Annotated in this window: 45 protein-coding genes, 1 tRNA gene and 1 riboswitch; of the genes, 14 read left to right on the plus strand and 32 right to left on the minus strand. The window is 64.6% G+C overall.

Annotated features, from left to right (window positions below):
- The 4 genes from B9N72_RS12555 to B9N72_RS12570 all read right to left on the minus strand — a co-directional run bounded on the left by B9N72_RS12555 (nt 1) and on the right by B9N72_RS12570 (nt 3135).
- Nucleotides 1-76, minus strand: a tRNA-Gly gene (locus tag B9N72_RS12555).
- A 78-nt stretch (nt 77-154) separates the two neighbouring features.
- Complete coding sequence (gene pgsA / locus B9N72_RS12560; RefSeq protein ID WP_085276731.1) at nt 155-736, minus strand: CDP-diacylglycerol--glycerol-3-phosphate 3-phosphatidyltransferase; 582 nt, start codon at nt 734-736, stop codon at nt 155-157.
- 19 nt (nt 737-755) lie between these two features.
- A complete protein-coding gene (gene uvrC / locus B9N72_RS12565; RefSeq protein WP_085276732.1) occupies nt 756-2561 on the minus strand; it encodes an excinuclease ABC subunit UvrC in 1806 nt (601 codons plus the stop codon).
- A gap of 160 nt (nt 2562-2721) precedes the next feature.
- Nucleotides 2722-3135 (minus strand): DUF4124 domain-containing protein, encoded by a 414-nt coding sequence (locus B9N72_RS12570; RefSeq protein ID WP_085276733.1) that lies wholly within the window; start codon nt 3133-3135, stop codon nt 2722-2724.
- Nucleotides 3136-3279: 144 nt separating this feature from the next.
- Here B9N72_RS12570 and guaB point away from each other — a divergent pair, with 144 nt between their 5' ends.
- The 3 genes from guaB to B9N72_RS12585 all read left to right on the plus strand — a co-directional run bounded on the left by guaB (nt 3280) and on the right by B9N72_RS12585 (nt 7241).
- Entirely contained in the window at nt 3280-4743 is a 1464-nt protein-coding gene (guaB, locus tag B9N72_RS12575) for an IMP dehydrogenase (protein WP_085276734.1), read from the plus strand.
- 134 nt (nt 4744-4877) lie between these two features.
- On the plus strand, nt 4878-5753 hold the full coding sequence (locus B9N72_RS12580) for an alpha/beta fold hydrolase (RefSeq protein ID WP_085276735.1): 876 nt from the start codon (nt 4878-4880) through the stop codon (nt 5751-5753).
- 276 nt (nt 5754-6029) lie between these two features.
- Nucleotides 6030-7241, plus strand: coding sequence for a branched-chain amino acid ABC transporter substrate-binding protein (locus B9N72_RS12585; RefSeq protein ID WP_085276736.1), 1212 nt, complete (start codon nt 6030-6032; stop codon nt 7239-7241).
- Nucleotides 7242-7446: 205 nt separating this feature from the next.
- On the opposite strand, the gene B9N72_RS12590 is transcribed toward B9N72_RS12585, so the two are convergent.
- The 3 genes from B9N72_RS12590 to B9N72_RS12600 form a co-directional block, all read right to left on the minus strand.
- Nucleotides 7447-8400 (minus strand): ABC transporter ATP-binding protein, encoded by a 954-nt coding sequence (locus B9N72_RS12590; RefSeq protein WP_085276737.1) that lies wholly within the window; start codon nt 8398-8400, stop codon nt 7447-7449.
- Nucleotides 8393-9937 (minus strand): ABC transporter permease, encoded by a 1545-nt coding sequence (locus B9N72_RS12595; protein WP_085276738.1) that lies wholly within the window; start codon nt 9935-9937, stop codon nt 8393-8395. Before B9N72_RS12595 ends, B9N72_RS12590 begins: the two co-directional genes overlap by 8 nt.
- 188 nt (nt 9938-10125) lie before the next feature.
- Nucleotides 10126-11136 carry a thiamine ABC transporter substrate-binding protein gene (locus B9N72_RS12600; RefSeq protein ID WP_085276739.1) on the minus strand — a complete coding sequence of 337 codons (1011 nt, stop codon included), beginning with the start codon at nt 11134-11136 and terminating at the stop codon, nt 10126-10128.
- A 108-nt stretch (nt 11137-11244) separates the two neighbouring features.
- Nucleotides 11245-11341, minus strand: a riboswitch (TPP riboswitch).
- 232 nt (nt 11342-11573) lie between these two features.
- Between B9N72_RS12600 and B9N72_RS12605 the strand changes: the two genes are divergently transcribed.
- The 3 genes from B9N72_RS12605 (at nt 11574) to dsdC (ending at nt 14932) form a co-directional block, all read left to right on the plus strand.
- Nucleotides 11574-12485, plus strand: coding sequence for a hypothetical protein (locus tag B9N72_RS12605; protein WP_085276740.1), 912 nt, complete (start codon nt 11574-11576; stop codon nt 12483-12485).
- 124 nt (nt 12486-12609) lie between these two features.
- A complete protein-coding gene (gene dsdA, locus B9N72_RS12610; RefSeq protein ID WP_085276741.1) occupies nt 12610-13950 on the plus strand; it encodes a D-serine ammonia-lyase in 1341 nt (446 codons plus the stop codon).
- A gap of 28 nt (nt 13951-13978) precedes the next feature.
- The gene (gene dsdC, locus B9N72_RS12615; RefSeq protein ID WP_085276742.1) at nt 13979-14932 is read left to right on the plus strand and encodes a DNA-binding transcriptional regulator DsdC; all 954 of its coding nucleotides are present in this window, start codon (nt 13979-13981) and stop codon (nt 14930-14932) included.
- Between the two features lie 92 nt (nt 14933-15024).
- On the opposite strand, the gene B9N72_RS12620 is transcribed toward dsdC, so the two are convergent.
- On the minus strand, nt 15025-16269 hold the full coding sequence (locus B9N72_RS12620; RefSeq protein WP_085276743.1) for a nitronate monooxygenase: 1245 nt from the start codon (nt 16267-16269) through the stop codon (nt 15025-15027).
- Between the two features lie 230 nt (nt 16270-16499).
- On the opposite strand from B9N72_RS12620, the gene B9N72_RS12625 reads away from it, so the two are divergent.
- Nucleotides 16500-17708 carry an MFS transporter gene (locus B9N72_RS12625; protein WP_085276744.1) on the plus strand — a complete coding sequence of 403 codons (1209 nt, stop codon included), beginning with the start codon at nt 16500-16502 and terminating at the stop codon, nt 17706-17708.
- A gap of 51 nt (nt 17709-17759) precedes the next feature.
- Here B9N72_RS12625 and B9N72_RS12630 read toward each other — a convergent pair whose 3' ends face one another.
- A complete protein-coding gene (locus B9N72_RS12630) occupies nt 17760-19688 on the minus strand; it encodes a B12-binding domain-containing radical SAM protein (RefSeq protein ID WP_085276745.1) in 1929 nt (642 codons plus the stop codon).
- Nucleotides 19689-19815: 127 nt separating this feature from the next.
- On the opposite strand from B9N72_RS12630, the gene B9N72_RS12635 reads away from it, so the two are divergent.
- Nucleotides 19816-20277, plus strand: coding sequence for a CopD family protein (locus tag B9N72_RS12635; protein WP_085276746.1), 462 nt, complete (start codon nt 19816-19818; stop codon nt 20275-20277).
- 194 nt (nt 20278-20471) lie between these two features.
- Here B9N72_RS12635 and B9N72_RS12640 read toward each other — a convergent pair whose 3' ends face one another.
- Nucleotides 20472-21077: an NnrU family protein gene (locus tag B9N72_RS12640; protein ID WP_234985975.1), complete on the minus strand. Its 606-nt coding sequence runs from the start codon at nt 21075-21077 to the stop codon at nt 20472-20474.
- A 296-nt stretch (nt 21078-21373) separates the two neighbouring features.
- Between B9N72_RS12640 and B9N72_RS12645 the strand changes: the two genes are divergently transcribed.
- Nucleotides 21374-22201: a ferritin-like domain-containing protein gene (locus B9N72_RS12645; RefSeq protein WP_085276748.1), complete on the plus strand. Its 828-nt coding sequence runs from the start codon at nt 21374-21376 to the stop codon at nt 22199-22201.
- 45 nt (nt 22202-22246) lie between these two features.
- Here B9N72_RS12645 and B9N72_RS12650 read toward each other — a convergent pair whose 3' ends face one another.
- The 6 genes from B9N72_RS12650 to panE form a co-directional block, all read right to left on the minus strand.
- Nucleotides 22247-23176 carry an ABC transporter substrate-binding protein gene (locus B9N72_RS12650; RefSeq protein WP_085276749.1) on the minus strand — a complete coding sequence of 310 codons (930 nt, stop codon included), beginning with the start codon at nt 23174-23176 and terminating at the stop codon, nt 22247-22249.
- Nucleotides 23177-23532: 356 nt separating this feature from the next.
- Nucleotides 23533-24018: an arsinothricin resistance N-acetyltransferase ArsN1 family B gene (locus B9N72_RS12655; protein WP_085276780.1), complete on the minus strand. Its 486-nt coding sequence runs from the start codon at nt 24016-24018 to the stop codon at nt 23533-23535.
- A gap of 116 nt (nt 24019-24134) precedes the next feature.
- Nucleotides 24135-24674, minus strand: coding sequence for a cysteine hydrolase family protein (locus B9N72_RS12660; protein ID WP_085276750.1), 540 nt, complete (start codon nt 24672-24674; stop codon nt 24135-24137).
- Between the two features lie 403 nt (nt 24675-25077).
- Nucleotides 25078-26040, minus strand: a complete 963-nt coding sequence (locus tag B9N72_RS20830; protein ID WP_143477827.1) for a hypothetical protein — start codon at nt 26038-26040, stop codon at nt 25078-25080.
- A 116-nt stretch (nt 26041-26156) separates the two neighbouring features.
- Nucleotides 26157-26792 carry a LysE family translocator gene (locus tag B9N72_RS12665; protein ID WP_085276751.1) on the minus strand — a complete coding sequence of 212 codons (636 nt, stop codon included), beginning with the start codon at nt 26790-26792 and terminating at the stop codon, nt 26157-26159.
- A complete protein-coding gene (gene panE, locus B9N72_RS12670) occupies nt 26789-27742 on the minus strand; it encodes a 2-dehydropantoate 2-reductase (RefSeq protein ID WP_085276752.1) in 954 nt (317 codons plus the stop codon). Before panE ends, B9N72_RS12665 begins: the two co-directional genes overlap by 4 nt.
- A 524-nt stretch (nt 27743-28266) precedes the next feature.
- On the opposite strand from panE, the gene B9N72_RS21595 reads away from it, so the two are divergent.
- The 3 genes from B9N72_RS21595 (at nt 28267) to B9N72_RS12680 (ending at nt 29856) form a co-directional block, all read left to right on the plus strand.
- Nucleotides 28267-28398 carry a hypothetical protein gene (locus B9N72_RS21595; protein WP_268808248.1) on the plus strand — a complete coding sequence of 44 codons (132 nt, stop codon included), beginning with the start codon at nt 28267-28269 and terminating at the stop codon, nt 28396-28398.
- Nucleotides 28395-28739 (plus strand): DUF1484 family protein, encoded by a 345-nt coding sequence (locus B9N72_RS12675; RefSeq protein WP_085276753.1) that lies wholly within the window; start codon nt 28395-28397, stop codon nt 28737-28739. The genes B9N72_RS21595 and B9N72_RS12675 overlap by 4 nt, the downstream gene beginning before the upstream one ends.
- Before the next feature lie 466 nt (nt 28740-29205).
- The gene (locus B9N72_RS12680) at nt 29206-29856 is read left to right on the plus strand and encodes a HugZ family pyridoxamine 5'-phosphate oxidase (RefSeq protein ID WP_085276754.1); all 651 of its coding nucleotides are present in this window, start codon (nt 29206-29208) and stop codon (nt 29854-29856) included.
- Nucleotides 29857-30084: 228 nt separating this feature from the next.
- Here B9N72_RS12680 and B9N72_RS12685 read toward each other — a convergent pair whose 3' ends face one another.
- The 14 genes from B9N72_RS12685 to B9N72_RS12750 form a co-directional block, all read right to left on the minus strand.
- Nucleotides 30085-31896 carry an AAA domain-containing protein gene (locus B9N72_RS12685; RefSeq protein ID WP_200810983.1) on the minus strand — a complete coding sequence of 604 codons (1812 nt, stop codon included), beginning with the start codon at nt 31894-31896 and terminating at the stop codon, nt 30085-30087.
- Complete coding sequence (locus B9N72_RS12690) at nt 31835-32278, minus strand: hypothetical protein (RefSeq protein ID WP_200810985.1); 444 nt, start codon at nt 32276-32278, stop codon at nt 31835-31837. The genes B9N72_RS12685 and B9N72_RS12690 overlap by 62 nt, the downstream gene beginning before the upstream one ends.
- Complete coding sequence (locus B9N72_RS12695) at nt 32275-33528, minus strand: hypothetical protein (RefSeq protein WP_085276757.1); 1254 nt, start codon at nt 33526-33528, stop codon at nt 32275-32277. The genes B9N72_RS12690 and B9N72_RS12695 overlap by 4 nt, the downstream gene beginning before the upstream one ends.
- 6 nt (nt 33529-33534) lie before the next feature.
- Nucleotides 33535-35505, minus strand: a complete 1971-nt coding sequence (locus B9N72_RS12700) for an MATE family efflux transporter (protein WP_085276758.1) — start codon at nt 35503-35505, stop codon at nt 33535-33537.
- Nucleotides 35506-35659: 154 nt separating this feature from the next.
- Nucleotides 35660-35884 carry a hypothetical protein gene (locus B9N72_RS12705; RefSeq protein WP_085276759.1) on the minus strand — a complete coding sequence of 75 codons (225 nt, stop codon included), beginning with the start codon at nt 35882-35884 and terminating at the stop codon, nt 35660-35662.
- A 580-nt stretch (nt 35885-36464) separates the two neighbouring features.
- Nucleotides 36465-39314: an adenosylcobalamin-dependent ribonucleoside-diphosphate reductase gene (locus B9N72_RS12710; RefSeq protein WP_085276760.1), complete on the minus strand. Its 2850-nt coding sequence runs from the start codon at nt 39312-39314 to the stop codon at nt 36465-36467.
- A gap of 232 nt (nt 39315-39546) precedes the next feature.
- Nucleotides 39547-42909 (minus strand): DUF748 domain-containing protein, encoded by a 3363-nt coding sequence (locus B9N72_RS12715; RefSeq protein ID WP_234985976.1) that lies wholly within the window; start codon nt 42907-42909, stop codon nt 39547-39549.
- Nucleotides 42910-43258: 349 nt separating this feature from the next.
- A complete protein-coding gene (locus B9N72_RS12720; protein ID WP_085276762.1) occupies nt 43259-46477 on the minus strand; it encodes an EAL domain-containing protein in 3219 nt (1072 codons plus the stop codon).
- Between the two features lie 25 nt (nt 46478-46502).
- Nucleotides 46503-47519 (minus strand): chemotaxis protein CheB, encoded by a 1017-nt coding sequence (locus B9N72_RS12725; protein WP_085276763.1) that lies wholly within the window; start codon nt 47517-47519, stop codon nt 46503-46505.
- Between the two features lie 24 nt (nt 47520-47543).
- On the minus strand, nt 47544-49757 hold the full coding sequence (locus B9N72_RS12730) for a hybrid sensor histidine kinase/response regulator (RefSeq protein ID WP_085276764.1): 2214 nt from the start codon (nt 49755-49757) through the stop codon (nt 47544-47546).
- Between the two features lie 6 nt (nt 49758-49763).
- The gene (locus B9N72_RS12735; RefSeq protein WP_085276765.1) at nt 49764-51509 is read right to left on the minus strand and encodes a methyl-accepting chemotaxis protein; all 1746 of its coding nucleotides are present in this window, start codon (nt 51507-51509) and stop codon (nt 49764-49766) included.
- A 9-nt stretch (nt 51510-51518) separates the two neighbouring features.
- Complete coding sequence (locus B9N72_RS12740; RefSeq protein ID WP_085276766.1) at nt 51519-52142, minus strand: chemotaxis protein CheW; 624 nt, start codon at nt 52140-52142, stop codon at nt 51519-51521.
- A complete protein-coding gene (locus B9N72_RS12745) occupies nt 52139-53638 on the minus strand; it encodes a CheR family methyltransferase (protein WP_234985977.1) in 1500 nt (499 codons plus the stop codon). Before B9N72_RS12745 ends, B9N72_RS12740 begins: the two co-directional genes overlap by 4 nt.
- Nucleotides 53613-54086 carry a chemotaxis protein CheW gene (locus B9N72_RS12750; RefSeq protein WP_085276768.1) on the minus strand — a complete coding sequence of 158 codons (474 nt, stop codon included), beginning with the start codon at nt 54084-54086 and terminating at the stop codon, nt 53613-53615. The genes B9N72_RS12745 and B9N72_RS12750 overlap by 26 nt, the downstream gene beginning before the upstream one ends.
- 259 nt (nt 54087-54345) lie before the next feature.
- Between B9N72_RS12750 and earP the strand changes: the two genes are divergently transcribed.
- Complete coding sequence (gene earP, locus B9N72_RS12755; protein ID WP_085276769.1) at nt 54346-55506, plus strand: elongation factor P maturation arginine rhamnosyltransferase EarP; 1161 nt, start codon at nt 54346-54348, stop codon at nt 55504-55506.
- Nucleotides 55507-55563: 57 nt separating this feature from the next.
- Nucleotides 55564-56127, plus strand: coding sequence for an elongation factor P (gene efp, locus B9N72_RS12760; protein ID WP_085276770.1), 564 nt, complete (start codon nt 55564-55566; stop codon nt 56125-56127).
- A 62-nt stretch (nt 56128-56189) separates the two neighbouring features.
- On the opposite strand, the gene B9N72_RS12765 is transcribed toward efp, so the two are convergent.
- Both B9N72_RS12765 and zapE read right to left on the minus strand, forming a co-directional pair.
- Nucleotides 56190-56468, minus strand: coding sequence for a hypothetical protein (locus B9N72_RS12765; protein WP_143477828.1), 279 nt, complete (start codon nt 56466-56468; stop codon nt 56190-56192).
- The gene (gene zapE, locus B9N72_RS12770; RefSeq protein WP_234985978.1) at nt 56465-57625 is read right to left on the minus strand and encodes a cell division protein ZapE; all 1161 of its coding nucleotides are present in this window, start codon (nt 57623-57625) and stop codon (nt 56465-56467) included. Before zapE ends, B9N72_RS12765 begins: the two co-directional genes overlap by 4 nt.
- Between the last annotated feature and the right edge of the window lie 46 nt (nt 57626-57671).

Below are 57671 nucleotides of genomic sequence, written 5' to 3' on the forward strand. Positions count from 1 at the left end.
TGGAGCGGGAAACGAGGCTCGAACTCGCGACCTCAACCTTGGCAAGGTTGCGCTCTACCAACTGAGCTATTCCCGCTTTGTCTTTCACTGTCTCGCTGCATTGCTGCGTCGAGAGACTGCGAATTATAAGGATTTATCGCCCCCTGTCAACAGCTCAGAGGTCGATTTTTTTGCCGGCAAACTCGCGCGCCGCCATGCGCAGATAGTAAACCATTGACCACAAAGTCAAAATCACCGCCAACACCATGAACACGTTGCCCAGCACCAGGGTGCTCAATCCGGGCACGATCGGGCCGGCGTAGAGCAGAAGCAGGATGGCGACCATCTGCGCGGCGGTCTTGAGCTTGCCGATATAGGCCACCGCCACGCTCTTGCGCGTGCCCATCTCGGCCATCCACTCGCGCAGGGCGGAGATGGCGATCTCGCGCCCGATGATGATCATCGCCATCCAGCCTTCGGTGCGCGACAGCTGCACCAGCAGGATCAGCGAGGCGGCGACGATGAGCTTGTCGGCCACCGGATCGAGGAAGGCACCGAAGGCCGAGGTCTGCCCCAGCTTGCGCGCCAGGTAGCCGTCGAGCCAGTCGGTCACCGCGGCCAGCGCGAAGATGACGGCGCCGGTGATATTGCGCATGTCGGCCAGCAGCAGCGAGTCGGGCAAAAAGAAGATGGCGACGAAGATCGGGATCAGGGCCACCCGGAGCCAGGTCAGGAATATCGGCAGGTTAAACGGCATCGTTCTGGTCTTGTTGTGTTCAGTGCAGGGCGTTGTAGATTTTTTCGGCCAGCGTCTGACTGATGCCTTCCACTTGGGCGAGGTCGTCGATGCTGGCCGCCATGACCCCGCGCAATCCGCCAAACCGGGTCAGCAGCCGTTGGCGACGCTTGGCTCCCACACCGTTGATTTCTTCCAGCGAGGAGGCGGTGCGCGCCTTGCCGCGCCGGGCCCGGTGGCCGGTGATGGCGAAGCGGTGCGCCTCGTCGCGCACGGTCTGGATCAGGTGCAGCGCGGGATGGTCGTGCGGCAATTGTAACGTCTTTTCCCGGTACGGGAGGATCAGTGTTTCCAGCCCCGGCTTGCGCTCCTCTCCCTTGGCCACGCCGACGATGGGGAGGTTGAGGCCGATGTCGGCGAACACCTCCAGCGCCACGCCGACCTGGCCCTTGCCGCCGTCGATCAGCACCACGTCCGGCAGCTTGCCGTCGCCTTCGGCCAGCTTGCTGTAGCGGCGCGTCAGCACCTCGCGCATCGCGCCGTAATCGTCGCCGGCCTTGGCGGTGGTGATGTTGTAGCGGCGGTATTCGGACGGCTGCATGTCGCCGCGGTCGTACACCACGCACGAGGCGACGGTGGCCTCGCCCAGGGTGTGGCTGATGTCGAAGCACTCCAGCCGCTCCACCCCTTCCAGTTCCAGCACCTCGCCCAGCCGGGCCAGGCGCTGGCTCTGCGTGGCGTGGCTGGCGAGCTTCTGCTGGATGGCGAGCTGGGCGTTCTTCTCCGCCATTTCCAGCCAGACGCGGCGCTCGCCGATGGGATTGCCGACGATGGCCAGGCGGCGCTCGGCCTGCTGCTCGAGGTAGTCGCGCAGCGTGGGCGAGACCGTGCCGTTGACGATGATCACCGGCGGCAGCGGCGCCCCCAGATAATGCTGGGCCAGGAAGGCGTCGAGGTTGGCCGAGGCGTCGCTGCCCTCGCTGTTGAGCGGGAAGAAGCTCTTGTCGCCCAGATGGCGGCCACCGCGCACCATCACCAGGTTGACGCACACCATGCCCTGCTGTTCGGCCACCGCCACCACGTCGGCGTCATGGCTGACGTTGCTCGACACGAACTGCTTCTCCTGCACCCGTGACAGCGCCTGGATCTGGTCGCGCAGCGCGGCGGCCTGCTCGAACTCCATCGCCGCCGACGCGGCCAGCATGCGTTCGGTCAGGCTATCGATCAGCTCGTTCTGCTTGCCCTGCAGGAAGGCGACGGCGTTGGCCACGTCGGCGCGGTACGCCGCCTCGTCGATGTGTTCGACGCACGGCCCCGAGCAGCGCTTGATCTGGTACAGCAGGCAGGGGCGCGAACGGTTGGCGAACACCGCGTCCTCGCAGGTGCGCAGGCGGAACACCTTCTGCAGGATCTGGATGCTCTCGCGCACCGCGTAGCTGTTGGGATACGGCCCGAAATACTGGTGCGGCTTCTTCGGGTCGCCGCGGAAGTAGGCCAGCTGCGGGTAGGCATGCGCCGACAGCATCAGGTAGGGATAGGACTTGTCGTCGCGGAACAGGATGTTGTAACGCGGTGACAGCGCCTTGATCAGGTTGTTTTCCAGGATCAGCGCCTCGGCCTCGGAGCGCGTCACGGTGGTCTCGATGGCGGCGATCTGGCGCACCATGAGCTGGATGCGCGGGCTCAGGTCGTTTTTCTGGAAATAGGAACTGACGCGCTTCTTCAGGTCGATGGCCTTGCCCACGTAGAGCACTTTGCCGGCGGCATCGAGCATGCGGTAGACGCCGGGCAGGTTGGGCAGGTGGGTCAGGATGGCTTTGGGGTCGAACGTCGTGCTGCTAGTCACTGAAACTCTCGTCTTGGAGCGGGTAAAGACATCGTCCCACGGGGATTTCCTACGGTCACCGCCGCGCCGCCAGGCTGGTTAGAGAAGCACTGCCGTACATAAAATACGGCGAGCCTCTTTGGACCAGGATGGCGGACGCCGCCGCTTCATTCACCCGCACTCACTTGCACCAGGTCGCCACGTCTTGTTCGGACTGGCGGATCATGTCGTTGCGCTGGGCATCGCTGGCCAGCGCGTTGCTGCCCGGCAGCCGAATGCGGCCGTTGAGTTGCAGGCTGGACAGGTTGCTCTTGGCGCGCAGGCAGTTTTCGGCGCGGATCTTGCGGTTGAGCTCTTCCGCCTGCCGGGCCAGGTCGGCCTTGTCGTTGCCCTTGTCCACGGCCTTGGCGGCAGGCGCCGACGCCTCGGCCCTGACCGGCGGCGTCACCTTGATGTTCAGCTGGTTGGCCTTTTGCCCCGGCGGCGGCTGATCGGAATACACGGTGCGCCCGGTGGCGTCCTTCCAGGTGTAGACCTCGGCCCAGGCCGGCAAGGACAGCAGGATAAAAGCGCACAGCCACCAGCGATGTTTCATGTCACCCTCCCCCTCTAAAAATACCGCGGCAATGCCGGGCATTGTACGGTCACGCCCATGGCCGCGGCAAAGCGCTGCACGCGGCTTTTGCCAAGCGCCCCCGACTTTCGATATAATGTTTATTTGCCGCAAAGGAAACGCCAGATGCGTATCATCGAGAAAGCCTATACTTTCGACGACGTTCTCCTCGTCCCGGCCCATTCTTCGGTACTGCCGCGCGACGTTCAGCTTCACACCCAACTCTCCCGCAACATCCGCCTCAACCTGCCCATGCTGTCCGCAGCCATGGACACGGTAACGGAAGCCCGTCTGGCCATCGCCATGGCCCAGGAAGGCGGCATCGGCATCATTCACAAGAACATGTCGATCGAACGCCAGGCCCAGGAAGTGGCCAAGGTGAAGCGCTATGAGAGCGGCGTCGTCAAGGACCCGATCACCATCGCCCCGGACATGCTGGTGTGCGACCTGATCAACCTGACCCGCCAGCACCGCATCTCCGGCCTGCCGGTGGTGCAGGACGGCAAGGTGGTGGGCATCGTCACCAACCGCGACCTGCGCTTCGAGACCCGCCTGGAACAGCCGGTTTCCTCGATCATGACCCCGCGCGAACGCCTGGTGACGGTCAAGGAAGGCGCCAGCATCGACGAGGCGCGCGAGCTGATGCACACCCACCGCCTGGAGCGCGTGCTGGTGATCAACGACGCGTGGGAGCTCAAGGGCCTGATCACCGTCAAGGACATCATCAAGACCAGCGAACACCCGTTCGCCTGCAAGGATAGCCAGGGTCGCCTGCGCGCCGGCGCCGCCGTCGGCGTCGGGGCCGGCACTGAAGAGCGCATCGCCGCGCTGGCCGCCGCCGGTGTCGACGTGGTGGTGGTGGATACCGCCCACGGCCACAGCCAGGGCGTGCTCGACCGCGTGCAGTGGACCAAGAAGAACTTCCCGCAGATCGACGTGATCGGTGGCAACATCGCTACCGCCGACGCCGCGCTGGCCCTGCTGGACATGGGCGCCGACGCGGTGAAAGTGGGCATCGGCCCGGGCTCGATCTGCACCACGCGCATCGTGGCTGGCGTCGGCGTGCCGCAGCTGACCGCGATCCACAACGTGTCGGAAGCGCTCAAGGGCACCGGCGTGCCGATGATCGCCGACGGCGGCATCCGCTTCTCCGGCGACATCGCCAAGGCCCTGGCGGCCGGCGCCAACTGCGTGATGCTGGGCGGCATGTTCGCCGGCACCGAAGAGGCGCCGGGCGAAGTCGAGCTGTATCAGGGCCGTTCGTACAAGTCCTACCGTGGCATGGGCTCGCTGGGCGCCATGACCCAGGGCTCGAGCGACCGCTACTTCCAGGACAACGAAGCCAACGTCGACAAGTTCGTGCCGGAAGGCATCGAAGGCCGCGTGCCGTACAAGGGCCCGATCGCCCAGGTGATCCACCAGCTGACCGGCGGCCTGCGTTCCTCGATGGGCTACCTCGGTTGCCGCACCATCGAAGAGATGCACGCCAAGGCCGGCTTCGTGGAGATCACCTCCGCCGGCATGCGCGAGTCGCACGTGCACGATGTGCAGATCACCAAGGAAGCCCCGAACTACAACGTCGACCGCTAAGTCGGCAGGCGTTTCCGTTCGGCAAGAAACCCGCTTCTCCGGAAGCGGGTTTTTTCATGGCTTCGGCCAACCCTGTCGCCGGGGCGGACGATGACGCTACACTATGCCCACGTCTTTGACCGATCGTCTACGCCATGTCCCTGCCCGTCCTCCCGTCCCGCTCCGAAACCGTGATCCTGCGCCAGCACCGTTACCACGTGCGCCACTGGGGAGCGGACGGCGCGCCGTGCTTGTTCATGCTGCATGGCTGGATGGATTCGTCCGCCACCTTTCAGTTCCTGGTCGACGCGCTGGGCGGCGGCTGGCACGTCATCGCGCCGGACTGGCGAGGCTTCGGCGACAGCGAATGGAACCGCGACAGCTACTACTTTCCGGACTATCTGGCCGACCTGGATGCGCTGCTGCAGCACTACGCGCCCGACGCCCCGGTGACGCTGATCGGCCACAGCATGGGGGCGATGATCGCCGGCCTCTACGCCGGGGTGCGGCCGGAGCGGCTGGCGCGGCTGGTCTGCGTCGAGGGCTTCGGGCTGGCGGCGACGCGTCCGGAAGAGGCGCCCGGCCGCTACGCGCGCTGGCTGCGCGAACAGCACAACACGCTGGGCTACCAGCCGCTCGGCACGCTGGACGAGGTGGCCGCGCGCCTGATCGAGCGCAATCCGCGCCTGGATGCCGCCCGCGCCCACTTCCTGGCGGCGGCGCTGACGCAGGAGCGGGACGGCGCGCTCTGCTACCGCGCCGACCCGCGCCACAAGATGGTCAATCCGGTGCTGTACCGGCTGGAAGAAGCCAAGGCGTGCTGGCGCCGCATCGTCTGCCCGGTGCTGTGGGTGATCGGCGGCGACATGTGGGACCACCCGATGGCCAAGGGGGTGTTCGCCACGCTGGACGAGCGCCGCGCCTGCTTTGCCCGGCTCAGCGAAGTCACCGTCCCCGAGGCCGGGCACATGATCCAGTGGGAGCAGCCGGAAAAATTGGCCGAAGCCCTGCGCCCGTTCCTGACCGCGTGAGCACCCCGGTGCCGAGCCGCCGGGATGAGGAGGAGGCACGCTGCCCGGCCCGGCGGCCGCCCCAGACGGCATCGCCCCAATGCTGCATGGACAGGGAATTTGTCTGCTTTTCACCCAAAAATCATGGCTTTTATGCTGCACCGCAGCGTCGTTACGCGGTAGAATTTATCCCATAGACCGTTCGCGGCCAGGGCACACGCCGTGGACGGTCCGATAACAAGCAAGCCCGGCACAGTCCGGGCCTTATCGTTTCAAGATCGATCGTTTGGAGATCCCATGACCCTCATCAAGATGAGTTGCATCGCCGTGGCCGTCGCCGGCCTCGCCGCCTGCGGCCAGAAGGCCGAAACCAGCGCCGACGCCGCCAAACCCGCCCCCGCTGCTGACGAGCTGGTAGTGAAGATCGGCCACGCCGGCCCGATCACCGGCCCGGCCGCCAACTACGGCAAGGACAGCGAGAACGGCGCGCAGGTTGCCGTGGACGAACTGAACGCCGAAGGCATCTCGCTCGGCGGCAAGAAAGTGAAGTTCGAGCTGGTGTCGGAAGACGACCAGGCCGACCCGAAAGCCGCCACCCAGGTCGCCCAGCGCCTGGTGGACGCGCAAGTGGCCGGCGTCATCGGCCACGTCACCTCCGGCGCCACTATCCCGGCGTCCAAAATCTACTCCGACGCCGGCATTCCGCAGATCTCGCCGTCGGCCACCTCGCCCAGCTACACCCAGCAGGGCTACAAGACCGCGTTCCGCGTGATCGCCGACGACGCCGCCCAGGGCCAGGCGCTGGGCGCCTTCGCCGTGAACGAGCTGAAGGCCAAGAAGATCGCCATCATCGACGACCGCACCGCCTACGGCCAGGGTCTGGCCGACGAGTTCGAGAAGGCCGCCAAGGCCGGCGGCGCCGAGATCGTCAAGCGCGAGTTCACCAACGACAAGTCCACCGACTTCGCCGCCATCCTGACCACCCTCAAGGCACTGAAGCCGGAGGTGATCTTCTTCGGCGGCATGGAAGCCCAGTCCGGTCCGCTGACCAAGCAGATGAAGCGCCTTGGCCTCTCCGCCAAGCTGCTCTCGGGCGACGGCACCCGCACCCCGGATTACCTGAAGCTCGCCGGCGCCGACGCCGAAGGCAACTACGCCTCCACCGCCGGCCAGCCGAACGACAAGATGCCGGGCTTCACCAGCTTCAGCGAGAAGTACAAGGCCAAGTTCAAGCAGGACGTGGCGGTGTTCTCGCCGTACAGCTACGACGCCGTGCGCACCCTGGTGGCGGCGATGCAGAAGGCCGACTCGGCCGAGCCGGCCAAGTACCTGCCGGCGCTGTCCCAGGTGGAATTCGCCGGTGTCACCGGCCCGGTGAAGTTCGACGCCAAGGGCGACCGTCTCAACCCGACCGTGACCATCTACCAGGTCAAGAATGGCCAATGGGAAGTGGCCAAGGTGCTGGGCGGTGGTGCAGCTCCGGCTGGCAACGCCTCTGCCGCGCAGTAAGCTCCCATTAGGCGGCTGCGCCTTCACATCTTGAGCGCCGGCAGTGCGCGGAATCCTCATGGACCCCATGTCCATTCCGGTTCCTGTGCGCAGGCGGCACTCAACCTGTATCGGCTCGCTCGCCTACTGAGATAGGCTTAACTTGACGTAACAACGGCATCCGGGAAAGCGGATGCCGTTTTTGTTGGTGGAGAGTGCCGGCGCATCATGCGCCGGCAAAGCGGATCAGCCGGCTGCGGTCGATGCCGAGCCCGATGTCCTGGCCGGCGCGCAGGCCCTCGGGAAACTGCGCCGCCTCGCGCGCCGACAGCGTCAGCGTGAAGTGCGCCGCCTGTTGCGTCAGCTCGACGCGGATGCCCTCGCTGAGGCTATCCACCCGCTCCACGCGCGCCGGGGGATGCGCCGGCCCGAGCAGGAAGGCCTGCTCCGGCAGCACGCCGTCATCCAGCACGTTGTGGTAGCCGATGAACGAGGCCACCCAGGCGTTGCGCGGCGCCGCCAGCAGCTCCTGCGGCCGGCCGCACTGCACCACCCTGCCCTGCTGCAGCACCGCCACGCGATCGGCCAGCGCAAACGCCTCGGCACGGTCGTGCGTCACCAGGATCGCCGGGATGCGCGCGGCGGCCAGCCGGCGGCGGAACTCGGCCTGCAGGCTCTGGCGCAGGTGGGCGTCGAGGCTGGAGAACGGCTCGTCGAGCAGCAGCAGGCGCGGCGACGTCACTAGCGCGCGCGCCAGTGCCACGCGCTGCTGCTCGCCGCCGGACAGCGTCCACACCCGGCGCGCCTCGTAGCCGGCGAGCCCGAGTTCGGCCAACGCACGCTCGGCCCGGGCGTAGGCCTCGCGCCGGGGCAGGCGCCGCTCGATCAGGCCGAAGGCGACGTTGTCGCGCACGTCCAGATGCGGGAACAGCGCGAAATCCTGGAACATCAGCGCCACCTGGCGCGCCTCCGGCGCCAGGGCGGTGAGATCGACCCCGCCGAGCCGTATCTGCCCGGCGTCGGGCCGCTCCAGCCCGGCGATCATCTTCAGCAGCGTGCTCTTGCCGCAGCCGGACGGCCCGAGCAGCGCCAGCGTTTCGCCGTCGGCGACGTTGAGCGACAGGTGGTCGGCCACCACACGTTGGCCGAAGGCCTTGCACAGGTTGACGAGCTCAAGCATGGTCGGAATCCCGATCCCGCCGTGCCGGCCATTCGATGATGACGAAGGCGCTCACGGCAAACAGCATCAACACGCTGGACAACACCAGCGCGGCGTCGAGGCTGGCGGCGCCGGGACGGCCCAGGCGCTGGTAGATCAGCGTGGTGAGCGTGGTCCATTCCGGGCGCGACAGGAACAGCGTGACGGCGAATTCGCCCAGCGCGGTGGCGGCGGCGAACGCCAGCCCTCGCCGGAACGCCGGCTGCAGCAACGGCCACACCACGCGAGCGAAGGCACGCGGCGCGCTGGCGCCCAGCGTGCGCGCCGCCTGCGGCCATTGCGGCGGCACGCCGTCCAGCGCTGCCGCCACGCTCTTGGCGACGAAGGGATAGGCCAGCAGGGCATAGGCGCCGAGCAGCAGCGCCAGGCTGGCGCTCCACCCCGGGTACAGCAGCAACAGGCCGAACGCCACGCACACCGGCGACAGCACGAAGGGCAGGAAGGCGGCGGCACGCAGCCACAGCCAGCGTTGCGCCGCCAGCGCGTGCGCCAGCCCCAGCACGGCCGCCGCACCGAGCGCCAGCGCCGAGAAGCGCAGCGTATTGGCCAGCGCTGCCAGCGTATCGCCCTCGCCCAGCACCGCCCACGCCTCGACCCCGGCCGACAGCGCACGCCCGGCCACCGCCAACAGCGGCGCCGCGGCAAACAGCGCCAGCAAGACCAGCGCCCCCGCCAGCAGTGTCCGTTCTGCCAAGGTCGCCGCCGGGCGCGGCGGCAGCGGCTCGACCTTGCCTGGCGTGGCCAGGCGCCGCTCCAGCCAGGCGTAGCCGAACGCCACCCCGCCACTCAGGCACAACAGCAGCAGCGCCAGGGCGCCGGCGTCGGCCAGGTTGAGCTCGTAGGCCACCAGCGAGTAGATTTCCACCTCCACCGTGGCGTAACGCTGCCCACCCAACAGCAGCGCCAGGCCGAAGCCGGAGAAACAATACAGGAACACCAGGCACAGCGCCGACGCCAGCCACGGCCGGGCCACCGGCCACTCCACGCGCCAGAACGCGCGCCAGGCGGTGCAGCCGAGCGTGCGCGCCGCCGCCAGGCGCGAGGCTGGCACCGTGGCCAGCGCCTCGCAGGCGGCGCGGATCACCAGCGGCAGGTTGTAGAACAGGTTGCCGTACAACAGCAGCCATGGCGTGTCCTGCAGGTTGAGCCCGGTGACGCCGTGCGGGCCGAACAGCGCCAGCACGCCGAGCGCGGCCACCAGCGTCGGCATCACGAACGGCAGCAGCAGCAGGCGCAGGATCAGCACCCGCCCCGGAAAGGCGAAACGCGCCAGCGCCCACGCCAGCGGCAGGCCGATGGCGAGCGCCAGCACGCAGGTGACGGCGGCTTGCGTCAGCGACCAGACCAGACGCCAACGCAGGTAATCGTCGAAAAACAGATTGGCAGACAGGCCGCCACCGCCCTCGTACAGCAGCCGCGCCAACGGCGCCAGCGCCATCAGGATCAGAAAAGCCAGCGGCAGCAAGGCCAGGGCCTGGCGGGAAAACACGGCACGCATCGCGGCCCTCGACAAAGACAAACGGCAGCCCGGCTGCCGTGTTGGAAACACCTAACGTAAGGCCCAGGAGCTTGTGAAGAAATCGTCGTGAGCAGCCCCAGGCCGGTCCGAGAAGCACAGCCGTACAAGTGGTACGGCGAGCATCACAGGGCCGGGATGGGGGTGCGCAGCAGATTTATTCCAAGCTCTCAGTAGCCGGACTTCAACACCACTCGGGTCCAGCGGCTCACCCAGCCGGCGCTCTTGGCGGCGATGGCCTGGCTGTCCGGCGTATCGTGCGCCACCGGCTGTTGCGCCAGCGCGAACACCGGGTTCAGCTTGACCCCGGGCACCACCGGGTACATCCACATCTGTCTCGGCAGGTCGGCCTGCACCGCGTCGGAACGCAGGAAGTCGACGAACTGCCGCGCCGCCTTCTTCTGCCCGCCGCCCTTGACCAGCGCCACGCCCTCCACCTGCTGGAACACGCCGCCCTTGAGCAGCAGGTTGCCGGTCGGCGCTTCGGCCAACTTCTGCTTGCTGTAGAACACCTCGGCCGCCGGGCTGGTGGCGTAGCTCACCACGATCGGGCGGCTGCCGCCGTTCTTGCTGAAATCGGTGTAGTAGGCTTCGCTCCAGCCCTTGGCCACCTTGACGCCGTTGTCGCGCAGCTTGCCCCACCAGGCGAAGGCCGGTTCTTCGCCCAGGCCCTTGACGGTGGCGAGCAGGAAGGCCAGCCCCGGGCTCGACGTCGCCGGATTCTCCACCACCACCAGGTTCTTGTAAGCTGGGCGCGTCAGCTCATCGAGCGACTTCGGCAGGGCCAGCTTCTGCTTGGCGAACCAGGCCTTGTCGTAGTTCAGCGTGACGTAGCCGTAGTCGACGCTCACCATCCCCGGCAGCGTCTGCTTCACGGCGGCGCCGGCCGGGCTCGCGGTCGGCTCCAGCACCCCGGCCTGCTGCGCCTTGCCGAGCAGCGTGTTGTCGATGCCGTAGACCACGTCGGCGATCGGGTTGGCGCGGGTCAGGATCAGCTTGTTGACCATCTCGCCGGCGTCGCCGGCCTTGATCACCACCACCTTGACGCCGGACTGCTGCTCGAACCCCGCCAGCAGTTCCTTGGACAGCGCGAACGAGCTGTGCGTCAGCACGCGCAGTTCGGCCGCCTGGGCGCCCAGCGCGCTGGTGCACAATGCCAGCCATAGCACTTTCTTGAACATCGGGACTCTCTCCTTGCCGATCGCGGGGCCTCCGCCTCCGTCTTGCCGGGGCAAAACGCAGCAAACACGGCCCCGGCCTCGGGCCGCCGCCACGGCCGGCGCCGATGCCTGACGGCACCGTCACGCTCCCTCCGCTGGCACGACCCAGATCAGGTTGCGGGGTCTCTCTCAGCCGCGACGAATCGCGGCACCCCCGGTGACGAAAAACGGCAGTATAGCGCCAAGCCGGGTGGCACGGCAGGCCGGGAAGACGGACAGGCTACGGGCAAAAAAATGGCCTGAAGGACGAATCCTCCAGGCGAGGCTTACACACGTAAAAGAGGCTAACGAAACGAGAGACTGACTCGCGCGGCCCCGGACAACAGAACCGCAGGAAAACTCTTTGCAAACGCCATGCCAGCCCTGAAGCCGGCTTGTGCCGTCACCGGATTTGCGCAATGCACCACAAGAAGGCCGTGGCGCACCACAACATCACGGGGGTGCGCCACCCGGGCGCCGGTGGCCTGCGTTATGATTGCGCCATGGATAGCCTGCCCAACACCAAGAAACCCGCCGTCGCTGCGGCCGAGAAACCGGCGCTGCCGGCGCCCGAGAGCGAAGCCTACCTCGCCAGCCAGGCCATGCCGCTAGGCGAGACCGTGCTGATGCTGTCGCGCGATGGCGTGGCGATCTACGGCATACTGCACCGCAGCCGCGCCATGACCGGCCAGTCCGACTACTTCCGGCTGCAGTTCCGCGGCTACACCGCCGCGGCCGGCACCCAGTGGCAGCCGTTCGCCGGCGACGACGCGCAATTCCACACCGTCTACAACAGCGCCTGGGTGCGGGCCGACCACCCCAGCCGCACCGCCACCTTCGGCCCCAAGGGCGGCGTCATGGCGAGCGAGACCTTCCGTCACGCCGGGCTCGACACCTTCCTGCTGGCCCAGGTCATCGGCTGGATCAAGGGCATCTATCCCGATTACGCCGTCAGCCCCGGGCTGGTCACCCTGCCCGCCACCTGCAGCGAGGACGAGCGCCTGCAGCGCAACGCCTTCTTCGCCCGCCAGGGTTTCGAGTTCGAATGGCAGGACAGCAACCAGAAGAACGCCCTGTTCTTCAAGGACAAGGTCAACAAGCTGCTCGGGGTATGGGACAAGGAACACATCACCGAATACAGCGGCGAAGCCATGCTGCAGAACATGGCGCAGCAGGAAGAGACGCGCGCCCACCTGGAACAGCGCGTGAGCGCCCTGGAGTCGCGCCAGACGACGCTGCAGCAGGCGCTGCAGAAGGAGCGCAGCACCGCCCAGATCATGACCGGCGTCGTCATCCTGATCCTGATCATCGGCATGTGGGCGGTACTGTAACCGGGGATCGCCCGCGCCATGGCTGAACCCGTTTCATCCATGCCATGAGCAGCCATCGTTTGCCCGTCGGCGTCCGCTCTGGCCTAATACGGCCATTCGCCCTCCGGGCGCCAAGGAGCACGCCATGATTCACGGCAAAACCCTGCAACAGTGGTATCGCGACTACCCCCTGCTGGAAAAACTGGTCGCCCTGGAGGAATGCAGCTGGTTCAACCCGGCCGTCACCTCGTTCGACGACGCCCTGCCCCACGTCGGCCTCGGTGCCGACAACGTCGCCGAGGCCAGCGCCCGGCTGCAACGCTTCGCCGCCTACTTCCGCGCCGCCTTTCCGGAAACCCGGGACGCCGGCGGCATCCTGGAATCCCCGCTGCAGGCCATCCCCGCCATGCAGCAGGCGTTGTGCCAGCGCTACGGCATCGAGCCCGTCGGTACCCTGCTGGTCAAGCTCGACAGCCACCTGCCGATCTCCGGCTCGATCAAGGCGCGCGGCGGCATCCACGAGGTGCTCAAGCACGCCGAGGATCTGGCCGTCGGCGCCGGCCTGCTGCGCCTCGACGACGACTACGCCAAGCTCGACAGCGACGCCTTCCGTGCCTTCTTCGGCCAGTACGCCATCGCCGTCGGCTCGACTGGCAACCTCGGCCTGTCGATCGGCCTGATCGGCGCCCGGCTCGGTTTCCGCACCACGGTGCACATGTCGGCCGACGCGCGCGAATGGAAGAAACGCCGTCTGCGCGAACATGGCGTCACGGTGGTGGAATACCCCACCGACTACAGCGCGGCGGTAGCCGAGGGGCGGCGCCAGGCGGCGGCGGACCCGTACTGCCACTTCGTCGACGACGAAAACTCGCCTGAGCTGTTCCTCGGCTACGCCGTCGCCGCCGAACGGCTCAAGCGCCAGCTGGAGCAGGCTGGCATCGTCGTCGATGCCGAGCACCCGCTGTTCGTCTACCTGCCCTGCGGCGTCGGCGGCGGGCCGGGCGGCGTGGCGTTCGGGCTGAAACTCATCTTCCGCGACCACGTGCACTGCATTTTCGCCGAGCCGACCCATTCGCCGTGTATGCTGCTGGGGGTCCTCACCGGGCGGCACGACGAGGTCGCGGTGCAGGACTTCGGCATCGACAACGTCACCGCCGCCGACGGCCTGGCGGTAGGCCGACCCTCCGGCTTCGTCGGGCGGGCGATGGAGCGGATGCTGGACGGCTACTACACCGTGAGCGACGACGAGCTCTACCGCCTGCTCGCGCTGCTGCAACAGCAGGAAGGCATCGCGCTGGAGCCCTCGGCGCTGGCCGGCATGCCGGGCATGGCGCGCGTGCTGACGGAAAACCAGGGCTACCGAGAGCGCATGGGGCTCACCCCGCAGCGCCTGGCCCGGGCGCACCACCTGGTGTGGGCCACCGGCGGCAGCATGGTGCCGGCCGAGGAAATGGCCGGCTACCTGCGGCGCGGCCGGCAGGCCTGAACCCGCCCCTCGCACGGACGACACGCCCTTGACCCGCCCTGGACAACTCACCCGTCTCGACAGCGGCCAGCTCGCGGCGCTGCATACCTTCGAGTGCGCGGCGCGCCACCTGAGCTTCACCCTGGCGGCGGCCGAGCTGTGCCTGACGCCCAGCGCCGTCAGCCACCGCATCCTCAAGCTGGAACAGCAGCTCGGCTTTCGCCTGTTCCAGCGCCGCCCCCGGCAACTGCAGCTGAGCGACGAAGGGCGGCGCCTGTTCATGCTGCTCAACGACTCGCTGCAGCGCGTCGGCCAGGAGATCGACGACATCCGCCGCCACGAGCTGTCCGGCACGCTGACGCTGTTTGCCCGCCCGTCGCTCGCGCAGTGCTGGCTGGTGCCGCGGCTGGCGGACTTCGGCCAACGTTACCCCGCCATCCGGCTCGACCTGCGCACCGGCAACGAGGAGGTGGATTTCCGCACCCAGCCGGTCGATCTGGCGCTGTACTACGGCGCCCTGCCGGCGGCCGGGCAACGCGTGCTGCCGTTGATGGACGAAACCCTCACGCCGGTCTGTTCGCCCGACTACGCCCGCCGTCAACAGCTGTTCGAGCGGCCGGAACAGCTGCGGCACTGCACCCTGCTGCACGACGCCCGCGCCTGGCCGCAGGCCGGCCACGACGCCGAATGGCAGGCCTGGGCGGCGCAGCATGGCGTCACCGGCCTCGACGACGCACCGGCGATGATCTTCGACCGCTCCGACCTTGCCGTGACGGCGGCGCAGCACCACGCCGGCGTGGCCATGGGACGGCAGCGCCTGGTCGAGCAGGCGCTGCGCCAAGGCAGCCTGGTGGCCCCCTTCCCCGCGCTATCCAGCCGCGCCGCACAGCAGTACTACCTGGTCCTGCCCGAGCGTTCGCCGCCGTCGCCACGCCTCGGGGTGTTCCTCCAGTGGCTGATGGCGCAGGCCGGCCATGCCCAGCCCGCAGCACCTCCCGACTGATCCCTCCCCAGCCGAGTGGCTGAAAAACAAAAACCCCGAGGATTGCTCCCCGGGGTTTGGTCTACTGGCGCCAGCGGCTCTCGCCGCCCGGCTTACTCCGGCAGGGCCACGGTGTTGTCGGTGCTGAACTGGTAGTCGCGGAACACGTGCTCGGCGCTGAGGATCTGGTAGCTCCCGTCCTCGTTGCGGCGCGTGGTGTCCTTGAGGCGGTAGGTGTAGTGGCCGCAGGTCCAGCAATCGAAGTTGCGCATGTGGGTGCACAGGCAGGTCTTGTCCCACACCTTGACGCGGCGTGCATCCGGGTGCGCCGCCACCTCGCGGTTGTAGGCGTCGATGTAGGCGCAGCTGCCCTTGGCGTCGAGCAGGTAGCCGTAGGCCTCGCAGTTCGGGCGGATGCCATCGCCGATGGCCGGGCAGTGCTTGATCATGCGCATCGGGTAGCCGGTCGGGGAAATCTGGTTGACCTCGATGTCGTCCTCGTTGGCCTTGAAGTACTCCTGCTGCACTTTCTCCGGCAGGCCGCACTCGCGGGTCACGGTGAAGCGCGTCGCCACCTGCACCGCCGCAGCGCCCATTTCCAGGAAGCCCACGGCGTCGGAGCCGGTGAAGATGCCGCCGGCCGGAATCAGCGGGATATCCAGCTGCTCGGCTTTCAGCCAGTCGCGGATTTCGGCGACGATAGTCGCCAAGTCGTACTCGGCCCAGTCCATGCCGAAGCCCAGGTGGCCACCGGCCAGCGGGCCTTCCACCACCACGTAGTCGGGCAGGCGGTTGAGGCGGGCGTTTTTCTTCAGGAACAGCTGCAAGGCGCGCAGCGACGACACGATGATGCCGAGCTTGGCGTCGCGGAAGCGCGGGTGGTCCTCGATCAGCGCGAACGAGCCCAGGTGCAGGCCGGCCGCCAGCGTGATGCCGTCGATGCCGGCATCCAGCGCCGCGCGCATACGCACGCGCAGGGTCTCCTTGGGGCCGTTCATCGTCAGCTTTTCCATGCAGTTGATGAAGACCAGGCCCTCGCCGCGCTTGGCGTCCATGGTGCTGCCGACGTGCATCTTGGTCGCTTCGGCCAAGAGGCCGAGATCGAACTGGACGACTGATTTATCGGAGTTGGCGACGTTGAACTTGTACTGCTGCAGCTTGTTCTTAACGTACTTGGTGTTGAAGCGGCGATCGGCAACCGTCGGCACCATGGCGTCCGAGATATGGCCGATGCCACCGAGGCGGGCCGCCTCGAGGGACAGAGCAGAGGTCGAGATATCCACCCCCATGCCACCGACCATGATGGGCACCAGTTCATGCTTGCCCAATCTCAGGCGAAAGTCATCCACGCGCTTCATTAGTTGCCTCTCCGTATTTCGTAACCCCACATTATCACCCAGGCGGGGCACGAAAGCCAAAAAAGCCGCTACATCAAGCGTTCGAATCACCCAAAATGGCTGAATGCAAGGAGAAAAACGGCAGCTTCGCCCGATTGGGGCAGGACCAGGGACACCAGCAAAGCGCGACGGCAACAAATGATGATGGACGGTATAATACCAAGATCGATTGTCACCCACGTTGCAATTTCATGTCTTCACTGAATCCACACCACCGCCGGGCGATCACCCTGCTCTCCTGCGCCGCCTTTGCCAGTTCCGCCTCGGCGCGGCTGTGCGACCCGATGCTGCCGAACCTGGCCAAGGCCTTCCTCGCCACACCGGCCGACGCCGCCCAGGTGGTGTCGTCGTTCTCGGTGGCCTACGGCCTGATGCAGTTGTTCTTCGGCCCGCTGGGCGACCGCTTCGGCAAGTACCGGATGATCGCCTGGACCACGCTGGCCAGCCTCGTCGGCAGCCTGGGAGCGGCGCTGTCCTACTCGCTGGGCTGGCTGGTGCTGGCGCGCCTGCTCACCGGCGTCACCGCCGCCGGCATCATCCCGCTGTCCATGGCCTGGATCGGCGACACCGTGCCCTACGAGCAGCGCCAGGCCACGCTGGCGCGCTTTCTCGGCGGCCAGATCATGGGGGTGATCGGCGGCCAGTTCATCGGCGGCCTGTTCACCGATACCCTGGGCTGGCGCTGGGCCTTCGCCGCGCTGGCGCTGGTCTACCTGCTGGTGGGGTGGCGCGTGCTGAGCGAATCGCGCGCCAACCCGCTGGCACGCCCCACGCCTGCACCGGCCGGGCACACGCTCGGCGTCCTCGCCCAGGGACGCACCGTGATCGGCGTCGGCTGGGCGCGCGTCATCCTGCTCACGGTGTTTCTGGAAGGGATCGTGGTGTTCGGCGCGCTGGCCTTCGTGCCGTCCTACCTGCATCAGCGCTTCGGCCTGTCGCTGACCATGGCGGGCGCCCTGATGGCGTTCTTCGGGGTCGGCGGCCTGTCCTACATCCTGTTCGCACGGCATTTCGTGCGCCGCTTCGGCGAAGTGGGACTGGCCGCCGGCGGCGGTGTGCTGATCGGCGGCGCCTGGCTGCTGCTGGCGCTGGGCAATGCCTGGGCCTGGGCCATTCCGGCCAGCTACCTGGTGGGGTTGGGCTACTACATGATGCACAACACGCTGCAGACCAACGCCACGCAGATGGCGCCGCAGGTGCGCGGCACCGCGGTGTCGCTGTTCGCCTCGGCCTTCTTCCTCGGCCAGTCGCTGGGAGTAATCCTGGCCGCGGCGCTGCTGGCACGCTCCGGCGCCCCCGCCGTGTTCATCGCTGCAGCGACGACCACCCCGCTACTGGGCATCGCATTCGCCCGGCGCATCCGGCGCCAGCATCGCCTGCTGCGGGCAGCACAAGCGTAGGCATGCCGTCGATACTCGCCGAGTAAAGCAAAGTCCGGCTAGGAGTTGCCGCTACCGGCTGGACAGCGCCCGCTCGATGAAATTGCGCGGCACCCGCGGGCGCGGCACCCGGCCGTAGAACCAGCGCCGCACGTCCTCGTCCAGTGCGATGCCGTGCATGTAGTTGTACAGCGCCTTGTTCAAGGCCTCGCCCATGGCGTCGTGATCGACCCCGGTCGGGTCGATGAAGCCGACGTCGTTCTTGGCGAAACTCACCTCGGGCAACGGGACCAACTGCACGCCGTATTCTTTGGGATTCTGCCCGACCGGCGAATGCACCGTGCAGGCGAAGCGGTGGAAGAAGCCGGACTGGATGCAGCCGTTGTCAAACAGCTGGCGCACGTATTCCAGCGCGTCCACCGTGTCCTGCACCGTCTGGGTCGGGAAACCGTACATCAGGTAGGCGTGCACCAGGATGCCGGCCTCGGTGAAGCCCTGCGTCACCCGCGCCACCTGCTCCACCGACACCCCCTTCTTCATCAGCTTGAGCAGCCGGTCCGACGCCACTTCCAGCCCGCCGGAGATGGCAATGCAGCCGCTGTCAGCCAACAACTGGCACAGCTCCGGGGTGAACGATTTCTCGAAGCGGATATTGCCCCACCACGAGATCGCCACGTTGCGGCGTAGCAGTTCCTCGGCCAGGGCACGCAGCATCTTGGGCGGCGCGGCCTCGTCGACGAAGTGGAAGCCGGTCTGCCCGGTCTCGGCAATGATGGCCTCGATGCGGTCGACCAGCGTCTCGGCCGACGCCGTCTCGTAGCGCGAGATGTAGTCCAGCGTCACGTCGCAGAAGCTGCACTTCTTCCAGTAGCAGCCGTGCGCCACCGTCAGCTTGTTCCAGCGCCCGTCGCTCCACAGCCGGTGCATCGGGTTGAGCATGTCGAGCAGCGACAGGTAGCGCTCGATCGGCAGCCCGTCCCAGGTCGGCGTGCCGACCTCTTCGAACGGGATGTCCGCCTCCATCATATTGACGTAGCGCACCGTTCCTGTTTCTCCGGGGCCGCCCTCACGTACGAAGGTGCGCACCAGGCGCGAGGTGGAGCGCTTGCTCTGCAGGTGCTCCAGCAAGGCCAGAATCGGTTTTTCGCCGTCGTCCAGCGTGACGAAGTCGAAGTAATCGAACACGCGCGGCTCCTTGAGCTCGCGCAGCTCGGTGTTGACGAAACCGCCGCCCAGCGCGGTCTTGATGTTCGGCCAACGTGCCTTGATGGTCTGGGCGATCCGGAACGCCGCGTATACCGAGCCCGGGAACGGCACCGACAGCAGCACCAGCTCTGGCTGATGACGTTCGATGGCCTCGATGGTCAGCGTCTGCAGGATGTCGTCCACCAGCGAGGGCTTGGCGGCCAGCGCCTTGGCCAGCGGCTCGAAGGTGGGCTGGCTCATCGCCAGCGACTCGGCGTAGCGCACGAACTCGAAACGCGCGTCGACCGCATCGCGCAGCACGTCGGAGATATCGTTCAGGTAGAGCGTGGCGAGATGGCGCGCGCGGTCCTGCTGTCCCAAGGCGCCGAAGGCCCAGGCCAGCGGATCACCGCCGTAGGGATCGTCCGGATCGACGTACACCTCCAGCGAGGCGAAGCGCGCCCCTTCCGGCAGGAAATTGCGGCTGCAGATGCGGTGACTCACGGTGGAGTCGCGCCCCTGCAGGAAGGCGATGGTGGGCGTGATGGTCGCGAGATAGCGCTCGAACTGCTCGACGAAACCGTGCACCTGGGCGCTGCGCTTCTTCGGCGGAATGGCGTCGATGCGTTCTCGGATCGCCTGCAGCCCCTCCACGGAAAACAGCCGCAACACCAGCGCCAGCGCCAGGTCCTCCTGCACCGCGGGCACCTGGCGCGAGCGCAGGAAGCCGGTGATATAGGCGGTGGACGGATACGGGGTGTTGAGCTGCGTCATCGGCGGGATGAGCGACAGCACGCGCAGGGACGAACTGACCACGAAAAAACCTCAGGCGGATGGACCCGCCATTTTGCCAGAATCGGCCGGCGCTGGCAGGCCGAAGCAAGGGGCGGCCGGGCCGTATAGAATGACAGCATCCCCATCCATTAGAGATCGAACCGACGTCATGACTCCCGAACCGCTTTTCCGTTTCCTGCACATCACCAGCGTCGTCCTGTGGGTGGGCGGCATGTTCTTCGCCTACGTCTGCCTGCGCCCGATCGCGGCCGAGCTGCTCGACCCGCCGCACCGGCTGCGGCTGTGGCAGCGCGTGTTCGCGCGCTTCTTCGTCTGGGTATGGGGTGCCGTCATCCTGATCCCCGTCAGCGGGCTGGCCATGCTCACTCGTGTCGGTTTCGATACCGCCCCGCTCAACTGGCACCTGATGCTGATGATCGGGCTGGCCATGATTGCGATCTACCTTTACGTGTTCTTCGGCCCCTATGCCGAGCTGAAACGCGCCGTGGCTGCCGAAGAATGGAAGGCCGGCGGCGAAGCACTGGGCCTCATCCGCAAGGCGGTGGGCATCAACCTCGCGCTAGGCATCGTCACCATCGCGGTGGCCACGCTGGGGCGCTGGCTGGCCTGATGTCGGCGGTTCTGAGTCTATCCCAGTAGGTGAGCGAGCCAAGGCAGATTGAGTGCCGCCGGAGCACAGGAACCGGAATGGACACGTAGTCCATGAGGATCATGGCTGAGCGAGCCTCTGGACAGAGACTCGCACGCTCAGAGCACCGCCGGCGCTCAAGCTGCGAAGGCGTAGCCGCCTAATGGGATGGACTCTCAGCCGAATGGCCGCACGCCGATCAGCCAACCATGCAGCAGGAAGGCGAACAGCGCCCAGACGACCAGCCCGCCTATGACGGCGAGCGCATCCCCCCTCAGCGTCCCGGCCGGGTAGCGCGTCCCCGCCGCCCGGTCACGACGTCGAGCCGAGGCGAAATCCACCACCGACCACACGAGAAAGGCCCCGAACAGCACCACGGCCGCCACGGTCCCGTTGGCGACAAGATGGGCAGCGGCCCACAGCTGTACCCCCAGCACCATCGGATGGCCGACTGCGGCCTTGACATGGTTGCCCGGCACCTTGGCCGCCGCGAACAGCACGAAAGACACCACGGTCAGCAGTGCGGTAAGGTGCCGCCCCCAGAACGGCGGCTCCCACAATACCGACGTCTGCTCACGCGCCAGCCCATAGCCCCACACGATCAGCGCGAATCCCACCAGCGCCACCAGCGTGAACGCACCTTTCCACGCCAAAGGTCCCCAACGGGCAACCTGCACCGTACGCCAGGGCTCGGCGACGATACGCACCGAATGCCCGCCCAGAAAGATCAGCAACCCCAGCAGCAATACCGTCATGACGAGTCCCTCGCTCTGTCGAACCACTCACCAAACCCGGCTGGCATTACTGCGTAACCTTACCGTACGGGTGTATGGACTACGGCCGTGATTCCGCCAAGGCCACGGCACCGGGTTTGGTCAACGGTTCTCGGGCTTATTGATTGTCGGACACGAGCCCGGCGATTCCAAGCTCATCGCTTTGGACGAAACGAACTCGAACGGGCCCGAAAAGCCAGGACTATGCTGAAGTCCACGACGGGTGCATTTCTCCGCGGCATGGGGTGGTGCAGAACAAGCCCGTCGCATCATGACAAGAAACAAGAGTCGGGGGAGAGTTCACGATGCAGAAATCGGCGAACACGGCAGCGGCGTGGGGCCTCGATCGGATTCCACTGGAGTCGATAGAGCTGCAGCGGGTCCACGGCCGGGAAGACCTGTTCTACCTGGCGACGGCGGCCTCGTTTATCGAAAGCGGCTCCGACCTCTACACCCGCAACCTGATCCACTACTGTGCCGGCGAGACGGAGCTGGTCGACTGGCTGCAAAACCACTGGGAAAAGGAAGAAATGCAGCACGGCCGAGCCTTGCACGCCTATGCCCGCCATGTCTGGCCGGAGTTTGACTGGGAGCGCGCCTACGCCGCGTTCTTCGAAGACTACTCGCACCAATGCACACTCGACGAGTTCGAGCCCACGCCAGGCCTCGAAATGGTCGCCCGCTGCGTGATCGAAACCGGTACCGCCACCTTCTACCAGGCGCTAGCGGAGCAAGCCGTCGAGGAGCCTGTGCTGGCCGGCCTGACCTCCCGCATCCGCGCCGACGAGATCGGCCACTACAAACACTTCTACCGCTATTTCCGCCAGTACCGCGCCGGCCAGCCGCCAGGGCGGCTGCGCGTGCTCGCCGCAGTGGGCCGCCGCGTGCTCGAAGCGCGGCGCGGCGACGCGGAATGTGCCTTGTGGCACGCCTTCACCGTGCGCCAGCCCGATGCCGCCGCCAACAAGACTGCCTTCCACACACTAAACGCGCGGCTCGGCCAGCAACTGAAGCACCATTACCCGGTCACGATGGCGGTCAAGATGCTACTCAAGCTGCTCGACCTGCCTACCGGGCTCAGCCGCGTCGTGCAAGGCCCACTGGTCCGGGCGACCCGGTGGGCATTGCGCTAGGGCCTGCCCGCATCGGCAAAACGCGCTAGGCACCGAGCTATCGGCTCAGTACAACTCCTTGGCAATATCGGGCTGGTCCATATTGGTCTTGGTGACGAAGATGACTCCGGTATCGATCTTGTGAGGCTCGATCACCTGCCCCTGCGTCTTGCGGTAGGCAAGATAGACCCCTTGGTATCCCATCTCGCGAGGCCGCTGCACGACGAGCCCATGCAGGTCCCCCAGTCGGACGGCGGAGATCAGGTATTGATTGGTATCGAAGCCGATATGCACGATCTTCCCGGCCAGGCCCATCTTCTTCAACTGGATCAGGGCGCCGAGGCTGGTCGACTCGTTGGGGGTGAACACGCCCTCGAACTTGCCGCGCAGCTTTCCGAGCACCTCCTCGGCCCGGACCCGCGTGTCGCCGACCGAAGTGCCGATATAGGCATCGCGCACCACCGTCAGCCCCGCCTTGGTGGCACCCTCGATGAAGCCGCGCGCACGTTCTTCAGTCGACACGACGCCCTCTTTTTCCCTGAGTAAGACCACCCGCCCCTTCCCCGCCAAGGCCTTGGCCATTTCCTTGCCAGCCAACCGGCCCGCCTCGACATTGTTGGTCGCCACGACTGCCGCGACGTCGGCACCTCCGGTGTCGCGGTCGATGTAAACGGTGGGGATGCCCTGGGCCTTGAGCTGCTCAACCAGTTCGGCCCGTTCCGGTGCATTGGGAGCGATCACCAGAGCTTTGCAATGCAGATCCCAAATCATGTTGGCGATCGTGGCTTGCGATTGGCGGTCCTCCTCGTTGGGCGGCCCACGGAAATAGATGTCGAGACCCAGTTCCTTGCCGGCCTGATTCGCCCCCTCCCCCACGGCTCGCCAAAAAGAGTACCCACCGCCGGCGGAGACTACCTCGATGCACTCCCGGCCCAGTGCTGGCACGCTCACGGCGGCGGCCCCCAGCAGCGCGGCCAGAATGACTCGTCTCAACATGCTTCTGATGTCTCCTCGTTAGCAGTAGCCTCCTGTCCCGACGATGCGTATCGCCCTCGTCGGCACGTTTCCACCGCACTACCCGCTTTGACTGTAGTCGATAGCCGTCGTAAACGATCAAGGCGTGAGGATGTCGTCCTGCTCGGCAAACCGGCTGACGCAGGCCACTACGAGTAGTGATGAAGACGCCAGCAAGTGGTCCGGTCACTCACCAAGCGACTGGTTTTGTTGCACAAATCACGGTCCGAGCAGGCAGGGTAGGCGGCTCGGAATCCTCATGCACTCCAGTACATTCCGGTTCCTGCGCTGCTCTTCACCTCGCCGAGGGCTGCTCGCGACAGATCGTGAACAGGTTCTTAGAGCGCCATCTGCCAATAACCCACGTCTACCCAACGATCGAATTTAAAACCCACCTCGCTGAAGTGCCCGACTTTCTTCATGCCCAGCTTTTCATGCAGCGCAACGCTCGCCGGGTTGGGTAGCGCAACACCGCCAATCACCACGTGAATGGACTTCTCGCGCAGCACGGCAAACAGCGCCTCGTAAAGCCTCGTGCCCCACCCCTTCGAGAGGGACGCGGGTGCAAGGTAGACCGAGCATTCGACTGAGTGGCGGTAAGCGCTCCTCCCCTTCCATTTCGTGGCGTAGGCATAGCCGACGATGGCCCCCTCCTCTTCGGCCACCAGCCACGGGAGATTGGCGGAGCCAATCTCCTTGATGCGCCCCGCAATGTCTTGCGCCGCAACAGGCTCCACTTCGAACGTAATGGTCGTGTTGGCGATGTAGTGGTTGTAGATGGCCGCAATGGTTTCAGCATCGCTCGGTTCTGCTGGACGAATCACAATGGCTCCCATTGTTCTGGTGTTTGACAAGAAGAACGTGCCGTAGATGGTACGCCCTGCTGATTGATAGATCAGCTTATCGAGCTAACCGCCTACCGGAAACCATCCCCGAGGAATCAGGCCACAAATGCTATTTCACTGCCTGGCTTGGCCAGAATGGTCGGACCGAAGCTCACTATGTCGGGAAGCGTGGCATTCTCGTGCTCGCGAATGGCGGCAGCCGATGCGTGCGCCTTATCGTGGGTGGTGTGCGCATCGGAGGCCAAGGTGACGGCGTAGCCCAGCGCGGCCGCCCTACGGGTGGTGGTGTCCACGCAGAACTCGCTGGCGTAGCCGCAAATCACGACATGGTTTATCTGGTGCTGCTCCAGCAACGCTTGCAGCGGTGTGCGGAGAAACGAATCTGGCGTGGTTTTACGGATGAAGTGATCGCCCGGCACCGTGCGAAGGTGGCGTTCCAGTTGCCAGGACTCCGTTCCATGAGCGAGGTTGCCCGAGGCCCGCTCGTGCTGGATGAAGACGACTGGAACGCCGTGAGCCCTGGTCCGGCCAGCCAAAGTGTTGATTCGTTCGACCACCGCGTCGGCCTCGTACGGCCGAGGTTCATCGTCGAACAGGCCGCGCTGAACGTCGATGATGAGCAGAGCAGTTTTCATCTATATGAGGTCTCTTGTGATAGATAAGGCGTTACAGCGCGGCTAACCCAGGGCCCAGTAAAACGCCGTCTTTTGCGCCATGGACACCGCCGTCTCTGCCAAGCACTTCGGCAGAAAATATTCACCAATCATAAGCCCATGCCTCACCTGTCGCCAGCATTGGTGGGGACGTGATGCCTGAATCAGCCCACCCCTGTCGATGTGCTTTCCCCTAAGCGCCGGCATCCTCCAGCCCATCCACCCTGCGCGGGTAGGTGACAGGGCGAAATCAGGTAAGGGAAACAGCCCGGGGGTAAACCCAAATAATAAAAAGGGCGAATGAATCGCCCCAACTTCTCTAGACACTCTTGAGCCGCCAGATCGGGATACCGGTGGTGCAATGTAGCCACGCTCCGATTGCACCCTACGGCTTATTACGGGTTACAGCCTTTTTCTGTTTCCAATTATCTATAAGCAAAACAAAAGCTACAATTGCTGACGTGGGCCAAAAGTAATTAGCAAAAAGGTAAAACAAACCAGTGCACAACCCGATGACAAATATCAGTGCAGCCATGAAATAAAAGGCTGTCCGCACAACGGTTCGTTTAGTTGATGGCATAATATTTGCATGGGAGTCTGTTATAGGTAATACAGCCCACCCTTGCTGCCACGCAGGCAAAGATGTAAAAACATCCACCTCCTGATTAGCTAGCGACAGCAAACAGCGTTGCTGCCAATATTGTACCTTATCGTGCCATTCACCTAGTGCGTTTTGCTCTTCTTCACTGAATGACCAGAAAGGGCTGCCATCATTCTTGCCATGGGTAAAGTTTGTATACCAACCATCCAGACGCTCCAGGAGCTGTAACAGCATGTGGCCATATTCGGATGTGAGGTTATAGGGGGTGAGCGGTAGTGCTTGCCACTCAGCGCAACCAGAAAAGGGACCGATATACGGTTTGCAGGGCTGACTCTGCCAGCATTGCCCAATCTCCCGGACTTCCGCGATGGGCATGTTCATCACCTGCTCCAGACACTGGGTACGGAACACGTTCCAGTCCACCACTTCTACAGGTCGTGGGCTTTGTGGCAATGGCCGTTGCCAGTAGGTCTCGATTGGGGCAGCCCAGTGGGCATTATTCGGATAGGTTGTATTGATCGCTTCAAATAGTACAGGTTCTTTCTGTCTCACCCATACTTCTGCCCCCTCATCGGATATGCACAGTATCGAACCAAGACTGCGTGGTGGTTCAGCCAAAGGAACATATTCCAACAGTTCCTCATTGCTCAATAAAACGAGACGAGCGATGCCACGCTGACGCAAGAAAAGCAGCCACTGAACGTAATCTGCAGTCCAAAGTTGTCCATTCTCATGGCGAAACTGCATTACCACATCCGCAAATGCAGCTTGTCGATGGAAGTCCTCTAGCGTTAATCGGTCCGCCAAGAAGGCACTTCCATATGCACACAGGGCAACGGCGCGGCAGTCTAGGTGACTGTAACTCATTGAACAGTAGCCGTTGTTGCAAGCCTGATGCCCAATGCGCCCATTATTGCGCCGGCTGAGCGGTCCACCCACTTCTTGTAGCGAAGATAAGTGCGACGGGACTGGGGGGCAGATAGGAGTGCAGCCACAATGGCATACCAACCTGCTTCAATCAATACAACGGATATCAACACCGCTGCATTGAAATGCAGTGTTGGTGTGCTTGGCAGGAAAGCTGCAAAAACGCTGCCGTATACGATGGCAGTTTTGGGATTGCTAACTTGCGTGGCAAGCCCCTGCGCAAACTGTTTGTGCAAGTTTGATTGCTCGTTAACGGTTTCTGCGTCTACATCCTGCAGAGGTTCCTTGGCACTTCGCCAGATTTTGGAGGCTATGTAGAGCAAGTACATACCGCCGGAAATTTTGAAAGCAACGTATAGCCAAGGAACAGCAGTCAATGCAGCGCTTAGACCAAGGAGTGCGGCAGAGGCAAAAACAAAGGCACCAAGCCCCATTCCGCAAGCAGCCGCCAGGCCAGCTTTTCTGCCATGAGAGACAGCTGTGCGTGCGACCATCAAAAAGCTTGGGCCAGGGCTGGCGGCACCAATGGCTAACGCAATGACGATGCCTGACAAAGAAATTAGCTCGCTCATGATTCAGTCCTTTGTTGCAAGTTGATGAGGCGCCTGCGAATTTCATAAGCTTGCAAATGAGAATACGCAAGTTTCAACAAGGGAGCATCGACCCCATGCGTCTCTGCCCGGCAAACCATATCGCCAAGGATGTGATCCGCTTCCGTTGCCCCTCCCCGTTCGATGTCACGCAGCATGGACGCCGAGGTGCCTGACCCGCGTGCGGTGAGTTGATTCCGGTATGCCGTCAGTTGCTCGGCACTGGGGATGTGGCCATGCTGCGCGGCAACGGCAACACACTCATCGAGCAGACCGATGATGAATGCTTCGCCGGAATGCGTTTCCAATATGTCGCCAATCGAGCTGCGCATGGTGCACGTCGCCCCTGCCAGCGTCGATAGGAAAATAAACTTGTCCCACATATCCCCCTCGATATTCTCCGACAGGGAAAAATCGATGCCGGTCTGAGCCAATAACTCGGCCAGCGGACGAAGCAGCGGGGAAGCGGGCGTTTTCCGGCTGCCGATCAGCAAACGATGCAATTGGTTAAGATGCCGGATCTCCCCCGTTGGGGCCAAGGTGACGGAAAGATGAGCGAGCCCACCCAATACCCTTTCCTGCCCGAACTGAGCATCCAGACGTGACAGATGCGCAAAACCATTCAGCAAGGGCAGCACCACGCCCTCCGGGCTGAGGGCCGGGGCAATCGAATCCAGCGCTGCATCGAGGTCATAAGCCTTGCACGACAAAACGACAATGTCGAAATGGCCGCTCATCGGGCCGCCAACCGTCGTCACCACTTTGGGTGTGATATGAACGTCACCCAGCGGACTCACTACTCGCAGCCCATCTGCCGCCAGCTTGGCGGCACGCGCCGGCCGGACCAGAAAGGTGACATCCCCTCCTGCTTGGTGCATTCTTGCCCCGAAATACCCGCCGATACCACCAGCTCCCAGCATCAGGATTCGCATGATGTATTCCTTATTTGCCTCGGACTACCGACAAGCCAACCGATAAAATGTCCGAAGAAACAGCATTCTTTACACGACAGGCGCCAACGACGTTGCAACGCCCTACGCTCGCCCGGCCACGTCACACAGAAAATCATTCATCATAATCACGACACATCGTCCAGCACCAGCGACGGCGGTGCGGATTGGCCACTTCTAGCTACCCCAGCTCGTCCCCCAAAGCCGCCCCAATCAACCGGCACAAGGCCACAAGGTTGACGCCGCCGTGAGCGTCGGCAACAATTCTGCTGCTGCAGTCAATCCTGCAACCGAGATTGGCGTCTCGAATCCAACGGCGGACAGCCGCCCTATGCGGCATTTTTTACGTCCGTCACACACCATTGGTGCGTCTTCTCTATGGCGGGCCGTGGTGGGAGAGCCTTCGGGCTCGCCGGTTCCGTTGGTCCGGTACGCCAATCCTGCCATGCGCCTGCCACCCCCGGTTGGCGTCGGGAGGCAGGTCTATCTGACCAACGGAGGCCTCCATGCCTAAATCCCTCTCCCGCGCCCTGTTGCGCCTGTTTCCTGACCCTGTTTTCCCGTTAACCACGTTGTCCGAAGCCCGGTTTCTAAAACGCTTACCGGCTGATGGTTTTGCCAGGGAGGTTGCCGCATGAGTGCGACCATCCCACCCCTCGCCTTGAACGACGGCACGCTGGCTGTTGCCCAGTTGCAAGACACGCTGCGGCAACTGCGACAGTTGTGCAGTACCCATCCGGAACTGAGCGCGGTCGAGGCGCTGCTGGCCCGGCTGGAAACCAATGGCCACGACATCGACACCATCCTCTGCGCAGGACTGCAGGAATTGCATGCTGTCCACGATGGCCTGAGCACCGCGCTGATGTTGCTCGACCACGCCGGCGAAACCGCCCTGTCCGGCAACGGCTTGTACAGCTTGCTGCAACCGCTGAACCAACGCTTCCAGCAGGCGTTGATGCGGGTGAATGATTTGATTTGAGTGTGGTGTACTCGGATGTGACCGACTGCGAGGAGTGAATGAGAACCCTGACCGTGGCGCCAGAGCAGAGTGGGTTTTGGTTTACGGCAGAGACATAAGAAGGTTGGCCGAAGACGGTTAAACGATACCTTCGGTCAACCTTTTGCATGCACGGCAGATTGCCCGCCGTTTCACAAAGCAAGGCGGGGTGGAACGGCCTTCAAAACGTTAACGCTCACGAGTGTTAGTGTTGGGCTTCGACAGGCTCAGCCCGACCTACGTGCTGCCGACACACGGGGTGGCAAGGCGTCGTTGCCGCCACGCCTCTCGCACCGGTCCACCATGAGCTACGGCAAGACCAAATCAAAGGCAAGAAGAGGCACGGCTGGCATACAGGCGGCCAGGCCTCGCCATAACTCTCTGGATGGCGTAAGTTAGCACCGGGCTTACCCTCCCTGTGCCGACTCTTCCACCGGAATTCATTCTCGTGAAAATCCCTATCGAGGCGGCCCTCACGCTACTGCATGAGGCCGCATTCGGGACGCTGGCGACCAACTCGTCCCAATTGCCGGGCTATCCTTACGCCACTGTCGTTCCCTACATGCTGGATGAGAGCCACTGCCCGGTGCTCTGCATCAGCGCCTTGGCCGAACACACCAAAAACCTGCTGGCCGACCCGCGTGTGAGCCTGTCGGTGGTGCAGCCCGGGGCCACGGATGTACAGGCCACGGCCCGCCTCACGTGGGTGGCCGATGCGGAAAAATGCGAGGCAACACCCGCCTTCCTGGTCAGGTATTTCCGCTATGAGCCCGGCACGGAACCGCTTCTCGACCTTGACTTCATGTTCTTCAGACTCAATCCCAAGCGCATCCGCTTCATCGGCGGGGTCGGCCGCATGGGCTGGCTGGAGGAGCCGGAGTGGAAGGCCTTGACTCGACTACCCGCTGCCGACGAGGCTCTGCTCGTGGATGAAGTATCGGCCGTGCTTCAAGGCAACGCCCGCGTGCTGGGCATCGACCCCTATGGCATCGACTACGAACTCGATGGGCAGCGGCAACGGCAAGCGCTACCGGGAGAGACGTTGAGCCTTGAAACCGTCAAAGAAGCGGCACGCATCCTGGCGGCCCAACTCGAATAAGGCGGAGAAAGCGGCTTTGCCAGGGAACCCTTCTGAAGCTGCTAGTGTTGCCTGCAAGGCCTTATTATTGCTGGGTTCACGTGTAGAGTAGTGGGCAAAAGGGAAGGCTTGAATTCGGCCAAAGCAGTCACCCACACCTGCAACAGAGGAAGACCGCTTACGGCTGATTGCCGTCATTTCAGCTCGAGTCGCCCATTGGCCGCTCACTTCGAAGTAGTAGCCGTTCGCCTAATTTAAACGGGTTAGCTCTTTTAGCCGTGCAAGTGAGACCAAGAAGTCGATTCGGTCGCGTTTGCCAGCGTTGTAGATGTAGCGTTTGTCACCGACCAAGTACACTCCATCGCGTGCACGAGAGATGGCCACGTTCATGCGTCTAGCGTCAGCGTAGAACGTAGCCGGCCCCCAGGTACGAACGAAGGAGAAGAACACGACATCAGCTTGCCTGCCTTGGAAAGCGTCCACAGTGTCCACTTCAATGCCGATCTTTGCCTTGTCGAAGTTCTCAGCTTCGATCTTGTCGCGCAGCAGCCGGCACTGCGCCCTGTATGGGGTGATGACGGCCACAGAGAGCTTGCGGGTAGGCTTGCCAATGCTCTTTTGCTCAGAGCGCATCAGAGCCATCTTGTGCAAGCAGTCGAGGATGATGTCGCACTCGATCGGGTTCTCAAGCACCCCACCCAAGTCCTGCGGGAATCGGACACCCTTGGGGCTGTATGTGTACCAGCCAAACTGGTCAAAATTGTGGTCAGCCTTCGCTCGGTGGTGCTGCAGTTTGCCTTCGTAGAAGTGTTTCGAGATGAACTCGCCAATGTTGGGCAGCATCCGGTACTGTTTCTCCAAGGTACCTTTCCGATCCTCTGGCAGGTTTTTAAAGATGCGGTCGATCACGCCATTGCGGATCAGCTTTTCCTTGTGCTTGGTGATGGTCTTGAGCGCGGTGCTCTCTTCTTCGCAAAATGTAGGCGGCAGCTGATTGTGGTCGCCAACCAGTATGCACTTGTTGCCAACGCTCATGGCCATGAGCCATTCGGGCATGGTGGCCTTAGAGCATTCATCAACGATGACCAGGTCGAACATCTCGCTGTCATCATCGATCAAGTGGTCGATCTGGTTGCAGGTCACACCGATGATCTGCCTCTTGTCAGCGGCATTGATGTACTGCCAGCGCGGGATCTTTTGGACGCCATCCTCAACCTTGCCCTGCTCCAGGCTCAGGTACAGCACATCGGTCAGCGCGGGTGCGTAGCTGCGCGCCTGGTTCCAGGTGCGGATGATCTGAGTCTTCGCATCCGTCTCCTTCGTCAGCTCACTCTCGAACTCGGTGATGGTGTAGCTCGGGTAGCGCATGATCTGCGAGCGCAGGCGGGAGCCACAGATTTTCGATAGCCGGTCCAGCGCGTTATCGACCGCCACGTGCGTCTCCGAAGTGATCAGAACGCGAGCGTTGGGCTTTGCCGCAAGCGTTTGCAGCACGATCTCGACGATGGCAGTGGTCTTGCCGGTGCCCGGCGGGCCTTGCAAAAAGAACAGGTCGTTGCAGGTCAGAGCTCTCTTGATGAGTTCGTAGGCGAGGTCACCATCTTCATAGCCGTCTTGTATGGGGGCACCGGCCTGGAAGCCCATGTTCAGGTCCGATATGTACTCTGAAGCTTGGGCGACCATTTTCTTGACCTCCTTTTGAGCTTCAGCTGAGATTTTGGGCCTGCGATTGTCTTTGTCGTTTTCCTTGGCGATCTCGGCCTTGAGGCGAATGTCATCACCGCCCTTTTGAGCCTGTTTGCTGTAGTAGTGCAACAATAGCTTGTTGTGCGAGATGTTCACGTTCAAGCCCATTCTGAATTTCAGAAGATACTTAATCTGGCGCTTGTATTTGGTCTGGGTGCCTAGGTCGTCCGTAATATCAAGCAGAGCGGTCAGATACTCGATCCAATCGTCAATGTGCTCGATGAAATCAAGGGTTTGAGGTGTTGCTTCTGTATTAATGGTCATTGAACTTTTCTTTTGTTTTTGTGAAGAGCAAAACATCAATTCCAGCAGCATTCTTCAGGCCAAGGCCCAAAGCGACCTTGCGCTTTACAGGTGGAGTCAGCTCGTCCTCTGAGAAAGGCAGATCAAACTTCATCCCCACAATTTGCTCAATGAGGCGGATGTCTTCACTGACGGTGAGCACTCCGAGATTGGCTGATGCCATGCCAGAAGAGAACAGAAGGTCAAGAGCCAACAATAGCCGGTTCTTTGAGAACTGAGGCAATGCCATCAGCAGCTTATCCCGCGTGTTATAGCCCCAAGCAACTGCGTAATAGATGGCAAGCACGGCATCTTTGAGGTTCTTGTTACGCCAGTGGAAAGTGAGTTCAGTTGAAACCATTGGTGCCTTACGAATGATCCAAGTTACTAATTTTTTGTTTGTCTGATGCGTCAAGAGAAGCCTTCAGTAGCACTCTTGGATTGTCCGTCCTTATTCTTCTTTTCCCAATGCAAACGTCGCTGCTCTGCAGTTGATACACCAATGGCGCGCATCGGATTAAACGTATCGTCCACCTCGAAAATCTTCATGATGTTGAGGATGCTTTGATCGGGCGAAATTTTGTCCAAATGGGACAGCAGGCCGTTGACCTCTTTGGGGCGTTCGAAAATAACAGTACGAGCTAGGCTGATTACGGAGTATTCAGTCTTCGCTGAGTTGAAACGAGCTTGCGCAGCTGTCTTCATTGTCTTGAGACTGGTGAAATCGCTGTAATCGTCTGTGTCGCGGCATCGTTGGATGCGATCCAGGATGTCGCTGCGCTCATCGCGAGCCAGCTGTAATTTAAGCTTGGCCGTCTCGAACTCTTCTTTGGTATTGCGATGCAGCTCCTTGAGATCTTGGGTGCGGATCAGCCCACTAATGGCGTCAATCCAAGAGTTGGCAATGTCGCTCTTGGTTGGCTGTCTGCAGTAGTAATCCTCAAGCCTGGCGCGAATCACCTTGAGCTTTTCAGTGCAATGCTGGTACCGCTTGCTCAACTCCGCCTTGACCCCATCGTGTTCCTTTAGGAACATCTCATAGCCGTTCTTGTATTCATCGCGCTGGTTTTCAAGGCCGCGTATCTGGCCACGAAGATGCAACTTGTGGCTTCTGATGCGTTGGATGTCCTCTTTAAACTGCCTCGCGTCGGTGTTGCGGTTTCTGCTGAGCTGTTCGATTGTTGAATCGATCAGCTCGCTGCTGATGCGAACAGGCTTTTCTTTGACGGTCAGGTGCCATGCATGGCGCTCTTCCCTCTGCGTGAGTCGATTGATTTCGGCTTCATAGGCGTTGAGCAGGTCTCGTGAAGCGTAGAGTGTTCGTAGCTTTTCGCTGAGGAGGTCGATCTTCTTTTTCTCGAGGTCGATTCTCATCCAAGAGTTGAATGCCACAAACATGAAGTCCTGGAACTGAGCCAAGTCCGGAAGGTATTCATTAGCCGAGGTGACCGTGGTGTTCAGGATGGCAACGAACTCATCGAGTTCCTTGTTGCGCTTTACCTGGTGAGCATTGGCCAAGTCCCTGTATTCCTCGGCCTGACGAGTCAGGCGGGCCTTAACCTGTGCTTCCTTTTGCTGATACTCGGCAATCGCGCTATCGGTTTTGCTGCGCTCTTTCTCTAGGGATGAGCTGCAAAAGAGGTGCGTAAGAAACTTTAACAGCATGCATTCTCACCCTTCGATCAACAAAAATTCGCATGCCTTATCGAATCCAGTTCTGGCCGGCACAAGCAGCTCCAGTCGGCTTCTAAGCGTCTTTTCGATGATCGAACGGGCCTTTTGATCCTCGGGAGAGGTGCCAAACTGATAGTTCATAAAGCGGGCCAAGTTGTTCAACTCATCCTCGTATGATTTCATCTTGGACTGATGTTCCTCTTCGAGCTTCTTGGTCATGTCCATGCTCGCAACGTCTTGCTGATGACTCTTGCGGATGGGCGCGAACATCACGTAGTTCATCTCCAGGTGCTGATCCAAGGCTTCGCGCATCTGGTCGAATTGGCCAAAGGCCTGCTCTGACAGCTGTTGGCGAGCGTGTTCGTAGTTGCGCTCGATCTCAGCAATGTGGTTGTCGAACTGCTTGAGCATTTCAGCCATCTGCAAGCGTTCTTGCTCGTCGAGTGCGTCCATGCGGGAGTACATCTCGGAGCGAACCGACTGGAGCTGTCGCTTGCGAGAGCCATACTCCGAGAAAACTGAAATCGCGCCAGCGAACGGCAAGATGTCTGTCCAGCGGAACGAAAACTCGGTCATGGTGCCCACCACCCCGGTGTACTCCGTGAGCGTAATGTTTCCGCATCCAAGCTGATCGGCTGCGTACTTGATGTCCGCGATAGCTATTTCCTGTCCAATGGACGAAAAGTGGTTCGTGTACGCGCCCACTGCCACCGAGAAGCCAATGGCGAACACTGCGCCGACTGCGATGGGGCCAAGTGCACCAAGCGTGGTGCCAAGCACAGCGGTTTGCCCAATGCCCGCGGCCACGTACTGGCCCATGAATGCAGCGGTCGCGGTCCCGGCGCTGTACGCAAGCGTTCCACCTACTGCCTGCACGGAGCTGCCAATCGTTGCCGCTGCAAACTCCACGCTATCGATCTCGCCGTTGGCGAAGGCATAGATGTTATTGCCCAGATCAATTGCAATCGTTGCGGCGACTGCGGCGACGTTGCCCTTGACCAAGTGCTTACCAACGGTTGATGTCGCAGCGCTAGCGGCGGCGCCTGTGGCCGACTTCGCAGCGGCCTGCCTTGCTGCTTGACTGGCTGAATCGACCATCGCCTGACCAACGTGCTGAATGCCGGTGACCAGCGCAGCCTTGCCCGCACTTTCGACTGCGTTCGTAGCAATACGCTTGCCAATAGCCATGCACTCTTCCTGGGTAAGCTTCTTGTCTGAGTTGAGTACGTCATAAAGCTCAGTTGCAGCCTGCATGCAGGCGCCAGAAATTAGCCCACTTTTGATGGCATTACGGTACTGCATGGCGTTGAAGTCCATGCGGACTTCGCCTTCATGCGCGTATTCGGGACCATCAGGGTTGGACTCGGCCTGTTTGGTCAGGTCCTCAGAGCCGCCTTTGCCCTTTCGGTTCAATGGATCGCTTGAAACTCCGCCCGCTGAGATATTGTCATCGACATTGTCTGCAGTGTGCTGGTTGCTCTTGGAGACTTCAGGACGAGTCTCTTGGTTGCGCTGAGCGCGGCGCTTGGCAGATTCTTTGATGCCACCGATTTGCTCTGCGGGGCCGACTTTGCCTACATCGTCATAGTCAGGGTGGGACATCTGAGCAGCCGTTTGGTCCGCATCCCCATTGTATTTGAGCTGAAAGTCAACGGTCTCATCAGGCGTTTTGACACGAATGTCTGTCTTCGGATCGTTGTGAACGCCGGTGTCACGCGATGCCCGGTGGTTGTTTTTACCCTGCGATGCGGCACGAATGTTGTATGACTCGGCATGATGGGCCTCCGCCACCAGCCCCTGCTTCACACTCAGCGACTGGTCAGAGATCAATCCATCCTTGCGACGGATGGCATCTCTGACGTTGTTGCGGTAGTTTTCAAGTGCTTCGTTTAGAAATTTGTTTTGAAGCTCGTTAAATCCAGCATGGGCAAAGGTAAAACCAGCGTCGAGGCTTTCTTTTTTTTTCATGCGTATAAATTTGTGCAGCTTAATTGGAGTGGCTCAATTGGTTCAAACATTCCTACGCCTCTTATTTAGCTTCGTAGAAGATTGCATCCAGCATAGCAGCACGGGCATGCCAAACCTTGGCTTCGCTCTGTTGCTTGGGCTCTGGTGACTGCCATCATGGTGCCTGTTGAAGACGCTCCACAACTTCTGCCCAGTAGCGTCCGTAATCCAGCTTGTCAGGCCGCTTCATGCCGACATCTTGAGCCAACTTTTTGAGGTTGGCGCCGTCATCCCATAGATCTGAGGATGCCCATGCCGCGCCAAAAATGGTAATGTCATATTTCTTAATGAGTCGCAGTAAGTTTGAGTTAAGGACTGTGTTGGTAGAGATGAGCTTCATAGCATGGCACTACCAGATGACAATGGCCTATCGTATCGGCTTGTAACTGGGTTCGTCCATGAAATCTTCATCAAGGTACTGCTTCCGGTCGCAACGGTCTTTCAGTGGTAGGACGTGAAAGGCTGCTCGCAGCCTTAAGCGGCCTTCCTCAGTTGCTGCAGTGAATGACTGCTGTGGCCGACCACCTGCCCTTTCGAACCTTACCCTTGCGACTCATCAAACCAAGCAATCGCAAATGAAAAGATACCCTTCCGGGCCTCTTTGTTTAGCGCTACAAGCAACAAGCTGATCATGTCATCGTCGTGACAGACTTTATTCTTTCCGATCAAGTCGCAGTTTATACGGTCACTTACATCTGAGTTACGAGCTTGATCAGATTCCACAAGTTTGCCAGGCTGTATCGATTACACTCTTTGGATTACCTAGCTTTTTCACGTGGAAAATCCATCGCCAACAAGAGAATGCCCCACGATCAATAGATCGTAGGGCACTGTTATAAAACCACATCGCAAGCAAAGAGACATTTAGTCGCAGCTTATGCTGTCACTCACAGGTCCAACACCTCAAGCGAGCCCAAACCTCAGCCGCACGCCCCTATATGGCCGCAGGCGGTGCAGAATTCGCAGCCGTCCTTCTTGATCAGCGCGTGGTGGCCGCATTCCGGGCAGGGTTTGCCGGCGACGGGAGCGACGGTTTCCATTTGCACGCTGTCGAACAGGTCGCCCTGCTCCGGCACCATCACGCCCATGTTCTCGACCGGCACGCCGTCTTCGGTGAGGAGGCCCAGCATGGCGAAGCGGTGGATCAAGAGGCGCGCGACGTAGGCGACGGTGGAGGGCCAGCTTTGCGATTTGTCGCTGCCGGGCACGCGGGCGAAGAAGTCGCCTTGCGGTTCGGCGTAGTTGAGCAGCTTGCGCAGTTTCATGCCGATCCAGGCCGGGTCGATGACGCGCATGTCGAGGCTCAGCATCTTGCACAGGCCGTCCAGCTCGCGCGGGTAGCTGCCGGCGAGCCACATCGAGAACGGGCGGCGCTGGCCGTCGGGCAGCACCAGTTCTTTCAGGAACAAGACGAAGTCGTCGCCGGTTTGCGGGTTGCTGACGTCCACCGACCAGCTCATGGTGCCGTCGGTGCCGGTCTTGGGTTCTTTCTTGGCGAACAGCGCGTCCATCACCGGGGAGGTGTCGTCGGCGTGCAGGTCGAGCGCGCCGAGTTGCTCGACACGGTGGCGCACCACCTGGCCCAGCACGGCGGCGGCGGAACTCGCATGCAGCGTGCGCTCGCCCAGTTCCAGGGTGTAGCGCCGATCGCCCATGGTGTGCGCCAGGGCGTCGAGCTTGAGCGCGAGCCAGGCCTTGTCGCGGCAGCGCATGTCCATCGACAGGGTCTTGGCCAGGGCGCCGAGACCTCGTGGCTGTTCGTTGCCGTTGACCCAGCATTCGAAGGGCTGGGTGTGGCCGTTTTCGACGTGGCCGACGAACACGGCGAAGGCGCCGTCGTCGTGCTCGATCATGTAGGTCCACGACGGGTTGCCGCCCTTGAGGCGCGGGCGGTGCGGCCACTTCAGGCTGGCGAGCGCCGGGCTCGGGGTGCTGACCAGCGCGATGCGGCGGTCCGGGTCACCTTCCTGGCTCGCCAGGAGGTCCTGCGGCGCGGCCTGGGCCGGCTCGACCGACAGTACCGAGCCCAGCACACTGTTGGGGCGGTAGGTAGTGATGCCTTTGAGGCCGGCCTTCCAGGCTTCGAGGTAGAGGTGCTCGAAGTCGTCGAAGGGATAGTCGGCCGGCACGTTGACGGTCTTGGAGATGGCGGTGTCGATGAACGGCGCCACCGCGGCCACCATCTGCATGTGGTCGAGCGCGCTCATTTCCAGCGCCGAGACGAAATACGGCGGCAGTTTCTCGACGTCGCCGCCGTTCAGGCGATAGAGGCGGTAGGCGTGGTCTTCGACGCGGTATTCCTGCTGCGAGCCGTCGGCCATGCGCTTCTTGCGGGTGTAATACCACGAGAACGGCGGCTCGATGCCGTTGGAGGCGTTGTCGGCAAAGGCCAGCGAGATGGTGCCGGTGGGGGCGATGGACAGCAGGTGCGAGTTGCGGATGCCGTGCTGGCGGATGCGCGCCTTGATGGCCTCGGGCAGGCGGCTGGCGCAGTGCGGTTCGGCGAGGTATTTGTCGGCATCGAACAGCGGGAACGCGCCCTTCTCGATGGCGAGGTCGACCGAGGCGTCGTAGGCGGCGTCGCGCATGGCTTCGGCGAACTTGGCCGCCATCTGCCGCCCCTGCGGGCTGTTGTAGGCGATCTGCAGCAGGATCAGCGCGTCGCCCAGCCCGGTGAAGCCGAGACCGACGCGGCGCTTGGCCTGCGCCTCGCGCAGTTGCTCGGGCAGCGGCCAGACGGTGAGGTCGAGCACGTTGTCGAGCATGCGGATGGCGTTGCGCACCACGGTCTCGAAGGCCTTGAAGTCGAAGCGGGCGCGGCGCGTGAAGGGGTGCTCGACGAAGGCGGCGAGGTTGATCGAGCCCAGGTCGCAGCAGCCGTAGTCGGGCAGCGGCTGTTCGCCGCAGGGGTTGGTCGACTCGATGACCTCGCAGTAGCTGAGGTTGTTGTCGCGGTTGATCTGGCTGAGGAACAGCACCCCCGGCTCGGCGTGGTCGTAGGTGGATTCCATGATCTGGCGCCACAGCTCGCGGGCGCGCACGGTGCGGTACACCCACAGGCCGTCGTCACGGCGGAAGGCCTCGGGGAAGGCGTCGCTGGCCGGCTCAACGGCGTGCACCAGCTGCCAGGGACCGTCGGCATCGACCGCCTGCATGAAGGCGTCGGAGACGCCGACCGAGATGTTGAAGTTCTTCAGGTCGCCCTGGTCCTTGGCATGGATGAAGTCTTCGACATCAGGGTGTTCGATATTGAGCACGCCCATCTGCGCGCCGCGCCGCGAGCCGGCCGATTCCACCGTTTCGCAGCTGCGGTCGAACACGCGCATGTACGATACCGGGCCGGAGGCGCGGCTGTGGGTGCCCTTGACGCGCGCGCCCTTGGGACGGATGCGGCTGAAGTTGTAGCCGACGCCGCCGCCGCGGCGCATGGTTTCCGCCGCCTGCAGCAATGCCTCGTAGATGCCGACCTTGCCGCCCTCGCTCTCGCTGACGGCGTCGCCCACCGGCTGCACGAAGCAGTTGATCAGCGTCGCCTTGAGTTCGGTGCCGGCGGCGGAGTTGATGCGGCCGCCGGGGATGAAGCCGCGCTGCAGCGCGTCGAAGAACGCCGCCTCGTAACGCGCGGGTTCGGCCTCGATGCCGGCCAGGGCGCGCGCCACGCGGCGGCGCACGTCGGCGACGCTCTGTTCGTCGCCCTTGGCGTATTTCTCCAGCAGCACTTCACGCGAGATGGCCTGTTCGCTCATGGCGGCCACGTTTTCCTGTTTCACTACTCCCCCTCCCTAACTGGCATTCGGTGCGGCAAAACCGGCATTTCACGCTATCCAGCGCGGCCGGGCGTTGATGTTGGTCAAGCTCCCTCGGTGGCTGGAGCGAGGGCAAGAAATCGTTGTGAGCGCGCCATCCCGCCGGACGCGGGAACGGCGTTTCGCAGGATGGGTGGAGAACAGCTCCCCCATCCTGCGCCAACGGCGCGGCGTACCGCCGATCGTTCTCCGGCGCTCAGCGGCTGCCGAGCGCGATGGCCAGGGCCACCCCGTCACCGTCGGCCTTGACCCGCTTCACCTCGCCCAGCGTCAGCCGTTCGGCCAACGTCGGGTCGGTCTTGAGCATGGCTTGGCGCGCCGCCGTGACGCGGGCCTGGGCCAGCGCCTTGAGCTCGGTTTCGGAGACCGGCTCGGCGGCGATCAGCTGCTCGCGCAGCGTCTTGTAGCGCGCCACGTTGTCCGGCAGCGAAAGCAGCCGCTGCACCAGTTTAAGCCGGCCGATGCGCTGTGCGAAGACCGATTTCACCGCCGATTGCACCGCGGGGTCGTCGAGGTCGGGCAGCGGCAGCGGCTCGCCCGCTTCCAGCTTGTGGCCGGCTGCCTGCAGGATGGCGCGGTCGATGCGAGCACGCGCCAGCTCGCGCGTTTCCACCGCCGGGTCGTAGGTGCCCGCCAGCACCAGCGTCATGCGCGGGCGCTTCACCAGCACGGCGGCGAGCTTGTCGAGTTTTTCGCGCTCGGGCGGCGCCACGTTGGCCTCGCCGGCGACGAAGCGCACTTCGTCAAAGCCCTCGTTGCCCATCAGCGCGCCCAGCGCCCGGAACGGCGCGGTGACGATCTTGGTGATGACGTTGACGAAGGCCTTCCACACCACGCGGCCGTAGCTGAACTGCGGGTCGTCGAGGCTGCCGCTGATCGGCAGGTCGAGGTCGATGCGGCCGTCGCTGTCTTCCAGTAGGGCGACGGCCAGGCGCAGCGGCAGGCGCGTCACGCCGGGCTCCTGCACTTCTTCGCCGAGCTGGATCGAGTCGATCACGACGCGGTTCTCGGCCTTGAGCTGGCGCTTGTCGAGCAGGTAGCGCAGGTCGACCGACAGCCGGCCGTCGTTGACCTTCCAGCCGGCGAAGTTCATCGAGTACGGGTTGAGGCTGGTGAGCGGGATGTTGCGGAACGCCAGGGTGATGTCGGCGTCGTCGGTCACCGCTTGCGGCGCCAGCGCGCCGCGCACGCGCACGTCGCCGTACTGGTCGACGTCGCCGTCCAGCGTCACCGTGCCGCGCCGCCCCGGCTGGCTCGACAAACCCTGGATCGAGCCGCGCAGGTTGTGGATGCGCGTGGCGAAGCTGGGCTTCATGCCGAGGTCGGCGAACTCGATGTCGCCGCCCTGCACGTGCACCGTGCGCACCTCGACCTGCGGTGCGTTACCGGCGGCCGGCGTAGCCTTCTTCTCGACCTTGACAGGAAGGTTGGCCGGGGCCGGGGCCGGGGCCGGGGCCGGGGCAGAGACTGGAGCCGAAGCTGCGGCGGCAGCAGGGGCGGCCGCGGGCTTGCCGGCCAGCAGGTTGCTGACGTTGAGCTGGCGCTGCTGGTTGAGGATCAGCCGCGCCACCGGGTCGCTCAGGCGCACCTCGCGCAGCTGCACCTTGAGCGGCGTGCCGCTGCTGGCGCTGAGGCCGTTGAGCGCCAGCTGGCGCCAGGCCAGCAGTGGCTGGCGGTTGTTGGGCTCGAGCAGCGAGAAGCGGTTCAGCGCCCCCTGCCCGCCCACCTTCCAGCCCTTGCTGCCGGCGTCGACGTCGAGGTTGGCCGAAAGGGTACCGCCGGCCAGTTTCAGCACGGTGCCGCTCAGCGCGTACGGGGCGAACGGCGCCAGCGGTACGGCGCTGGCTGTGATCTTGCCGCCCAGCGCCGCGCCATCCGGCGCGAGCGTCAGCTTGGCCGCCAGCCGTCCCGACTCCAGCCGGCTGCTCACGTCCAGCGCCAGCGCGCCCGAGTCTTGCGGCGCGGCGCTGACGGCGAGCTCGCTCAGGGTGGCGCGCAGCGGGCGCGGCAGGGTCTGGTCGAGCCAGTTGAGGCGGCCGTTTTCCAGCGTCACAGTGGGGTAGTGCAGCTTCCAGCCGGGAGCGTCGCCCGCGGCGGCGGCCGGTTTGACCGCAGGGTTGGCCGAAGACTTGGCGAACACCTGCTGCAGGTTGATCGTGCCCTGGCGATTGCGCTCGACGTCGGCCTCCAGGCCGCCCAGCGTCAGCGCCCCGAGCCGCACCTCGTGCCGGGCCAGCCGCAGCTCGCTGTCGGCCAGCGCCGCCGTGGCGAGCCGGATGACGGGCGCACTGCCGGCGGCGCCGACACCGATGTCCGCCAGCTGCGTACCAAGCTTGCTCAGCACCACGCCGTCCTTGGGGCCGACGTCCAGTTGGGCGCTGAACAGCGGCATGGCGGCCTGCACCTCGAGCGGCTGGACGAAGCCGGCGTCGCCGAAACGGTAGCGCCAGTTCTCGGCGCGGATTTCGCCGACCTTGACCTGCCATGGCGACGGCGTGGCCGGGGCCGTCTCGGCCTTGGCGGGCGGCAGCGCGGCGAGCCAGTCGAGCTGGCCGGCACCGTTGCGCCGGGCGGAGAGTTCGCCGTCGGCCAGGCGCAGCCGGGCGATATCCACGCTGGAGCCGGCCAGATCGAAGCGACCGCCTTCCAGCGCCAGCTGCTTCAGTGCCAACGTGCTGCCGCCGCCGGGGGCGGCGAGACGCAGCTGGCTGAGCGTGGCGTTGAACGGCGCCACCTTGAGCTGCGGCGTCTTGCCGCTCAGGTCGAACTGGTAGCGTGCGCTGGCGGCCAGCTCGCCCTGCGGCGCGGCGGTGCGGAAGAACGGCTGTACGTAGGGCCAGACGCTGGCCAGGGTCAGCTTGTCGAGCTTGGCCTCGCCGGACGACTGCAAGGGCTGCAACCGCACGTTGCCTTTCCAGACCAGCTGCGCGCCGTCGCCGAGCGCGGCGGTCAGGGTGTAGCCACCGTCGACCGGCAACGTGCTCAGTTCCTTCAGCGTCAGGTTGACCGGCTTGAGCTCGAACGAGCGCGTTTCGCCGCCGAAGCGATCGACCATGCGCACTTCGCCGCCGTCGAGCTGCAGCAGGTCCAGCACCAGCTTGGGCAGCTCGCCCTTGCTCTCGGCGGCGGGCTTGGCCGGACCGCTCACCGCCTTGATGAAGCGCGCCCAGTTCCATTCGCCCTGCGCGTTGCGCTCGACGAACCACTGCGGTTTGTCGAGCTGGAACAGCGCGGCGCGCCAGCGGCCGATGAACAGCGCGGTCGGCTCGGCATCGAGCACCAGGCGCCGGGCGGTGAACAGCGGCGCACCGTTGCCCTCGGCCAAGCGCACGTCGCCCAGCTCCACCTTCATCGACCACGGTTCGATCTTCATCGCGCCGATGCTGAGCTTCTGGCCCTTGCCCTGCGCCCAGTCGGCGGCGGCGTTGCGCGCCACATCGGGCACCACCCAGGCCAGCGCCCCCCAGCTCGCCGCCACCAGTGCCAGCGCGCCGCCGCCGACCCAGTACGGCCAGCGGCGGCGCTTCGTCACGCCCTTGTCCTGCTCACGTTCGCTCACGGCATAACCCCTTGTTGTTTTCATTGTCATTATGACAGCCTGCCCGGTCGATTTCAGCGCCCATCCGCCCGCCGGCGAGGCGATACCCCGCTCGGAACGACGGGCGTGATGCGCCCGTATGGTCGGGAGGGGGGCGCGACATCGATATGACGAGACTGGCCCGCGTCACGATTGTTCCCGTCACAGCCATGAGCCCGGCGATGCCGCAGGCGCCCCCTGGGGACGCCGCCACCCCGCCCGACCGGATGAAAACGCGTCATGGCCGGATCGCCGGCGGGCACGGGGCAAAGCGCGGAAGCGAAGGCGGAGCGAGCGCCGCCAGCAGCACGCCACGGCCGCAGCGGCAGCGTCAGCCGGCGGGCGTGTCGTTGCCGGCGTGGCGGCGTGCAGGGTTGGCCGAAGCCTCGTCCGGGCCGGGCGGCCCGCGGTGGATCAGCCACTGCCGGCACGCCTCGGCCGTCAGCGGCGGCGAATAGAAGTAGCCCTGGATCTGGTCGCAGCCGGCCTCGACCAGGAAACCCAGCTGCTCGTTGTTCTCCACCCCCTCGGCAATGACGGCGATGCGCAGCGAACGCGCCATGCTGATGATGGCGCGCGTGACCGAGGCGTTTTCCGGGTTGACGTTGACGTCGTCGATGAAGCTCTTGTCGATCTTGAGCTGGTCGAAGGGATAGCGGCGCAGGTAGCTCAACGCCGAGTAGCCGGTGCCGAAATCGTCGATCGACCACTTCAGGTGCAGCGCCTTGAGTTCGGACATCACCTGCTGCGCGGTATCGACGTTCTTCATCAGCAGGCTCTCGGTGACCTCGAGCTTGATGATGTCAGGAGGCAGGCGGCGGCGGGTCATCTCAGCCGCGATATAGGACACGATGCCGGCTTCCTGCAGGCTCAGGGCGGAGATATTGATCGCCACCTCGCCGGGGTCCAGCCCCTCGGCGCGCCATTCTTCGACCTGACGGAATACCGCGCGGATCACGTAGCGGTCGATCTCGCGGATCAGCCCGGTTTCCTCGGCGATGGGGATGAACTCGAGCGGGGAGATCAGCCGCTCCCCCCGGCGCCAGCGCAGCAGCGCCTCGAAGCCGCACAGCCGGCCGCTCTGCAGGTCCAGCTGCGGCTGGTAGTGCATCGTCAACTCGTCCTGCGCGATGGCCCGGCGCAAGGCGCCCTCCAGCTCCACCCGCCGCTGCACCCGGTCGTTCATGTGCAGCGCGAAGCAACGCACCTGGCTCTTGCCAAGCGCCTTGGCCTGGTACATGGCGGTGTCGGCGTTGCTCAAGAGTTCGTCGACGCTGTTACCGTCGTCCGGGTAGAAGCAGCAGCCGATGCTGGCGGAAAGGAACAGCTCGGTGCCGCTGAGCTCGATCGGCTGGCTCAGTTGGTCGGTGACGTTTTTGAGGGCGTGGTCCAACTGCTCGACGGTCTTCACCCCGGGCAGCAGCAGCACGAAGTCGTCCCCGCCCAGCCGCGACACCGTCGCCAGCGCCGGCACGCTGCTCTCGATGCGCCGTGCCACCTCGATCAGCAGCGCATCGCCCAGGGTATGGCCCAGGCTGTCGTTGACGTACTTGAAGTTGTCCAGGTCGAGCAGCGCCACGGCGAAACGCTCGTCCTTGCTCCTGGCCACGGCGATGCCCTGGCCCAGCCGGTCCTGCAGCAGGTTGCGGTTGGGCAGGCCGGTCAGGGTATCGAAGTTGGCCTGGCGTTCCAGCTCCTCCTGATAGCGCTTGGCCTCGGTCACGTCGTTGAGCACACCGATGTAATGGCTGACTTCGCCCTGGCTATCCCGCACCGGCGCCACCCGCAGCTCGTTCCAGAACATCGAGCCGTCCTTGCGATAGTTGCGCAGCAGCGCCTTGCCTTCGTGCCGGTTCTCCAGCGCGCGGCGGATCGCCGCCAGCTCCGGCTGGGCCGTGTCACGGCCCTGCAGAAAGCGGCAGTTGCGTCCGATCACTGTCGCGCGCGCGTAGCCGGTGATGCGCTCGAAGGCCGGGTTGACGTAGATGATGGGGTTGTCCGGACGGCGGTTGTCGGTGATCAGCACCGCGTTGACGCTGGCCTCGATGGCGCGTTGGCGAACGCGCAGTTCCAGGTCGATCACCTGCTGCGCCGTGATGTCCTGCTCGACCAGAATGCCGCCCCGCACCTGATCGTCGTCGTCGGTCAACGGCACCTCGGCGTCGAGCACGGTGCGCGCCGCGCCGTCGAACGACACGATCTGGCGCACCGGGTTGTGCACGGTGCCGTCGTGGCGGATGGTGCGCAGCAGCTCGCGGTCGTCGGTGGCAATCTGCTGGCCCTGCGGGCCATACCAGCGTCGTTGCGGCTCGGGACCCGGGTTGGCCCCCCAGATGCGCTCCCCCTCGGAATTATGCAGCAGGATTCCGCCCTTCTCGTCGGTCACCCAGACCCCGACCGGCAGCGTCTCCAGCACCTTGTGCAGCAGCGCCTCGCTCTGGCGCAAGGCCGCCTCGGCACGTGCGCGCTCGCCCATCTCGCTCCGCAAGTCGCGGGTGCGCTCGGCCACCTGCGACTCCAGACTCTCGAACATCCGGGCCCGGGTCAGCGCCACCGCCAGCTGCCGGCCGATCATGGTGAAGGCGTCCAGCGCCGGCTCGTCCCACGGCACGCGGCCGGCCCGCAGCACGTTGAGCACCCCGATCACCTCGTCCCCCAGCAGCAGCGGGCTGCAGGCGTGCCAGTGCCCTTCCCCGGCGCCGCTCAGGGCCGGGCATTGCGCGATGTTGAACGCCTGACGCAACTCCTCCTGGCGGCCGGCGTAAAGGCAGGGACAGCCGTCCGCGATGGCGCGGCGCAAGGCGGGCTCGTCCAGCGGGCCATTCCACCCCGCCAGCTGCATCGGTTCGTCGAGGGCCTGCGTGTCGGCCAGCAGCAGCCAGGCGGCGGCGCCGTCCGGGAAGGCCAGCACCTCCTCCAGCGCCCGCCCGATCACGTCATGCTCGGTCTGCGCCGCGGACATGGCGGCCGAAAAGCGGAACAGGCCGTCCAAGAGGGCGTGGGAGCGCGACAGCTCGGCGTGCTTGGCCTGCAGGTCCTGATTGAGCTGGATGCTCTGCTCGTAGGTCGAGATCAGCAGGTCGAGGATTTGCTGGCGGGCCGAGGTAATGAAGTGGCGCTCGCCCTCCAGCATCACCTCCATGCCGACGGCCGCGCGCTCGGGCTGGCGCAAGGCCTGGTTGGCCAGGAAGTAATGGATGCGCGACAGCAGGTATTTTTCGTCGTAGGGCTTGAGGATGAAGTTGTCGGCGCCACAGCTCAGGCCGCGCACGACGTCGCGCGGGTCCGACAAGGTGGTGACCAGGATGATGGGGATCATGGCCGTAGCCGGATCCGCCTTGAGCTGGCTGCACAGCTCGTAGCCGTCCATCCCCGGCATCATGATGTCGCTGATCATGATGGTGGGGGGCTGCCCGGCGACCTCGCGCAAGGCCTGGTAACCGTCGCGCGCCACCCGCACCCGGCAGCCGTGCCCTTCGAGCAGGGCCTGCAACTGGAGCGCCTGGGTCGCGCTGTCTTCGACGATCAGAATATCGGTTCCCTGCAACATGGGCTGCCTCTCGATAAGCAATGGTTCAGGCTTGCCGCATCAGGCCGTTGAGCGTCAATGCCATGGTTTCCGGCGACTGCACGCGGCACGCCGCCGACAGTTCGATCGCGGCGGCGGGCATGCCGCTCACCACCGCGCTGTCGGGCTGCTGCACCAGGGTGAGCGCCCCCTTGGCCTTGAGGCGGGCCAGCGCCGCCGCGCCGTCGCGCCCCATGCCGGACAGCAGGATGGCGAGCACCTCCCCCTGCAGTTCGTCGGCCAGACCGTCGAACAGATGGGAGATCGACGGACAGGCCGTATCCTGCGGCTCGCAACGCCCCAGCCTGAAGCGCAAATCGCGGCTCACCGCCAGATGGTGCGCCTCCGGCGACAGGTACAGGTGGCCGGGCTGCAGCGGCTCGCCCGGCCGGGCGATGTGGACCGGCAGCGTCGACTGCAGGCTGAGCCAGTCGCGCAGGCTGTCGAGAAAGCCGCCGGCGATGTGCTGCACCAGCAGGATCGGCCACGGACAGGGCGAATTCAGGCCGCCCAGCAGCACCTTCAGCGCGGCGGGGCCGCCGGCCGAAGCGCCAATGGCGACGAGCCGGATCGGCTTGTCCCAGCACGCGGGGTCGGCCCCCGCTGCAGCCGTCCCGGGCGGCGGCGGGCGCACCGTGAGCGTCTGCACCCGCTGCAGCGTCTGGATCAGTTGCGCGGCATGCGGGCAGAACTGCGGGTGCAGCGGCCCGCGCGGCTTTTCCACCACCGCCAGCGCCCCGGCGGCGAGCGCCCGGATGACCGTCCCGGCCTCCTTGGTGTTGGCGCTGGCGGTGACGATGACCACCGGCACCGCATAGCCCTCGAGCAGCCGCCGGGTGGTGTCGAAGCCGTCCAGGCCGGGCATGTGGACGTCCATGGTGACCAGGTCCGGCTGCACCCGGGCGACGAGCTCCAGCGCCTGCAGGCCGGAGTCGGCCTCGACCACCTCGTACCCTTCGCTCTCGAGCAGGCTGCGCAGCAACTGACGCGCCACGCTGGAATCGTCGATGACCATCACGCGCATGGGACTCTCCCCTTGGCACCCCGCTCAGAGCAGGCGCTTCACCGCGTCGAGCAAGGTATCCTGCTCCAGTCCGCTTTTCACCAGGTAGGCGTTGGCGCCGACGTCCAGCCCGTGCGCCCGGTCTTCGGCCGACTGCAAGGCGGTCACCAGCACCACGGGCAGCTCGGTCAGGGCGCGGTCGGCGCGGATCTTGCTGGTCAGGGCGAAACCGTCCAGCCGCGGCATCTCGATATCCGACACCAGCAAGTCGAACTGCGCCTGCTTGAGGGCGTTCCAGGCATCCAGCCCGTCGTTGGCGGTCTGCACCTCGTAGCCGGCGCTCTCCAGCAACGCCTTCAGCAGGCCGCGCGAGGTAAACGAATCTTCCGCCACCAGGATGCGCGGCCGCGCCACGCGACGCTCGGGCGGCGTGGCGGCGAAGGCGGTACCGGCGCAAGACAGCGCGCTGCGCTGCAAATCCTGCGGGTGCAGCACCGGCACCAGCGTGCCATCGCCCAGCACCGTGGCGCCGAGCAGGTTGCGCACCCGCTTGAGCTGCGCCCCCAGCGACTTCAGCGTGATTTCCTGGTCCCCCAGCAACTCGTCGACCTGCAGCAGGTAGCGCATCCCCTCCGCGCCCAGCAGCAGCAGCGACACCTCTCCCCCGCCCTCCCCGGCCGGCTCCAGCCCCAGTACTTCGGCCAGCGACCACAGCGGCAGCACCTGCCCGTCGAGACTGAGCGTGACCTTGTTCTCCACGCGCCGCAGTGCCGCACGCGGCACCCGCAAGGTGCGCTCCACCGCCTGCACCGGCATGCCGAACAGGCGCTCGCCGACCCGCACCAGCACGGCGCGGAACGACGAGCGGCTGAGAGGCAGGCGCAGGCAGAACTCACAGCCGCGGCCGGGCTCGGAGTGCACGCTGATGCGCCCGCCCAGCTTCTCCACCGCCTCGCGCACGATGGCGAGCCCCAGCCCGCGCCCGGACAGATCGGTCAGCAGCCGGCTGGTCGACAGCCCGGATTCGAAGATGTAGGACAGGGCCTGCGCCTCATCCAGTTGCCGGGCCTCACCGGCCGTGAGCAAACCCAGCTCCACCGCCTTAGCCTTCACCCGCGCGGCGTCGATACCGCCGCCATCGTCCTGCAGCCGCAGCACGAAACGGCTGCCCGGCTCCTGCCGGATGTCCAGCGTCAGGGTGCCGTTCTCCGCCTTGCCGGCCGACAGGCGCGCCGCCGGCATCTCGATGCCGTGGTCGATGGCGTTGCGCAGCAGGTGGTGCAGCGGCGTGCGCAGCTCATCCAGAATGCGCTTGTCCACCTGCAAGACGGTGTCCGGCAGCACCAGCCGCACCCGTTTGCCGGTCTGGCGTGCCAGGTCCTCAACCAGCGGCGGCAAACCGTCCAGCAGGGTCTGGCAAGGCAGCTGCAACACCTCCTGCAGGCCCTGGGTGAAACCGTCGCTCAGGCTGGCGAGGCCGGCCGCCAGATGCGTGCCGGCACGCGCCTGCTGGTTGCTGTTGAAGTGCAGACGGTCGAGCTGGTCCTGATTCCAATCCAGGTAGTCGAGCAGGCCCTGCAGCGTGTCCGTCGCGGGCGCCACGCCGTCGGCCAGGTTCTCCCGCAGCAGCCGGAGCAGCGACGCGAGCGAGGTGCGGCGCTGCTTCAGCGCCTGGAAATCCAGCTGCGCCGCACGCAGCTGCTGGCGCAGGGCCTGCGCCTCGAGTTTGCTCTGGGTCAGCTCCTCGCCGTGGTAGAGCAAGGCGTCGAGCAAATGCACCGGCACCCGCACGCTGTCGCTGACACTCCGCGGCGCTTCGGCCGGCGGCGCCACGCTCATCCGCGGCAGGGGCGAGCGCGGCGGCGGCGGCTCCCCGGCGGCCACGGCCTCCAGGGCCCGGCACAGCTCGCCGTACTGCGCTTCGGCCAACGTTTCACCGGCGTGGGCGCGTTGCAACAGGCGCAGAACATCGCGCGAGACGTCGCTCAGCAGCGGCTGAAACGCCAGCTGCCCGCGCTGCAACGCCGACAGCAGCGTCTCCCAGGCATGGCTCAGACGCTCCAGTTCGCTCAGCCCGACCGCACGCGCCGCCCCTTTCAGGCTGTGTACTTCGCGAAACACCGTCTCGAGCGATTCCTGTTGCGGCGGCGCCTGCTGCCAGCGCCGCAGTTCGTGCTCCAGCACGGCCAGACGCTCCGCCGCCTCCTCGCGGAAGCTGCTCAGCAGACGCTGGCGCAGGGCTTCACGATCGATGGCCATGGCGCATCACAACTTGAACAGGCTGGCCTGCTGCTGCAGCCGCTGCCCCAGTTGATGCAGGTTGCGCGCCGCCTGGTCGACCTGCCGGGTGCCGGCCACGTTGTCCTGGCTCGCCTGGCGGATGTTGCCGATGGCGCTGGCCACCTGGTCCATGCCGATCAGCTGCTGCTGGCTGGTGGCGGAGATCTGCAGCGCCACGTCGTTCGAGGTATCGATACTGTCGGTCAGGATATGGATCGCCTCGCCGCTGAACTGCGAGCGCGCGAATCCGGCCTCGACCGCCTTGCCGCTTTGTTCCGCTGCCAGCACCGCCTTGGTCATCGCCCGCTGCACGTCGCCGAGAATGGCCCGTACCTGCGCCGTGGCCTGCTTGGACTGCTCGGCCAGCGCCTTGACCTCCTGCGCCACCACCGAGAACCCCTTGCCGACCTCCCCCGCCTTGACCGCCTCGATCGAGGCGTTCACCCCCAGCAGGTTCGACTGCTCCGCCAAGTCGTTGACCGTGGCGACGATCTCGCTGATGGTCTGGCTCTGCTCGCCCAGGCGCATGATGCTCTCCGCCATCGCACTGACCTGGCGGCGAATCTGCGCCATGCTGTCCAGGCTCTCTTGCACCGCCTCGCTCCCCTGCTGCGCCACCTGGCGGGTATGCGCCGCCGCCTCGGTGACCTGCCGTGCCCGGCTGTTGGCCATCACGGCGGTCTGTTTCACCTCCTCCACCGTGGTGGCGATCTCGGTCACCGCCGTGGCGGTTTCCTGGGCCCCGACCGCCACCTGGCTCGCCACGCTGAGAATATCCTCGCTGGCCGCCGCCAGCACCGCGATACCCTCGTGCATTTCCTGCAGCAGGGTCCGCAGATTGGCCACCATGCGGGCGAAGGACTGGCCGAGCAGGTCGCGCTCGGAGCGCGGCTGCACCTCGCCGCCCAGCTCGCCCGCCGCCAGCCGTTCCGCCTGGTCTGCCAACTGCTGCAGGTAGCCGGCCATGCGGGCAAAAGACTGGCCAAGTTGCCCCACCTCGTCGTGGCGCGCGGTGAAGTCGATCTGCCCGGGCAGCTCCCCGACACTGATCTGCTCGGCGTAGCGGGTCAATTGCTGCAACGGCCGGGCAATGCTGCGCGTCAGCAGCCAGGCCAGCAGCACCGTCAACAACAACAATCCGCCCCCCACCGACAGAAACAGCTGCTGCTGACGCGCCACCAGCGCGCGGCTCCTGTCGTTGAACCGCTGCTGTTCGCGCGCGATCACCATATCGAGGCGTCGTGCCAGCTGGCGGAACGTATCCACCCTATCGTTCTGCGCCCCAACGACCAGCCGGCGCGCCTCCTCCAGCCGGCCATCCCGCATGCGCGGCATGACCTGCTGGTCAAAACTCTCCACGTAGGCCAGCCATTGTTGATGGATTTCCACAATCAGCGGGGCCAGTTCCGGAGAGGCGGCGGCACGGCGCTGCAAGCGCGCCAGCGTGGCCCGGTCCTCCGCGGTGCGAGTTTGAAAATCACGCTCCAGGCTGTCCAGCTGGCGGTCGCCGCGTATCAGCGCCTCCATCGTTTCCGCACGCATGGTATTGACGTTGATCCGCAGATCCTTGACGTCGGCGATGTCACGGTCGAGCTGTGCGATCGCCTGGCCCTGTTCGTGACTCTCTCGGATGCTGTCCTGAGCCAGATACAGCAGGCCGATAAAACTCCCCGTCACCACGGCGAAGGCCAACAGCAATTTGGTTCCGGTACGCAGGTTCACTAGCAGCATGGTCTCTCCCTAGGTGTTGAACTCCACCTGCAGTTTTTCGTTGCCCAATAGCTTGGCGCCATCCAGGATCACCCACTGCTGCGGGGTGATGCCGAGCAGGCAGGACGGCAGGATGCCGCTCAGGCCGACCAGCTCCGGCTGCAAGGTCTGGGGCGAGACCCACTGCATGCCGAGGATGGCGTCGGCCAGCACCCCGAACTCCATGTCATCGTGCTGCAGCAGCACCAGGTGGTTGCGCTCCGACAAGCCGCGCCGGGGAATCTCGAACAGCACGCGCAGGTCGATCACCGACACGATGCGCCCGCGCAAGTTGACGATGCCCAGCACGAACGGCGGCGTCCCCGGCAGTGGCGTGAACTGACGCAACGGGACGACTTCCGCCACGAAGTGCGGCACGATGCCGTAGCACTCGTCCCCCAGCGAAAAGCCCAGCACCTCGAACGGCGCTTGCGCTGCCGCCACGGCTTCCGGCTCGGCCCAGTAGGCGGTGCGCTCGCGCAGCTGCTGCTCGAACGCCGCCGGGTCGCCCTCGCCATCGCCCGCCAGCAGGCTTTCCAGACGGGCCAGCCGCGCGGGCACCGCCGCCCACAGTGCGGCATCACCGGCCGACGATGCCGCGTTATTGTCATTCATGACCTGTTCTCCATCGGCTGCCGGCCCAAGGCCAGGCATTGCAGCCGCAGCTGTTGGACGCTCAATCCGTCGCCCTCGGCCACCAGGGCATCGTCGGCGTGCCCCGCCAGCAGCGCCAGGCAACACTGCCGCGCCCGTTCGGCACGCTCCCCCTCCCCCTGCCGCAGACGAATCTGCAGTTCGAGAAAGGGAGCCAGCACGAAATCCGGCTCGAGATAGCGCACCCTCTGCAGACCCGCCAGCGCCTCGTCCTGCCGGCCCTGCTGGTAGCGCAGCAGGCTCAGCAGCCAGTACGGACGCGGGTCCAGCCGGTCGAGCGCGCGGGCATGCGCCAGCCACTGCTCAGCCTGCTCGAGCCGGCCGCCGTTGATGCAGGCGTGGACCAGCAGGAGGCACGTTTCCATGCGCTCGTGAGCCGACAGGTCGTCGCAGGTGAAACGATGCTCCAGCAGCCAGGCCGCCTCCGCGTAACGTCCGGCCGCCATCGCCCTCTCCGCCTCCGTCCCCGGCGTCCTCTCCTCTGCCGGACCCGCCAGCGGCGACAACGGCGCCGGAGGGTCGCGGTGACGCACGCCAGGCGGCATCCGGGCCGACGCCCCCTCTGAGAGAGCCGCCGCCGCGACGGGCCGCCGCAGGGCGTAACCATCGCCCAGCCAGGTGCCGACCCAGCCGGCATCCAGTGCAATCCCCGCTTCCACCGCCGACAACAGCAGCACCCCATCCGGCGCCAGACACGCTAGCAGCCGCTCCAGCACCAGGCCCGCCTGTTCCGGCGCAAAGTACATCAGCACGTTGCGGCACAAGATCACATCCAGTTCGGCCAAGCCACGCCGGGCATCGGGGTAGTCCGGACGGGACAGGTTCAGGTTGAAGAAACGGATGCGATCACGCCAGGGCGGTGCAACCCGCCACAGCCCGTCTTCCTCCACGAAATGCCGCGCACGCCAGGCCGGGCAGGCCTGGCGGAAGGCGTAACCGCCGTACACGCCGCGCCGCGCCCGGGCGAGAAAGTCCGGGTTGAGATCGCTCGCCAGCAGCTCGAGTCGCCAGTCGTCGCGCTCATCGCCCAGCAGCTCGTCCACCATGAACAACAGGCCATAGGCCTCTTCGCCGGTACAACAGGCCGCACTCCACATCCTCAATTGCGGCTGCCGCCGCCCACGACGGGACTCGACCAGCGGCCGCAGCACCGTGTCGCGCAACGCGGTGAAGCAGGCCGGATCGCGCAGGAAATAGGTTTCCCCCACGGTGAGATAGCGCGCCAGCTGCTGCACCTGCGCCGAGTTCCAGCGGTGCGCCGCCAGCTCGGCCAGCCACTGCGCCGCCCGCTCGCCACCCAGCTCGTGCGCGGCCTGGGCGAGCTGCTGCGCCAGTTCGCCATGACGAGCGGGCGGATACCCCAACCCGAGTTCCGCGCGGATGCGAAGGACCAGCCGCTCCAGCAAGGGCCCCGTCGGCAACGGCAGGGCCTCATTCCGCCACGTCGCGTGCGTCATGATCGGCCAGGGCCCGCTCCAGGGCCCGCTCTTCGTCGGTGGAAAGGAAGGCGTCCAGGTCGTACAACAGATACAGGCCGTCGCTGGAGCGCAGCACGCCGGAAACGTTGCCCTGCACCTTGGCCAGCTTGTCGGCCGGCGTCCAGTCGGCGGCACCGGCACGCCGGACCGGCATCACGCTCTCGACCGGCAGCAGCAGGTCGCGCCGCTCGGTACAGGCCCAGATCCAGGGCGACCAGCGGCGCAGCGGCGGTGCCGCCCAGCCCAGCCGGGCACACAGGTCGACCACCGTCACCAGTTGGCCGCGCAGCGCCACCACGCCGGCCACCACCGCCGGCGCGCCGGGCAACGGAATCGCCTTCAGCGCGGGCAACACGCGCCGCACCTGGGCCAGCGGCAAGGCGAAGCGTTCTGCCTGCAAAGTGAACGGCAACAGCTGGATGTCCACGATATCCCCTCGTCGATCACGGCCCGCCGGGCCGCACGGCGGCGCGCAAACAGACCCTTCCTGAGAGTAAGCGTAGTCCAGCATTAATCGATTCGCTTATGCCATGCGTATTTATAGGCCACTTCCGTATTTTCATGGCACAGCCACCCCGGCCGCCGGCCCGCCACGGCGCCCTCCGCGCGTCTTGATGGGAGAGAAACCCGCCGCACACCGCAGCCGGTGGTATCCTCGGCAGCGTTTCCACTTTTCCCCGCACGCCATGCCGCACCGCCCCTCCGTCCGCCACTGGGACATCTTCTGTACCGTCATCGACAACTACGGCGATATCGGCGTCACCTGGCGGCTGGCGCGCCAGCTGCAGCGCGAGTTCGGCCAACGCGTCCGGCTGTGGGTCGACGACCTGGCGAGCTTCGCCCGGCTCTGTCCCGGACTGGATCCGGAATGCGACGGACAAGAGCGGCAAGGCATTACCCTGCAACGCTGGCCGAAGACGTTTCCGGACGGCATCGCCGCCGCCGAGGTGGTGATCGAGGCCTTCGGCTGCCAGTTGCCCGATGCCTACCTGGCCGCCATGGCGGCACGCCTGGTCAAGCCGACCTGGCTCAACCTGGAATACCTCAGCGCCGAGGACTGGGTGGAGGGCTGCCACGGCCTCCCCTCGCCGCATCCGCGCCTGCCGCTGACCAAGCATTTCTTCTTTCCCGGCTTCACCGAACGCACCGGCGGCCTGATCTGCGAGGCCGGCCTGCTCGCCGAGCGCGCACGCTGGCAGGCGGATGCGGCGGCGCAGGCAGCCTACTGGAGCACCCTCGGCGTACCGCCGCAGACAGAAGACGAACTGCGCGTCAGCCTGTTCAGCTACGCCACCCCGGCCGCCGGCGAGCTGCTGGGGACATGGGCGGCGGGACCGCAGCCGGTGCGCGTGCTGGTGCCGGAGGGCAAGGTACTGGGCGACGTGGCAGCGGTGTTCGGCGACGAGACCTTGCAGGCCGGCGACGTGCGGCAGAAGGGCCGCCTCGCCGTGCACGTGCTGCCGTTCACCGACCAGCCCGGCTACGACCGCCTGCTGTGGTCGTGCGACGTCAACATCGTGCGCGGCGAGGACAGCTTCGTGCGCGCGCAGTGGGCGGCGCGTCCCTTCCTCTGGCATATCTACCTGCAGGAAGAAGACGCGCACTTGGTCAAGCTTGATGCGTTTTTGTCACACTACGGCGCCAGCCTGTCCGCCCCCGCTCGCGACGCCCTCATCGCCGCCTTCCACGCCTGGAACCGCGGCCAGGGGATGGCCGCAGCGTGGGCCGGGCTGGCGCCGCAGCTGGACGAACTGCGACGCCACGCCCAGGGTTGGCCGAAGCAGGCGCTGGGATCCGCCGACCTGGCAAGCCGGCTGGTGCAAATGGTTGAAAACACGCTACAATAGCTGGTTTTTACGGAAATCCGTTTCCGATTCCGACTCAAGATTTGGGACTTTGAAGCAATGAAAACCGCACAGGAACTCCGCGCAGGCAACGTATTCATGGTCGGCTCCGAGCCGATGGTCGTGCAGAAAGCCGAATTCAGCAAATCCGGCCGTAACGCTTCCGTCGTCAAGATGAAGATGAAGAACCTGCTGACCGGCGCCGGCACCGAAACCGTTTACCGCGCCGACGACAAGTTCGACGTGATCGTGCTGGACCGCAAGGACTGCACCTACTCCTACTTCGCCGACCCGATGTACGTGTTCATGGACACCGAGTACAACCAGTACGAAGTGGAAGCCGACAACCTCGGCGACACCATCAACTACATCGTCGACGGCATGGAAGACGTCTGCCAGGTGACCTTCTACGACGGCAAGGCCATCTCGGTCGAACTGCCGACCAGCGTGGTGCGCGAAGTGGAATACACCGAGCCGGCCGTACGCGGCGATACCTCGGGCAAGGTGCTGAAACCCGCCCGTCTGGTCGGTACCACCTTCGAAGTTCAGGTTCCGGCTTTCGTCAACACCGGCGAGAAAATCGAAATCGATACCCGCACCAACGAATTCAAGAAGCGCGTGTAATCGCGACGCTCCTTATCAAAAAAGCGGCCAGATGGCCGCTTTTTTTATTTCACTGCTTGGCGCTATTCAGTCGGTACTGCGAGCACGGCCTCACGCGGCCCCCTCGCCGCGTCGTACACGGCACTGCCCGCCTTGGCTACGCCCTTGCCGGCGGCCACGGCGACATCCGCCGCCACGCCGACGGCCGTCGTCGTCACCCCAACCGTAGTACTCGCCACCGTGGCAGTCACCGACAGCACGGTGCAGCCGGACAGCGCCACCAGCGCCACCAGTAGCCCCCATCGCAGCGCACGGCACGGGCACGCCCGAGCGTGCGCAAGGTTGGCCGAAGCCGCACTCACAGCGCGATCGACTGCAGCGACTCGAGCTTGAAGTTGTCGACCAGGTGCGGCAACTCCAGATAGCTGCTCGACTGCATCTCGGTCAGGCGACTGGCGGTACGGAAAAACTCGCTGGCCTGCACCCCCTCGGTGTAGATGTCGTCGATGTCCACCGCACAGCTCGCCACCAGCTTGACGCGGTGATCGTAGAACACGTCCACCAGCCAGGTCAGCCGGCGTGCCGGCGAGGCATCATTGGCCGACAGCTTGGGAATGCCCGAAACGAACACGGTATGGTAGCCACCGGCAATGTCGAGGTAGTCGGTCTGCGAGCGTGGGCCACCGCACAGGGTGGCGAAGTCGAACCAGATCACCCCCGGCGCGTGGCGCTTGACCATCAGCTTGCGCCCCTGGATTTCGATCTGGTGCGGCGATTCCTGCGCCCCGGCGGTGAGACGGTCGAACATCGCCTCCATGCGCGCGTCACTGTCCGCCCCGGCCGGCACCATGAACAAGGGCTCACGCGTCAGCTCGCGCAGCCGGTAGTCGTTGCCGCCGTCGAGGTTGAACACCGTCAGGTGCTGCTTCAGGAGTTCGATCGCCGGCAGGAAATTGTTGCGCTGCAAACCGTTGGGGTAGAGCTGGTCGGGCGGGTAGTTCGAGGTCAGCACCATGATCACGCCGTGGCGGAACAGTTCGCTCAACAGGCGCGACAGGATCATGGCGTCGGCGATGTCGCTGACGTGGAACTCATCGAAGCACAGCAGCCGCGTCGCCTGAGCGATACGTGCCGCCACCGTCACCAGCGGGTCGGTCTCCTTGCTCAACGAGCGCAGCTGGTTGTGCACCTCGGCCATGAAATGATGGAAGTGCACGCGACGCTTGCGCCGGTACGGCACACAGGTGAAGAAGGCATCCATCAGGAAGCTCTTGCCGCGCCCCACCCCGCCCCAGAAGTACAAGCCCTGCGGCACCTCGGGGCTGCGCAGACTGCGCCCGAGAAAGCGGTTGCGCTTGGCCTTGAAGTCGACCAGCTGTTGCCACAGCGTGTCGAGCAGGCCGACCGCGGTCTCCTGCACCGGATCGTGGATGAAACCATCCTTCTGCGAAGAAGCCTGGTACCAGGCCAGCGGGCTCATCGAGCCGTCTTTGTCGGGAGAAAAAGCGTGTTGTGCCATGCGGACGGAGTCAGAAAATCGAAAACAGGCTCAAAGCGGGTGAAAC

It is taken from the genome of Pseudogulbenkiania subflava DSM 22618 (assembly GCF_900177275.1).
Classification (GTDB): Bacteria; Pseudomonadota; Gammaproteobacteria; order Burkholderiales; family Chromobacteriaceae; genus Pseudogulbenkiania; species Pseudogulbenkiania subflava.

Excerpts from the sequence above, each read along its gene's own strand:
- pgsA (WP_085276731.1), bottom strand. The coding sequence starts at position 736 with ATGCCGTTTAACCTGCCGATATTCCTGACCTGGCTCCGGGTGGCCCTG.
- B9N72_RS12570 (WP_085276733.1), bottom strand. The coding sequence starts at position 3,135 with ATGAAACATCGCTGGTGGCTGTGCGCTTTTATCCTGCTGTCCTTGCCG.
- guaB (WP_085276734.1), top strand. The coding sequence starts at position 3,280 with ATGCGTATCATCGAGAAAGCCTATACTTTCGACGACGTTCTCCTCGTC.
- B9N72_RS12580 (WP_085276735.1), top strand. The coding sequence starts at position 4,878 with ATGTCCCTGCCCGTCCTCCCGTCCCGCTCCGAAACCGTGATCCTGCGC.
- B9N72_RS12585 (WP_085276736.1), top strand. The coding sequence starts at position 6,030 with ATGACCCTCATCAAGATGAGTTGCATCGCCGTGGCCGTCGCCGGCCTC.
- B9N72_RS12590 (WP_085276737.1), bottom strand. The coding sequence starts at position 8,400 with ATGCTTGAGCTCGTCAACCTGTGCAAGGCCTTCGGCCAACGTGTGGTG.
- B9N72_RS12595 (WP_085276738.1), bottom strand. The coding sequence starts at position 9,937 with ATGCGTGCCGTGTTTTCCCGCCAGGCCCTGGCCTTGCTGCCGCTGGCT.
- B9N72_RS12600 (WP_085276739.1), bottom strand. The coding sequence starts at position 11,136 with ATGTTCAAGAAAGTGCTATGGCTGGCATTGTGCACCAGCGCGCTGGGC.
- B9N72_RS12605 (WP_085276740.1), top strand. The coding sequence starts at position 11,574 with ATGCACCACAAGAAGGCCGTGGCGCACCACAACATCACGGGGGTGCGC.
- dsdA (WP_085276741.1), top strand. The coding sequence starts at position 12,610 with ATGATTCACGGCAAAACCCTGCAACAGTGGTATCGCGACTACCCCCTG.
- B9N72_RS12620 (WP_085276743.1), bottom strand. The coding sequence starts at position 16,269 with ATGAAGCGCGTGGATGACTTTCGCCTGAGATTGGGCAAGCATGAACTG.
- B9N72_RS12625 (WP_085276744.1), top strand. The coding sequence starts at position 16,500 with ATGTCTTCACTGAATCCACACCACCGCCGGGCGATCACCCTGCTCTCC.
- B9N72_RS12635 (WP_085276746.1), top strand. The coding sequence starts at position 19,816 with ATGACTCCCGAACCGCTTTTCCGTTTCCTGCACATCACCAGCGTCGTC.
- B9N72_RS12645 (WP_085276748.1), top strand. The coding sequence starts at position 21,374 with ATGCAGAAATCGGCGAACACGGCAGCGGCGTGGGGCCTCGATCGGATT.
- B9N72_RS12650 (WP_085276749.1), bottom strand. The coding sequence starts at position 23,176 with ATGTTGAGACGAGTCATTCTGGCCGCGCTGCTGGGGGCCGCCGCCGTG.
- B9N72_RS12660 (WP_085276750.1), bottom strand. The coding sequence starts at position 24,674 with ATGAAAACTGCTCTGCTCATCATCGACGTTCAGCGCGGCCTGTTCGAC.
- B9N72_RS20830 (WP_143477827.1), bottom strand. The coding sequence starts at position 26,040 with ATGCAGTTTCGCCATGAGAATGGACAACTTTGGACTGCAGATTACGTT.
- B9N72_RS12665 (WP_085276751.1), bottom strand. The coding sequence starts at position 26,792 with ATGAGCGAGCTAATTTCTTTGTCAGGCATCGTCATTGCGTTAGCCATT.
- panE (WP_085276752.1), bottom strand. The coding sequence starts at position 27,742 with ATGCGAATCCTGATGCTGGGAGCTGGTGGTATCGGCGGGTATTTCGGG.
- B9N72_RS21595 (WP_268808248.1), top strand. The coding sequence starts at position 28,267 with ATGCCTAAATCCCTCTCCCGCGCCCTGTTGCGCCTGTTTCCTGACCCT.
- B9N72_RS12675 (WP_085276753.1), top strand. The coding sequence starts at position 28,395 with ATGAGTGCGACCATCCCACCCCTCGCCTTGAACGACGGCACGCTGGCT.
- B9N72_RS12685 (WP_200810983.1), bottom strand. The coding sequence starts at position 31,896 with ATGCTGCTGGAATTGATGTTTTGCTCTTCACAAAAACAAAAGAAAAGT.
- B9N72_RS12695 (WP_085276757.1), bottom strand. The coding sequence starts at position 33,528 with ATGCTGTTAAAGTTTCTTACGCACCTCTTTTGCAGCTCATCCCTAGAG.
- B9N72_RS12700 (WP_085276758.1), bottom strand. The coding sequence starts at position 35,505 with ATGAAAAAAAAAGAAAGCCTCGACGCTGGTTTTACCTTTGCCCATGCT.
- B9N72_RS12705 (WP_085276759.1), bottom strand. The coding sequence starts at position 35,884 with ATGAAGCTCATCTCTACCAACACAGTCCTTAACTCAAACTTACTGCGA.
- B9N72_RS12720 (WP_085276762.1), bottom strand. The coding sequence starts at position 46,477 with ATGTTGCAGGGAACCGATATTCTGATCGTCGAAGACAGCGCGACCCAG.
- B9N72_RS12725 (WP_085276763.1), bottom strand. The coding sequence starts at position 47,519 with ATGCGCGTGATGGTCATCGACGATTCCAGCGTGGCGCGTCAGTTGCTG.
- B9N72_RS12730 (WP_085276764.1), bottom strand. The coding sequence starts at position 49,757 with ATGGCCATCGATCGTGAAGCCCTGCGCCAGCGTCTGCTGAGCAGCTTC.
- B9N72_RS12735 (WP_085276765.1), bottom strand. The coding sequence starts at position 51,509 with ATGCTGCTAGTGAACCTGCGTACCGGAACCAAATTGCTGTTGGCCTTC.
- B9N72_RS12740 (WP_085276766.1), bottom strand. The coding sequence starts at position 52,142 with ATGAATGACAATAACGCGGCATCGTCGGCCGGTGATGCCGCACTGTGG.
- B9N72_RS12745 (WP_234985977.1), bottom strand. The coding sequence starts at position 53,638 with ATGACGCACGCGACGTGGCGGAATGAGGCCCTGCCGTTGCCGACGGGG.
- earP (WP_085276769.1), top strand. The coding sequence starts at position 54,346 with ATGCCGCACCGCCCCTCCGTCCGCCACTGGGACATCTTCTGTACCGTC.
- efp (WP_085276770.1), top strand. The coding sequence starts at position 55,564 with ATGAAAACCGCACAGGAACTCCGCGCAGGCAACGTATTCATGGTCGGC.
- zapE (WP_234985978.1), bottom strand. The coding sequence starts at position 57,625 with ATGGCACAACACGCTTTTTCTCCCGACAAAGACGGCTCGATGAGCCCG.